The following is a 56619-nucleotide window of genomic DNA, read 5'->3' on the forward strand; positions in this document are numbered from 1 at the left end:
CGTCGTTGAGCAGCTCGACCAGGAGGGCCTGCTGACCCGGCTGCTGCCGGAGTGGGAGCAGGTGCGGTCGCTGCCCCAGCGCCACCCGTGGCACCGCTTCACCGTCGACCGGCACCTCGTCGAGGCCGCCGCGGCCGCCGCCGAGCTCACCCACGACGTCGACCGGCCCGACCTGCTCCTGGTCGCCGCGCTGCTGCACGACATCGGCAAGGGCCGGCCCGGGGACCACAGCGTCGTGGGGGAGCCGATCGCCGCCGGCGTCGCCGCCCGCATGGGGTTCGCCCCGGCCGACGTCGCCGTCGTCGGCACGCTGGTCCGCCACCACCTGCTGCTGCCCGACACCGCCACCCGCCGCGACATCGACGACCCGGTGACCGTCGAGCGGGTCGCGGCCACCATCGGCGGGGACGCGCAGGTGCTGCAGCTGCTGCACGCGCTGGCGCAGGCCGACGGCGCGGCCACCAGCTCCTCGGCGTGGTCGCCGTGGAAGGCGCACCTGGTCGCCCACCTGGTCGCCCGGGTGCAGGCGCACCTGGGCGGGACGCCGGCCGCCGACGCCGACCCAGTGCTGCACCCCACCGCGCCCACGGTCACCGAGACCGGGGCCGACGGCGCGGTGACCGTGGGCGTCGAGGACGTCGCCGACGGCCAGCAGGTGACGATCGGGGCGCCCGACGAGCGGGGCCTGTTCAGCTGCCTGGCGGGGGTGCTCGCGCTCAACCAGCTCGACGTGCGCGCGGCGAAGGTCGACGTCGTCGACGGCCGGGCGACGGCGGTGTTCGCCGTCCGCCCGCGGTTCGGGCGGGCGCCGCAGCCGGCGATCCTGGCCGACGCCGTCCGCGCGGCGCTGGAGGGGACGCTGCCGCTGGCCGACCGGCTCCGGCAGCGGGAGGCCGACTACCGGCAGGACGCCGCGCGGTCGGCGCCGCCGCGGATCTCCTGGCACGACTCGGAGGTCAGCGGCGAGGCGACCAGCATCGTGGAGGTGCGGGCCGGCGACCGTGCCGGGCTGCTCCACCGGCTCACCGCAGCGCTCGGCTCGGAGGGGCTCGACGTCACCTCCGCGCGCATCGAGACCCTCGGCGCCGACGCCGCCGACTACTTCTACGTCAGCAACCCGGCCGGCGGCCCCCTCGACCCCGCCCGGCGGGCGCGGGTGGAGGCGGCGCTGGTCGCCGCGGCGCGGGGCGCGGTCCTCGACCCGGCGCACGGGGCGGTGCTCGACCCGGTGGCGGACACACCGCGCTGAGTGCACGGGACTGTCGGTGGGCCGTGCGACCGTCGGGACGACTCCGGGACGGAGCAGTCCCGGTACCGACGGCGAGGGGAGTCCCCGTGCAGCACCCGCAGAGCTGGCCCTGCCCCACCTGCGCGCAGGACACGGTGTTCGAGCAGCCGCCGTGCGCCGACGGGCACACCGACGACGGCGGCGAGTGCCCCGAGTGGATCTGCACCGGTTGCGGCACCGGCTTCCTCCTCGGCGGGCTGGAGTCCCTCGTCGAGGCGGCGGGGCGGCGGGCCGCCGGCGCCGCCGCCTAGCGACCGTCGCCCGGGTGGCCCTCACCGGAGGGTGAGGGCCACCCGCCCGGAGTCGGCCAGCGCGCCGTCGGCCACGAAGGCCACCCAGCCGCCGCGCACCAGCACCGTCTCGATCAGCTCGTCCACCACGTCGTCGACGACGTCGGGGTGCTCGACGTCGTCGGCGGGGACGAGGAAGTCGCCGTCGGGGCTCAGCCGGGCCGCGAGGGCGAAGCCCTCCTCCACCGCGAGCATCTCCGGCCGCTCCCGCCGCGCGGCCAGCCACGCCGCGTCGATGCCCTCCACCACGGCCTGCCGGGAGCGCCGCCGGTCCAGGTGCGCCAGCGCCTCGCCCTGCCGGGACAGCAGGTAGCCGTCGAGCACCTCGCGCACCCGCGGGACCAGCACCGACAGCGGGGCGCGGGTGAGGTGGCCGGTCACCGTCCCGGCCAGCCGCCCGGTGTTGCGCGACAGCCGCCGGAACCGGCCGACCACCCGGTGCCCGCCGACCAGCACCAGCGGGGCGGGGTGCAGCCGCAGGAAGGTGCCCAGCGCCCGGTCGACGCGCCGCAGGAACGCGTCGCCGGCGTCGTCGTCGGCCCGGAGCGGGAACGCCGACCGTCGGGGTGGGCGCAGGGTCCCGGCGCCGCCCTCGAGCAGCCGCGCGTCCTGCTCCGACAGCAGCAGCACCACGTGGCGCGGGATCCGGTGCAGCGCCCGGACGAGGTCGCGGGTGGCGAAGGTGGGGTCGACGACCACCCGGTCGGGCACCCCCACCGGCAGGCGCACCACCTGGCGCATCGTCCGGTTGACGTACAGCGCGATGCCGGCGCCCGTGGGCTCGCCGCGGGCGGCGGACACGAGCTCCTGGAGGGCGTCGGCGAGCTCGGCGGGAGCGCCGTCGCGGGCCAGGCGCGCCCCGGCCTCGCCGGCCAGCCGCTGCAGGGTCCGCGCGTCCGCGTCGGTCATGCGGGCGGCGGGGGTGGTCGTGGCCAGCAGCGACACGCACGGCTCGTCGCGCACTGACTGCAGCAGGACGACCTGCTCGGGAGAGGGGCCGGGGACCCGTGGCACGGTGGCGGTCACGGGACCGGCCGGCCCACCGGGACGGCGTCGAGCTGCCGGGCGAGGCGGGCGACGGCGCGGTCGAGGACCCGCTCCCGGCGGCGACCGCGCAGGCCGCCGAGGCGGTGGACGGTGATCCGCGCGGGCAGGCCGGCCGCGGCGGCGCGCTGGGTGGCCAGGGCGACGAGGTCGGCGACCTCCCGTCCGGCCTCCTCGCCGAGGCGGGCCAGGAGGGCGGGGTCCGTGGTGACCGGGAGGCGGGGGAGGAGCAGGGCGGTGTGCACCTCGCGGCCGGTCTCGCGGGCGAGGGTGTGGGCCTCGTCGAGGGCCGCGAGGGCGCCCTCCCGGCCGGTGAGCGGGACGAGCAGCCGGGGCGGGACGCCCCGGGGGAGGGGGGCGGGCCGGGTGCGGGCCGGCGCGGGAGGCGGTGCTGCGGGGACGGTCGCGGTCACGGGGGCTCCCACGGTGCGGCGAGGTCTCCCCCGGTCCCGGAGGACCGGCCGCGCCCGGGCCGGAGGCCGGGACTGACGGGCGGCGGCTTCGCGGATGCGGTCGGGTACTCCCCTCGCAGGAAACACGATACAGGAAATGCTCTTCCTGTACAGGGGTCCGGAGGTGCGATGGCCGCCGGCGGCGCCGTGCCCGCCGGGCACCCGCGCCGTCTACGGTTCTCCCGTGACCGCGTCCTCGCCGGGGTGGACCTTCCTCTCCAACCACGGGCACGTGCTGGTGAGCCTCGCCGTCGACCCCGAGGCCCGCATCCGCGAGATCGCCGGCCGCGTCGGCATCACCGAGCGGGCGGTGCAGATGATCCTCGCCGACCTCGAGGAGGCAGGCTACGTCGTCCGGGAGCGCGTCGGGCGGCGCAACCACTACACCGTCGTCGAGCGCGGCCGGTTCCGGCACCCGCTGGAGGACCACGTGCGGGTCGGCGACTTCCTGGAGCTGGTCGTGCGTGACCGGCCCTCGGCCGACTCCGCCTGAGCGTCCCCGCGCTCAGGCCGCGGCGCCGGTGCCCAGGCCCGCCGCGGCCGCCCCCACCGGGGCGAGGACCGAGGTCGGCAGCAGCCAACGGACGAAGGGGAATTGGGACAACGCGCTTCGCCTGTCGAGTCGACGACGCCGACGGCGACCGGCCGGTGTCCGCGGAGCGGCGGGACGTGGCCGCCGCTGTCGATACCCTGGGAGGCAGGAGGCGCGTGGCCCGGTCGGACCGGGACCTCGCCGTGTCGCCGGTCGGGTGGACCGGGCCGGCCGCGCCGCGAGCTGTGACGAGGACGTGCTGTGTTCGAGACCCTCTCCGACCGCCTCGACAAGGTCTTCACCGGCCTGCGGGGCAAGGGCCGGCTGACCGACGCCGACATCGACGCCACCGCGCGCGAGATCCGCATCGCGCTGCTCGAGGCCGACGTCGCCCTGCCGGTGGTGCGGGCGTTCATCGCCGCGGTCAAGGACCGGGCGCGCGGCGCCGCGGTCTCGCAGGCGCTCAACCCCGCCCAGCAGGTCATCAAGATCGTCAACGAGGAGCTCATCGAGATCCTCGGCGGCGAGACCCGCCGGCTGCGCTACGCCAAGCAGTCGCCCACGGTCATCATGCTGGCCGGCCTGCAGGGCTCCGGTAAGACCACCCTCGCCGGCAAGCTCGGCCGCTGGCTCAAGGGCCAGGGCCACACCCCGCTGCTGGTCGCCGCCGACCTGCAGCGGCCGAACGCGGTCAACCAGCTCTCGATCGTCGCCGGCCAGGCCGGGGTCGACGTCTTCGCGCCCGAGCCGGGCAACGGCGTCGGCGACCCGATCCGGGTGGCCGCCGACTCGATCGAGCACGCCCGCCGCACGATGCACGACGTCGTCGTCGTCGACACCGCCGGCCGCCTGGGCATCGACGCCGAGCTGATGGCCCAGGCCGCCGGCATCCGCGACGCCGTGCAGCCCGACGAGACGCTGTTCGTCGTCGACGCGACGATCGGCCAGGACGCCGTCACCACCGCCGAGGCCTTCCGCGACGGCGTCGGCTTCTCCGGTGTGGTGCTGACCAAGCTCGACGGCGACGCCCGCGGTGGTGCGGCGCTGTCGGTCCGCTACGTGACCGGCCAGCCGATCATGTTCGCCTCCACGGGCGAGAAGCTCACCGACTTCGACGTCTTCCACCCCGAGCGGATGGCCTCGCGCATCCTCGGCATGGGCGACGTGCTCACCCTCATCGAGCAGGCCGAGCAGGCCTTCGACGCCGACCAGGCCGAGAAGATGGCCGGCAAGCTCGTCAGCCGCGAGGGCTTCACCCTCGAGGACTTCCTCGAGCAGATGATGGCCATCCGCAAGATGGGCCCCATCGCCAACCTGCTCGGCATGCTGCCCGGCGCCGGCGCGATGAAGGAGCAGCTCAAGCAGGTCGACGACCGCGACCTGGACCGCACCGCGGCGATCATCCGCTCGATGACCCCGCAGGAGCGGGTCGACTCGAAGATCATCAACGCGTCGCGGCGGGTGCGCATCGCCAACGGCTCGGGCGTCACCGTCACCGAGGTCAACCAGCTGCTGGAGCGCTTCGCGCAGGCCCAGAAGATGATGGGCCAGATGGCCGGCAGCATGGGCCTGCCGGGCATGGGCCCGATGTCGAAGAAGGCCCGCGGCCGCCAGATGCAGGCGCAGTCGAAGAAGGGCAAGGGCAAGAAGGGCGGCAAGGGCAAGGCCCCGGCCCGCCGGCCGATGGGCGCCCCGGCGCTGCCGCCGGGCGCCGGCTTCGGCGGCGGGCTGCCCGGCGGGATGCCGTCGCTGCCGCCGGGCCAGGCGCTGCCCGACCTGTCCACGCTCGACTTCAGCAAGTTCGGGGACGAGCGGCCCGGCCGGTGAGCGCCCCGGCGCTGCACCTGTCCGGCGTCGTCCTCCCCGAGGGCGAGCACCGCGACCTGTGGGTCCGCGACGGCCGGATCACCACCGAGCCGGTGCCCGGCGCGGAGACCGTCGCCCGCGGTGGGTGGCTGCTGCCGGGCCTGGTCGACGCGCACTGCCACGTCGGCATCGGCCGCGGCGGGGTGCTCGTCGAGGACCTCGCCGGCCTGCGGGAGCAGGCGCTGGCCGAGCGCGCCGCCGGCGTGCTGGCGCTGCGCGACTGCGGCTCCCCGGTCGACACGAGGGCCCTCGACGACGAGCCCGACCTGCCGACGATCGTGCGCGCCGGCCGGCACGTGGCCGCGACCCGCCGCTACATCCCGGGGCTGGCCGTCGAGGTGGAGCCCGCCGACCTCGTCGCCGCGGTGCGGGTGCAGGCCCGGCGCGGCGACGGGTGGGTCAAGCTCGTCGGCGACTGGATCGACCGTGCCGTCGGCGACCTGGCACCGGAGTGGCCCGACGACGTGGTGGCCGAGGCGATCGCCGCGGCCCACGAGGAGGGCGCGCGGGTCACCGCGCACACCTTCGGCACCGACGCGCTGCCCGGCCTGGTCCGCGCCGGCATCGACTGCATCGAGCACGGCACCGGGCTGACCGAGGACCTCGTCGCCGAGATGGCCGCCCGCGGCACCGCCGTCGTCCCGACCCTGGTCAACGTGGAGAACTTCCCGGGCTTCGCGGCGGCGGGGGAGAAGCGCTTCCCCTCCTACGCCAGCACGATGCGGCGGCTGTACGCGGGCTCGGGTGCGGTCGTGCGGGCCGCCTACGAGGCCGGGGTGCCGGTGTTCGCCGGCACCGACGCCGGCGGCGGCATCGAGCACGGCCGCATCGCCGACGAGGTCCGCGCGCTGTGCGGGGCGGGGCTGCCGGCCGAGGCGGCGGTGGCCGCGGCGTCGTGGTCGGCGCGCAGCTGGCTCGGGCTGCCGGGCATCGAGGAGGGCGCGCCGGCCGACGTCGTCGTCTACGACGCCGACCCGCGCACCGACCTCGACACCCTCACCCGGCCGCGGCTGACGCTGCTGCGCGGCCGCGTGGTGGCCTGAGCGCCCCGGGCGGTCTCAGACGGCGGGGGTGGACCCGAAGCTCTCGGCCAGCCGCCGGCCGATGAGCCGGCGGGCCGCGTCGGCGTCGTCCACGATGCTGCCGAGCAGGACGAACGGGTGCACCTGGCCCCGGAAGGACTCGTAGAGCGTCGGCACGCCGGCGTCGGCGAGGGCCTGGGCGTAGGCCGCGCCCTCGTCGCACAGCGGGTCGCACTCGGCCGTCACGACGGTGGCCGGTGCCAGCCCGGACAGGTCGGGCGCGAGCGCCGGTGAGAGCCGCACGTCGGTCCGGTCGGCGTCCCCGGCGTAGGCCTGCAGGAAGTAGTCGATGTCGCGGTGGGTGAGGAAGTGCCCCTCGCCGTAGGTGCGGTAGCTGGCGGTCCGGCCCGTGCGGGCGTCGGTCAGCGGGTAGACCAGCACCTGGTGGGCCAGTGCGGGCGTGGCGTCGCGCAGGGCCTGCGCGACGCCGGCGGCCAGGTTGCCGCCGGCGCTGTCCCCGGCCACGGCGACCCGCGCCGGGTCGGTCCCCAGCCCGGCGGAGCCGTCGAGCAGGGCCCGGGTCACCGCCAGGCAGTCGTCGTAGGCGGCGGGGAACGGCGCCTCGGGCGCGCGGCGGTAGTCGACCGACACGACGACGGCGCCGGCGTACCGGGCGATGTCCCGGCAGGTCGTGTCGTGGGTGTCCAGGTCGCAGAGCACCCAGCCGCCGCCGTGGAAGTAGGCCACGGTGGGCAGCCCGTCGTCGGCACTGGGGCGGTAGACCCGGACCGGGACGGGACCGGCGGGCCCGGGCAGCATCGTGTCCCGCACGTCCGCGAGCGGTGCGGGGTCGCCGGTCAGGGGGACGACGGCGGCGAGCTGCGCGCGGTTCTCCTCGACGGTGCAGCTGTCGAGCGGGGGTGCGTCGGCGACCATGTCGAGGAAGGCCTGCGCCTGGGGGTGTGTCGGCATGGGGCGGCACGCTAGGGGCGGCCCGGACCGGGGTGTCACCCCCGGGCGGGGGGACACCCCGGCCGGGTGACACCCCGCCCGGGGACCGCGGTCTCAGACGCTGACGCCGGCGGCGGCGCAGGCGGTGCCGAGGTCGGTGGCCGGCTGGGTGAGGCCCTCGAAGGCGACGAACACGTCGGTGCCCGACTCGATGTCGTCGATCGCCGCGTCGGTGGCGGCCGAGACGTCCTCGGCGGCGGCCAGCACCGGGGCGCTGGCGTCCTGGTGGTCGGCCGGCGCGTCGCGCAGCGCCTCCAGCAGCGGGACGACGTTCGCGGGGTCGACGTAGCCGGTCTCGTCGACCGAGATCAGCGCCAGGCCGGCGTAGCCGAACCACCCGGCCACCGCCTGGCACAGGCCGGCGTCGCCGGGGACACCGGCGCCGGGCACGGGCAGGTCCTCCCCGCCGGTGTCGGCGGGCACGGACTCCGCGGTCGGGTCGGCCGGCGTGGGCTCGGTGGGCTCGGCGGTGGGCTCGGCGGTCGGCTCGGCGGTGGGCTCGGCGGAGGTCGTCCCGCCGGCCTCCGGGGTGGCGGCGGTGGCGTTCTCGGCGGCGGAGACGAGCGTGGCCTCGCCGGTCACCGACGTCGTGCAGGCGGCGAGGGAGGCGCCGGCGGCGAGGGCGAGGGCCAGGCCGGCGAGACGGGGGCGGGTGCGCATCGGGGGACTCCGGGAGGTCGGTGGCCACCGGTCGGTGGCTCGCTGCCGGCCACGCTCGCGCGGGGGCCTTGCGGCGCGATTGCGAGTGACTGGCCCCGACGTGCACCGGTGCGCGGAGAACCGGTTCGCGCGGCCTGGGAGACTGCTCGTGTGCTGCTGCGGATGTCCACGCTGTTCCTGCGCACCCTGCGCGACGACCCGGCCGACGCCGAGGTCCCGAGCCACCGGCTGCTGGTGCGGGCCGGCTACATCCGGCGGGCCGCGCCCGGTGGCTTCACGTGGCTGCCGCTGGGCTACCGGGTGTTCCGCAACGTCGAGCGCGTCGTCCGCGAGGAGATGGACGCGATGGGCGCCCAGGAGGTGCACTTCCCGGCGCTGCTGCCGCGGGAGCCCTACGAGGCCACCGGCCGCTGGACCGAGTACGGCCCCAACCTGTTCCGGCTGCAGGACCGCCGGGGTGCGGACTTCCTGCTCGGCCCCACCCACGAGGAGATGTTCACGCTCCTGGTGAAGGACCTGTACTCGTCGTACAAGGACCTGCCGCTGTCGATCTACCAGATCCAGGACAAGTACCGGGACGAGGCCCGGCCCCGGGCCGGGCTGTTCCGCGGCCGCGAGTTCACGATGAAGGACAGCTACTCCTTCGACGTCGACGACGCCGGCCTCGACGCCTCCTACGCCGCGCACCGCGCCGCCTACATCCGGATCTTCGACCGGCTGGGCCTGGACTACGTCATCGTCTCGGCGATGTCGGGGGCCATGGGCGGGTCGAGGAGCGAGGAGTTCCTGCACCCCACCGAGATCGGCGAGGACACCTTCGTCCGCTCGCCCGGCGGGTACGCCGCCAACGTCGAGGCGGTGGGCACCGTCGTCCCCGACCCCGTGCCGCTGGACGGCCTGCCCGAGGCGCACGTCGAGGACACCCCCGACACCCCGACCATCGAGACGCTGGTCGCCGTCGCCCGCGAGCTCTTCCCCGACGCCGGGTACACCGCCGCGGACACGCTGAAGAACGTCGTCGTCACGCTGGTGCACCCCGACGGCACCCGCGAGCCGCTGGTCGTGGGCATCCCCGGCGACCGCGAGCTCGACGTCAAGCGGCTGGAGGCCCAGGTCGCCCCGGCGGAGGTGGAGCCGTTCACCGACTTCGCGGCGCACCCCGCGCTGGTCAAGGGCTACATCGGCCCGCAGGTGCTCGGCAAGGACAGCGAGTCGGGCATCCGCTTCCTCGTCGACCCCCGCGTGGTCCCCGGCACCCGCTGGGTCACCGGCGCCAACGCCCCCGGCCGGCACGTGTTCGACCTGGTGGCCGGCCGCGACTTCTCCTGGGACGGCACCGTCGAGGCCGCCGAGGTGCTGCCCGGTGACCCCGCCCCCGACGGCTCGGGCCCGCTGGAGCTGGCCCGCGGCGTCGAGATCGGGCACATCTTCCAGCTGGGCCGCAAGTACGCCGAGGCCCTGGACCTGCAGGTCCTCGACGAGAACGGCAAGCTCGTCACGGTCACCATGGGCTCCTACGGCATCGGCGTCTCCCGCGCCGTGGCCGCCATCGCCGAGTCCACGCACGACGAGCTCGGCCTGGTCTGGCCGCGCGAGATCGCCCCGGCCGACGTGCACGTCGTGGCCACCGGCAAGGACGCGGCGGTCTTCGAGGCCGCCGAGGCGCTGTCGCAGGAGCTGGTCGGGGCCGGGCTGACCGTCCTCTACGACGACCGGCCCAAGGTCTCGCCCGGCGTGAAGTTCAAGGACGCCGAGCTGCTCGGCATGCCGACCATCGTCACCGTCGGGCGCGGGCTGGCGCAGGGCGTCGTCGAGGTGCGCGACCGGGCCACCGGCGAGCGGTCGGAGGTCGCGGTGGCCGACGCCGCGGCCGCGGTGCTGGCCCGCGCGCGGGGCTGAGCGGGGGCCTCATCCCCGGGCGGCCAGCGCCCGGTAGCGGGAGGGGGTGAGGCCGTAGGCCGCGCGGAAGGCCCGGCCGAACACCGACGGGTCGGCGAAGCCGCAGCGGCGCGCCACGGCCGACACCGGCAGGCCGCGCGCGTCGGCCCGGCCGAGCTCCTCGCGGGCCCGCTCCAGACGCCGGCGCCGCACGTGGCCGGCCACCGTCTCCTGGCGGGCGGCGAACAGCCGGTGCAGTTGGCGGACGGAGACGAAGTGGGCCGCCGCGATCTCCCGCGGGCCGAGCCCCGGGTCGGCGAGGTGCTCCTCCACGTAGGCCCGGACGGCGCCGACCAGGGCGTCCTCGCCCCGCGGCGACCCGGCCGGCCGCGGCGGCGCGGCGCCGGCCGCGGTGGTGACCAGGTCGAGCAGCTCGGCGGCGAGCCGGTCGCCGGGGTCGGCGGCGGTGACGTCGGGGCTGTGCACCAGGTCGGTCATCATCCGGCCGAGCACCCCGGTGAGGCCGGCCGAGCCGTCCAGGCGCCGCGCTGTCAGCGCGCCGGCGGAGGCCTCGGGGCGGCACCAGGTGACGACCAGGAGGGACCAGGCCGGCGCCGTCCCGGCCGACAGCTCCCAGGTGAAGGGGCGGTCGGTCTCGTAGAGGGCGTAGTCCCCGGGCTGCAGCCAGCACTCCCGGCCGTCCTGCTGCACACGGGCGGCGCCCCGCTCGAGCAGCCCGACCTGCACGTAGCGCCGCCCGTCGGCGCGGGCGAGACCGGCCGTGCGCACCGCCCGCTGGTCCACCGACCCCACCCGGGACAGCTGCAGCGACCCCAGCGTCCGGCTGGAGACCTCGCCGGCGACCGGCCGGTCGGTGACCGGAGCGACGTCGAGGTCCACGAAGTGCTCGCCCAGCAGGTCCCGCCACGGCCGGACGCCGCTGCACCGCGTGGTGGTCGACGTCGGCATCGGACCTCGCTCGGGGTCGGCCGCGCGGGCCCGCGCGCGGCGCCGTCCTGGGCAGGACGGGCCGAGCGTGCCACGCGTCACCGGCCCGCGGAAGGCGCTGGGGGTCGAGGGCGCGGCACGCACCGTCGAACCGGCGGCCCCGCGGCGCGCGACGATCCCCGCACCGCGCCGGGGACGACGTCCCCGGGGGAGGAGGACGACCATGGCCGTGACCGACCTGCCGGTGCCGGGGACGACGGGGACGATGACGGTGCGCGGCGCCTGTCCGCTGGACTGCCCGGACACCTGCGCGATGGAGGTGACGGTCGAGGACGGCCGCGCCGTGCGGGTCCGCGGCGACCGGTCGCACCCCTACACCCGCGGCGTGCTGTGCGTGAAGATGAACGACTACGAGCGCACGGTCTACAGCGAGGACCGGGTGCTGCACCCGCTGCGGCGGACCGGCCCGAAGGGCAGCGGGCGGTTCGAGCGGATCTCGTGGGACGAGGCGCTCGACGAGATCGCCGGGCGCTTCACCGAGATCGTCGAGACGTCCGGGGCCGAGGCGATCATGCCGGTCAGCTACCTGGGCACGCAGGGGATCCTCAACGGCCTCAACGTCGGCGACCCGTTCTTCAACCGGCTCGGCGCGACCGTCAGCGAGCGCACCTACTGCGACTCCGGCTCCTGCACCGCCTACGCCATGACGGTGGGCGCCACCGCCGGCGTCGACCCGGAGTCCTTCGTGCACGCCCGCTACATCGTGATCTGGGCCAACAACATGCTCAGCACCAACCTGCACCTGTGGCCGTTCGTGGCCGAGGCGCAGCGGCGCGGGGCCAAGGTCGTCGTCATCGACCCGGTCCGCCACCGGACGGCGCAGCACGCCGACTGGTACATCCCCATCCGTCCCGGCACCGACGGCGCCCTGGCGCTGGCCATGATGAACGTGATCATCGGCGAGGGGCTGACCGACGAGGACTACGTCGCGCGGTACACCGTCGGCTTCGACGAGCTCGCCGAGCGCGTGGCGACCTACACCCCCGAGTGGGCCAGCGGCGAGACCGGCATCCCCGCCGAGGACATCCGGACGCTGGCGCGCGAGTACGCCGCGGCCGACCCCTCGGTCATCCGGATCGGGGTCGCCATCGAGCGGCACGCCGGCGGCGGGCAGACCGTGCGGGCCATCTCCTGCCTGCCCGCGCTCACCGGGGCCTGGCGCCGTCCGGGCGGCGGCCTGCTGCAGCTGCCGCTGTGGGCCTTCCCGGTCAACTGGCCGGCGTTCCTCGGCGCGGAGTTCATCCGGCCCGGGACGCGGGTGGTCAACCAGTGGCTGCTCGGCCGGGCGCTGACCGGCGAGCTGGACCTGGACCCGCCGATCCGGGCGCTGGTGGTCTACAACAGCAACCCGCTGGTGGTCTGTCCCGAGCAGGACCGGATGGTCGCCGGGCTCTCCCGCGAGGACCTGTTCACCGTGGTCAGCGAGCACTTCCTCACCGACACCGCCGACTACGCCGACATCGTGCTGCCCGCCACGACCCAGCTCGAGCAGCGGGACCTCATGTTCTCCTGGGGTCACCTCCACGTGACGCTGAACGAGCCGGCCGTGGCGCCGCTCGGCGAGGCGGTGCCCAACACCGAGCTGTTCCGCCGGCTGGCCGCGCGCATGGGGTTCACCGAGCCGGTGTTCCGCCGCACCGACGAGGAGATGATCGCCGAGGCGTTCGACTGGTCCTCGCCGGTCCTGGAGGGGATCACGCCGGAGACGCTGGCCCGGGACGGCTGGGCGCGGCTGCGGCTCCCCGGCCCGGACGAGTACGCCCCGCACGCCGAGGGCGGGTTCCCCACGCCGTCGGGCAAGGTGGAGTTCCTCTCCTCGGCCGCCGCCGGCGGCAACTTCGTGCTGCCGCTGTTCCGCCAGGGGTCCAACGACCACCAGGCCGGCGAGCCGGTGGACCCGCTGCCGCACTACGTCCCGCCGCGCGAGCGGCCCGACGGCCGCTACCCGCTCACGCTGCTGTCGCCCAAGTCGCACGCCTACCTGAACTCGAGCTTCGGCGACCGCCCCGGTCAGCAGCGGGTGCAGGGCGTGCCCGCCGTGCACGTGCACCCGGAGGACGCCGCGGCCCGGGGTCTCGCCGACGGCGCCGAGGCCACCGTCGTCAACGACCGGGGCCGGTTCACCGCCCGGGTGCACGTCACCACCGACGTCGCGCCCGGCGTGGTGGTCTCCCCGATGGGGGCCTGGCGCAAGCACTCGCGCGGGGCGACGGTGAACGCGCTGAGCCCCTCGGTGTTCGCCGACCTCGGCCGCGCCCCCACCTTCTCGGACAACCTCGTGGAGATCGAGCCGACCTGAGGAGCGGCGCCGTCCCCGGCTGGCTCCTGCACGCCCGCGCGCGTCTGGCATGATGGTCGGTCGAACACGGCGGCGCGCGGCCCTCTCACCGTCGCCGGCCGTGTCCCTGGCTCCGCCCCGGCGTAACCCCACGCGTCCGTCCGGCGAGCACCGACGAACAGCGTTCGAGGAGAATCCGAGCCACCGTGGCCACCAAGATCAAGCTCATGCGTCTGGGCAAGATGCGTGCTCCGTACTACCGGATCGTCGTCGCCGACGCGCGCACCAAGCGCGAGGGCCGCTCGATCGAGACGATCGGCAAGTACCACCCGAAGGAGGACCCCTCCTTCATCGAGGTCGACAGCGAGCGCGCGCAGTACTGGCTCGGCGTCGGCGCCCAGCCCACCGAGGCCGTCGCGGCCATCCTCCGCGTCACCGGTGACTGGCAGAAGTTCAAGGGCGAGCCGGCTCCGCCGCCCATGAAGGTCGCCGCCCCCAAGCCCGACCGCAAGGCCCTCTACGAGGAGGCCGTCCGCAGCTCCGGCGAGGAGCCGGCCGCGGGTGCCACCACCCCGAAGAAGAAGGCCGCCCCCAAGGCCGACGCCGCCCCGGCTGCCGACGCCGCCCCGGCTGCCGACGCCACCCCGGCTGCCGACGCCACGCCCGCCGCCACCGACGGCGCGGCCGAGACGCCCGCCGAGTAAGACGTGCTCGAAGAGGCGCTCGAGCACCTGGTCAAGGGCATCGTCGACCACCCGCGCGACGTCACCGTCGACCTCGTCGGCGGTCGCCGCGGCAAGACCCTCGAGGTCCGGGTCCACCCCGACGACCTCGGCAAGGTGATCGGCCGCGGCGGCCGCACGGCCAAGGCCCTGCGCACCGTCATGGCCGGCGTCGGCGGCCGCGGCCTGCGGGTCGACGTCGTCGACACCGACGGGCGCTGAGCCCCCGCGTCCCGGACGTGGGACCCACTCCTCCGGACACCGTGGTGGTCGGCCGCATCGGCCGGCCCCACGGTGTCCGCGGTGAGGCCACCGTCGAGCTGCGCACCGACGACCCCGACGCCCGGTTCGTCCCCGGCGCGGTCCTGCGCACCGATCCCGCCGACCGCGGTCCGCTGACCGTCGCCGGCGCCCGCTGGCACCGCGAGGTGCTGCTGCTCGCGTTCGAGGGCTACGACAGCCGCGAGGCCGTCGAGACCCTGCGCGACACCCTGCTCGAGGTCCCGGTCGCCGACCTGCCGGCGCTGGAGGACCCCGAGGCCTTCTACGACCACCAGCTCGTCGGCCTGGCCGCGCGGCTCCCCGACGGCACGCCGCTGGGCGAGGTCACCGCGGTCCGCCACGAGGGCGCCGACCTGCTGGTCGTCGCGCGGGCCGACGGCGGCGAGCTGCTGGTGCCGTTCGTCACCGCGATCGTGCCGACCGTCGACCTCGCCGGCGGCCTGGTCGTCGTCGACCCGCCCGAGGGGCTGCTCGACCTGTGAGCGACCCGTACCGCGTCGACGTCGTCACCATCTTCCCCGAGTACCTGGCCCCGCTGCGGCAGTCGCTGCTGGGCAAGGCGGCCGAGCGCGGGCTGGTCGCCGTCGGCGTGCACGACCTGCGGCAGTGGACCGACGACGTCCACCGCACCGTCGACGACGCCCCCTACGGCGGCGGGCCGGGCATGGTGATGCGGCCCGAGCCGTGGGCGCGGGCGCTGGAGGCCGTCCGCCCGCCGGGCACCCGGCTGGTCGTGCCGACGCCGGCCGGGCGGCCGTTCACCCAGGCGGTCGCCGCGGAGTGGGCCGCCGAGCCCGGCCTGGTCTTCGCCTGCGGCCGCTACGAGGGCATCGACCAGCGGGTGGCCGAGTGGGCCGCCGCCTCCGGCCCCGTGTCGGAGGTCTCCATCGGCGACTACGTGCTCGCCGGCGGGGAGTCGGCGGTGCTGGTGATGGTCGAGGCGGTCACCCGGCTGCTGCCCGGCGTCGTCGGCAACCGCGAGTCGGTGGAGTTCGACTCGCACGCCGACGGCCTGCTCGAGGGCCCCTCCTACACCCGGCCGGCGTCGTGGCGCGGCCTCGACGTCCCGCCGGTGCTGCTGTCGGGCGACCACGCCGCGGTGGCCCGCTGGCGGCGCGCGGAGTCGCTGCGGCGCACCGCCGACCGCCGTCCCGACCTGCTGGCCGCGCTGCCCGAGGACGCGCTGTCGCCGGCCGACCGGGCGGTCCTCGACGGTGCCTGAGCGGCCCTGGGTCCGGCCGACGGCGCGGGTGGTCGTGCTCGATCCCGACGGGCGGGTGCTGCTGCTGGGGGCCCGGTTGACCGACCCCGCGGTCCCGCCCGGCGAGGTGCTGTTCTGGTACACGCCCGGCGGGGGAGTGGAGGACGGCGAGAGCGTCCGGCAGGCCGCCGCCCGGGAGCTGGCCGAGGAGATCGGGCTGGTCGTCGACCCCGCCGCGCTCGAGGGTCCGGTGTGGTTCCGCCGGCACGTGGGCCCCTTCGCCGGCGTCGACGTCGACTCGCGGGAGACCTTCTTCGTCCTGCGCGACGTCGTCCACGAGGTCGACCCCGCCGGCCGCACCGAGCTGGAGCTGCTGGGGGAGGAGCCGCACCGCTGGTGGACGGCGGAGGAGGTCGCCGCCGGCGGCGTGGAGTTCGCGCCGCGCCAGCTCGCCGCGGTGCTGCCCGAGGTGCTCGCCGGGCCGTGGCGTCGGCCACCCCGCGTGGTCGACTGACCTCCCGCGCTCGGCACGCCGGCCCGGATGTGGCACAGTAGAGAGTCGCTGCAGACCGGAGGCGCCCGCCGACGGGCACTCCCTCCCGGAGTCGCAGCCGCACACCTGGTCCGGAGCGTGGGGCACCCCGCTGCCCGGGCCGACACACGAGCCACCGCTGATCCACCGCTGATCCACCGCTGAGACCGAGGACAAGCTGCGATGAACACCCTGGACGTACTCGACGCCGACTCGCTGCGCGACGACATCCCCGAGTTCCGCCCCGGGGACACCGTCAAGGTGCACGTCCGCGTCGTCGAGGGCAACCGCTCGCGCATCCAGGTCTTCCAGGGCGTGGTCATCCGGCGCCAGGGCGGCGGGATCCGCGAGACCTTCACCGTCCGCAAGGTCAGCTTCGGCGTGGGCGTGGAGCGCACCTTCCCGGTGCACACCCCGGTCGTCGAGAAGATCGAGGTCGTGACCCGCGGTGACGTCCGCCGCGCCAAGCTGTACTACCTGCGCGAGCTGCGCGGCAAGGCCGCCAAGATCAAGGAGCGTCGCGAGACCGTCGCGCGCTGAGTCGTCCCGGGCGCTGTCGAGGGCGCTGACAGCCCGGCCTGACCACGGCGGGTCTCCCGCGGCCGTACGCTGACTCCGATGAGCAGTGACCGGTCCGGGGGGCCCGCCGACGTCGTTCCCGGGGAGGACCCGCCACCCGAGTCCTCTGCCCGCCGCCGCCTCCCCTGGCAGCGCCGCGCCGCCCGGCCGGAGAAGAAGACCTCGCTGCTGCGCGAGCTGCCCGTCCTGCTGGTCGTGGCCTTCGTACTGGCGCTGCTGGTGAAGACCTTCCTGGCGCAGGCGTTCTTCATCCCGTCGGGGTCGATGGAGCAGACGCTGCACGGCTGCCCGGGCTGCACCGGTGACCGGGTGCTGGTCAACAAGGTCCCGTACTGGTTCGGCGACCCCGAGCCCGGCGACATCGTCGTCTTCCAGGGGCCGGACACCTGGGTGCCCGAGGTCGAGATCTCCGAGCCGTCGAACTGGTTCACCGGCGCCCTGCTGTGGCTCGGCCGCGCGGTCGGCGTCGCCCCGCCGAGCGAGGACGACTACGTCAAGCGCGTCATCGCCGTGGGCGGGCAGACCGTGCAGTGCTGCGACGCCGAGGGCCGGGTGACCGTCGACGGCGAACCCCTCGACGAGCCCTACATCTACGAGAACACCCCGATCGAGACCCGCGCCTTCGGCCCGGTGACCGTGCCGGAGGGGCGGCTGTGGGTCATGGGCGACCACCGCTCGGCCTCCGCCGACTCCCGCTCGCACGTCGGTGACCGCTACGGCGGCACGATCGCCGTCGACGACGTCATCGGCAAGGCCGCGCTCATCGTGTGGCCGATCGACCGCTTCGGCACCCTCGACTCCCCCGACATCCAGGGCACCGAGGCCGCCGCGGCGGGGGGTGCGATCGGGGGCGCGGTCGGGCAGGTCGCGCCGCTGGGCCTAGGCCTGGCCGGCGCGGTCCCCGTGGCGGTGTGGAACCGCGACCGCCGCCTGCGCCCGCCCCCGGGCTGACCCCGCCCCGCGTCCTCCGACGGCGCCGTCCCGCCCCCGGGACGGCGCCGTCGTCGTTCCCGGACCCTGGGACGACCATTCCCGGAATGGTCGTCGCCATGTCGACAACCAATCGAGGTCGTTTCCCGTGTGACGACGGTCGCGGACACTCGGCTCAGAAAAATCCCCAGAATGTGTTCAAGCAATGGTCGGTGGAACCCGATGGAGTGGTCGAGAGCAAATCGGTTCCCCGAAATGGAGTAAGTCGTGTCCGCACCCCTGGCCAGCGCCACCCGCGGCGTCACCCGCGTGCTCCTCCTGGCCGACGCCCCCGTCCTGCGCCGTGGCCTGGTCGGCATGGTCAACGAGACCGCCGGCATGCAGTCGGTGGGCACCCCCGGCGAGCTGCGCCGGGCCCTGACCCTGGTCGAGACCGCCCGTCCCGACGCCGTGGTCGTGGAGCTGGGCGCCGGGCGCGCCGCCACCCTCAACGTCATCCGCGACCTGCGCCGCCGCTTCCCGCGGGTCGCAGTGGTGGCCCTGGCCACCTCCGAGGACCCCGCCGTGGTCAACGAGGCCGTCGCCGCCGGTGTCCGCGGGTACCTGATGCTCAACACCTCGCCGACCCTGCTCGGCTGGGCGATCCTGGCCGCCCGCGCCGGCCGCACCGTCGTCGACCCGCAGATCCGCCGGGTCGAGCCCACCGCCGCGCCCGTGGGCAAGCCGCTCACCCCCGAGGTGCCGCTGACCCGCCGCGAGTCCGACGTCCTCGACGAGCTGCTGCAGGGCCAGTCCAACCGGCAGATCGGCCGCAACCTGTTCATCAGCGAGGACACCGTCAAGTCGCACGTCAAGGCGATCCTGCGCAAGCTGGGTGCCCGCGACCGGGCGCACGCGGTCTCGCTGGTGCTGTCCGCGCGGGGCTCGGCCTCCTGCACCTGCGGCGCCCACGGCCTGACCACCCCGGCCTCCGTGGAGGCATGAGCCCTCTCGTTCTGTCCGGACCGTCCGCCTCCTCGGCGGTCCGGCCCGCGGGCCCCGGCGCCCGCTCCGGTCCGCGGGCCGGTCCCCTCTGACCCCGGGGACCGGCCCGCGGTCGTTCTCGCCGACCGACCTCCTGCCGATCGCCGCCCGGTGGGCGGGCCGACCGTCCGGCCGGGCCGTCGGTGCCGGGTCGTACTGTCGGACGGCGATGGCAGGCCGTCTTCCCCCCGCCCAGCGGGCCGCCGCCGCGCCGGCCGCCCGCACCCGCCGTCCCGTCCCGCCCGCGGACGCCGGCACCGACGCCCCCGGCGACGCGCTGTGGGACATGGAGCGCTCGCTGCGCCGCCGCGGCTTCTCCGCCGTCGCCGGTGCCGACGAGGCCGGACGCGGTGCCTGCGCCGGCCCGCTGGTGGCCGCCGCCTGCGTGCTGCCCGCCGGCCGGCGCGGCCGCGTCCCGGGCCTGGCCGACTCCAAGCTGCTCACCGCCGCCGCCCGCGACCGCGTCTACGACGAGGTCGTCGCCCGCGCGGTCTCCTGGTCGGTGGTCGTCATCCCGGTGACCGACCTCGACGCGCGCGGCATGCACGTGACCAACCTCGAGGCCCTGCGCCGCGCGGTGAGCACGCTCGACCCCGCGGCCGACTACGTGCTGACCGACGGCTTCGCCGTGCCCGGCCTGGGCGTGCCGACCCTCGCCGTGTGGAAGGGCGACCGGGTCGCGGCCTGCGTGGCCGCGGCGTCGGTGCTGGCCAAGGTGACCCGCGACCGGATCATGCTCGACCTGCACGAGCGCTTCCCGCAGTACGACTTCGCGGTGCACAAGGGCTACACGACCGAGGCCCACACCGCCGCGCTGGAGCGTCACGGGCCCTGCCCCGAGCACCGGTCGCGCTTCGTCAACGTCGTCCGCGCCCGCGACGCGCGCGCCGGCCGGGAGCTCCAGCTCACCGCCGCGGGCGGCATGGTCGATGATGGGGGCATGCGCACCGTCTCCGGAGAGCCGCGATGAGCACCGAGGACCTGGAGAAGTACGAGACCGAGATGGAGCTGCAGCTCTATCGCGAGTACCGGGACATCGTCCGGCAGTTCACCTACGTGGTGGAGACCGAGCGCCGCTTCTACCTGGCCAACTCCGTCGACCTGCAGGTCCGCGAGGCCGGCGGCGAGGTGTTCTTCGAGCTCAAGCTCTCCGACGCCTGGGTCTGGGACATGTACCGGCCGGCCCGGTTCGTGCGCAACGTGCGGGTGCTGACGTTCAAGGACGTCAACGTCGAGGAGCTCGACAAGCCCGACCTCGAGCTGCCCGACGGGCCCCGCATCACCTGATCCGCTCTCCACGCCCCGGAGGCTGACCCGCCGGGACGACACGACCGCCCCGGCCGTCCACAGCCCGCGCCGCCGTCCACAGACCCCGGCGGGACCCGCCGCCGGCGCCCGGCGGCGGTCACGGTCGGCGGGTGTCCACCACCACCTCCCTCGGCAGCCACGGCGAGTCGATCGCCGCGGCCTACCTCACCGACGCCGGGCTGCGCGTCCTCGACCGCAACTGGCGCTGCCGCGACGGCGAGCTCGACATCGTCGCCCGCGAGGGCGCGGCGATCGTCTTCTGCGAGGTGAAGACCCGCCGCGCCACCGGCTTCGGCCACCCCGTCGAGGCGGTGCCGGCGGCCAAGCGGCGGCGGCTGCGCACGCTGGCCCAGCGCTGGCTGGCCGCGCACGACGAGCACGCGCCCGACCTGCGCTTCGACGTCGTCGGCGTGCTCGTCCCGCCGACGGGGCCGGCCGTCGTCACCCACCTGCGCGGGGCCTTCTCGTGACCCTCGCCCGCACCTGGTCGGTGGGCCTGGCGGGGGTCACCGGCGCGATGGTCGAGGTCGAGGTGGACATGTCCGCCGGGCTGCCCGGCGTCGTCCTCGTGGGCCTCCCCGACGCGGTGGTGCGCCAGTCGGTCGACCGCGTCCGCGCCGCCGTCGTCAACACCGGCGCCTCCTGGCCGATGCGCCGGATCACCATCGGGCTGTCGCCGGCCGCCATGCCCAAGCAGGGCAGCGGGTTCGACCTCGCGCTGGCCGCCGCGGTCCTGGCCGCCGCGGGCACGCTCCCGGCCGAGTCCGCCGACGGCCTGGTCCTGCTCGGCGAGCTGGGGCTCGACGGGTCGGTGCGCCCGGTCCGCGGCGTGCTGCCGGCCGTGCTCGCCGCGGCACGCGCCGGTCACACCACCGTCGTCGTCCCGGCCGGCAACGCCGACGAGGCGGCGCTGGTCGCCGGGGTCGACGTGCTCGCGGCCGCCACGCTGGGCGACCTGGTGGACCACCTGTCGGGCCGCACCCGCCTGACGCCGCACGTCCGGGGGCCGCTGCCGCCCCCGGCGCCCGTTCCCGACCTCGCCGACGTGGTCGGGCAGGCGGCCGGGCGGCGCGCGGTCGAGGTGGCCGCCGCCGGCGGGCACCACCTGTACCTCACCGGCCCGCCCGGGGCGGGCAAGACGATGCTCGCCGAGCGGCTGCCCGGCCTGCTGCCGGTGCTCGACGAGGAGGCCGCCCTCGAGGTCACCGCGATCCACTCGGTCGCCGGCACCCTCCCGCCCGGCGCACCGCTGGTGGGCCGGCCGCCCTTCGAGGCGCCGCACCACTCGGCCACCATGGCCGCGCTCGTCGGCGGCGGCTCGGGGGCGATCCGTCCCGGCGCGCTGTGCCGGGCCCACCGCGGGGTGCTCTTCCTCGACGAGGCGCCGGAGTTCCCGCGCGCGACGCTGGACACCCTGCGCCAGCCGCTGGAGCGCGGGTCGGTGACGATCAGCCGGGTCGCCGGGTCGGCGACCTTCCCCTGCCGGGCGCAGCTGGTGCTGGCGGCCAATCCGTGCCCGTGCGCGAGCGCCGCCGGGGACGTCGCGTGCACCTGCAGCCCGCTGGAGCGGCGCCGCTACCGGTCGCGGCTGTCGGGTCCGCTGCTCGACCGCATCGACCTGCGGGTGGAGCTGCCGCCGGTCACCCGGGCCGCGTGGCTGGCCGCCGACGTGGCGCCGGAGCCCACGGCCACGGTGGCCGCGCGGGTCGCCGTCGCGCGGGGGGCCGCCGCGGCCCGGCTGCGGGGGACCGGCCTGTCGCTCAACAGCCAGGTGCCCGGGCGGCTGCTGCGGGAGCGCTGGCCGCTGCCGCGGACCACCCTGGCGTTGGCCGAGCGGGCGCTGGACCGCGGTCTGCTGTCGGTGCGGGGCCTGGACCGGGTGCTGCGGGTCGCCTGGACGCTGGCCGACCTCGACGGCCGGACGACGCCCGGCGGCGACGACGTCGCCGAGGCGCTGGGCATGCGGCTGCAGCGGGCCGCGGCGTGAGCGGGCTGGGGGACGACCTGGCGGCGGCCGTCGACGACCCGGCCTCACCGGCCGGCGCCGCGGGGCTGCGGCGGGCGCGGGCGTGGCTGACCCGCGCGGCCGAGCCGGGCTCGGTGGAGCTGTGGCGGTTCGTCGAGGACACCGGCCCGGCCGGGGTGGTGCGCGCGCTGCGCGACGGCACGGCGCCGGCCGCCCTCCGCGCCCTCGTCGGCGCCCGGGCCGAGCAGGACGCCAGCCTGGCCGACCTGCGCCGCGCGCAGCGCTGCGGCGCGCGGCTGGTCGTCCCCGAGGACGACGAGTGGCCGGGCCCGGCGCTGCACCCGCTGACGCTGGCCGCGCACGCCGGTGGGCACGGCGACGACCCGGGCGCCCGGCGCGACCGGACGACCGCGCTGGTGCCGCCGCTGGCGCTGTGGGTGCGCGGTGCGGCCCCGCTCGACGCCACGGTCGACCGCTCGGTGGCGGTCGTGGGGTCCCGGGCGTCGACCGCCTACGGCGAGCACGTGGCCGCCGACCTCGGCGCCCAGCTGGGGGAGCGGGGCTGGACGGTGGTCTCCGGCGGGGCCTACGGCATCGACGTCGCCGCCCACCGGGGCGCGCTGGCCGCGGGGGCGCCCACCGTGGTGGTGCTCGCCTGCGGGATCGACCGGGCCTATCCGGCAGCCCACTCGGCGGTGTTCGAGCGCGTCGTCGACGCCGGCGGCCTGCTGGTCAGCGAGTGGCCGCCGGGCGCGGCGCCGCACCGGCACCGCTTCCTGGTCCGCAACCGCATCATCGCCGGGCTGACCCGCGGCACCGTGGTGGTCGAGGCCGCCGCCCGCTCCGGTGCGCAGGCCACCGCCCGGCGGGCCCGCGCACTGGGCAAGCAGGTGCTGGTCGTCCCCGGCCCGGTCACCTCGGCGATGTCGGTGGGCTGCCACGAGCTGCTGCGCGAGGAGGAGAGCGGCGCCCGGCTGGTGGGCAACGCCGCGCAGGTGATCGAGGCGGTCGGCAGCCTCGGGGAGGACCTCGCCGACCCCGCCGAGCGGCCGGTGTCCCCGCGCGACGGGCTCTCCGACCTCGCCCGCCGGGTGCTCGACGCCTGCCCGGTCCGCGTCGGGGTCAGCGCCGAGCGGCTGGCGGCCGTCGCCGGCTGCGACCCGCTGGAGGCGATGCGGGTGCTCCCGGGCCTGGAGGTCGCCGACCTCGTGCAGTGGACCGGCACCGGCTGGCGGCTGGCCCCGGAACCGCGGGAACGGGGGCGCCGCTGAGGTCGGTGGGACAGCGGTTCCGTCGCGGGCGACCGACCGGCGCGGCGCCTTGACCGGGCGACGGCGCCGTCGGACGGTCGGACCGTGACCGCCCGCACCGCCGACGCCCGCGCCGCGCTGCCCCCGGTGCTCGCGGCGGCGCTCGAGGGCTACGAGGAGTTCCTCACCGGCGAGCGGGACCTGTCCCCGCACACCGTGCGCGGGTACGTCACCGACGCCGTCTGGCTGCTCGACCACCTGGCCCGCCGCGGCGGCACCCGCGTCGACGAGCTCGACCTCGCCGCGCTGCGCAGCTGGCTGGCGCAGGGCAGGACGCGGGGCGCCGGCCGCGCCACCACCGCCCGCCGCGCGGCCGCCGCCCGCTCCCTCACCGCCTGGCTGCGCCGCGCGGGGCTCACCCCGGAGGACGTCGGCCAGCGGCTGGTCAGCCCGAAGGCCCACCGCACGCTGCCCGACGTGCTCGCCCCCGACCAGGCCCGCGCGGTCGTCGAGTCCACCGCCGACGCCGAGGAGCCGGTGGGGCTGCGGGACGCCGTCGTGCTGGAGCTGCTCTACGCCAGCGGGATCCGGGTCAGCGAGCTCGTCGGCCTCGACGTCGACGACGTCGACCGCGGCCGCCGGCTGCTGCGGGTCCTCGGCAAGGGCCGCAAGGAGCGCAGCGTCCCCTACGGCGCCCCGGCCGAGCGGGCGCTGGACGCCTGGCTGGTCCGCGGCCGCCCCGCGCTGGCCACCGCCGAGTCCGGACCGGCCCTGCTGCTCGGACTGCGCGGGCGCCGGCTCGACCCCCGCGAGGCCCGCCGCACGGTGCACGCCGCGGTGGCCCGCGCACCGGGTGCGCCCGACGTCGGACCGCACGGTCTGCGGCACTCCGCGGCCACCCACGTGCTCGAGGGCGGCGCCGACCTGCGCTCGGTCCAGGAGCTGCTGGGCCACGCTAGCCTCGCCACGACGCAGATCTACACGCACGTGACGGTCGAGCGGCTGCGCGCCGTGCACGCCCAGGCCCACCCGAGGGCCTGACCGGGGCCCGTGCCCGACTCCACCCAGTCCACCGCCTCCCCGCGGCACCGCGGGGACCGAGCCCACCACGAAGCGGGGAGTGCCGACGTGCCCGAGGCGACCATCCACCGGATCGGCGGCGACCCCGACGAGGACGCCGACGCCGCACTCGCCGACCTGTGGGCGCAGTACGTCGCCGACCGGTCACCGGCGCTGCGCGACCGGCTGATCCTGCACTACGCGCCGCTGGTGAAGTACGTCGCCGGCCGGGTCGGCAGCGGCCTGCCCGCGCACGTCGAGCACGCCGACCTCGTCTCCTACGGCACCTTCGGCCTCATCGACGCGATCACCCGCTACCAGCCCTCGCGCGAGGTCAAGTTCGAGAGCTACGCGATGTCCCGCATCCGCGGCGCGATCATCGACGAGCTGCGCAGCACCGACTGGATCCCGCGGTCGGTGCGCATGCGGGCCCGGCAGTTCGAGCGGACCGTCGCCGCCCTGGAGAGCCGGCTGCAGCGCAGTCCCACCGACGAGGAGATCGCGGCGGAGATGGACATGGACGTCGAGGAGGTGCGCAAGTTCCTCGGCCAGCTGTCGCTGGTCAACGTCGTCGCCCTCGACGAGCTGCTCACCGACGACGACGGTGGCGCCCCGCGCCTGGTGGACACGCTGCAGGACGCCAACGCCCTCGACCCGCAGGCCGTCGCCGAGCACGGGGAGTCGCGCCAGCTGCTGGCCCGCGCCGTCGAGCAGCTGCCCGAGCGGGAGAAGGTCGTCGTCAGCCTCTACTACTTCGAGGGGCTGACGCTGGCCGACATCGGCCGCGTCCTCGGCGTCACGGAGAGCCGCATCTGCCAGCTGCACACCAAGGCCGTCCTGCACCTGCGCACCAAGCTCGCCGACATCGCCTGACGTCGGCGCGCGGGAGGTCACCCGAGCGGCAGCAGCCGCACCCGCGGCGGCCGCGGCAGCGCCAGGGGGTCGAGGTAGACCTCGCCGCGGCGCAGCCCCCAGTGCAGGCAGGCCGCGGCGGGGCAGCCCTCGTGGCCGGCGGCCAGCGTGCCCAGCGGGTCCCCGCGCCGCACCTGCTGCCCGGCCCCGACGGCGGGCGCGACCGGCTCGTAGGTGGTCCGCAGCCCGCCGGCGTGGTCGACGCTGACCACCGGCCGGCCGGCGATCATCCCGGCGAAGACGACGACGCCGTCCCCGGCCGCGCGGACCACGTCCCCGGGCGCCCCGGCCAGGTCCGCGCCCCGGTGCCCCGGCCCGTACGGCGACGGCGGGGGAGCGAAGGGCCGGGTCACCGCCGGCGGCTCGCCGATCGGGGAGACCCACGGCGGCGCCGCGACCGGGACGGCGGGACCCGCCGCGGCCCCGGCCGGGGCGAGGGCGGCCGCGCAGGCCACCAGGACGGCGAGGAGCAGGCGGGCGCGCACCCGCAGCAGCCTCGCCGTCCGGCGGCCGGGAGGAGAGCGGTCGCCGGGGCCTGTGGACGGCGCCGCCCTCGGGGGAGGAGGCCGCCCGCCACGGCGTATGCTCGTCGGTGCGACCCGTGTGCACGGGTCGACTCCGCGCGTCCTCCTCCCGCCCGCACCGGCGGGGCAGCCCCACCTCGGTCCCGGTCCCGCACCGGGTCGGTGGCGCCGCGGGACGCCAGGGCGGGCCGTCACCCGGCGCCCGCGTCAACCGAGGAGCGTGGCCGCCCGGCGGCCGCGCGCAGACAGGAAGGCTGCGGCCATGGCAGTCGTCAGCATGAAGCAGCTGCTCGACAGCGGCGTCCACTTCGGGCACCAGACCCGTCGCTGGAACCCGAAGATGAAGCGGTTCATCTTCACCGAGCGCAACGGCATCTACATCATCGACCTGCAGCAGACGCTCGGGTACATCGACTCGGCCTACGAGTTCGTCAAGCAGACCGTCTCCCACGGCGGGACGATCCTGTTCGTCGGCACCAAGCGCCAGGCGCAGGAGGTCGTCGCCGAGCAGGCGCAGCGCGTCGGCATGCCCTACGTCAACCAGCGCTGGCTGGGCGGCATGCTCACCAACTTCCAGACGGTGCACAAGCGGCTGCAGCGGCTCAAGGAGCTCGAGGACATGGAGCAGACCGGCGTGCTGGTCAGCCTGTCCAAGAAGGAGCAGCTCGGCCTGACCCGCGAGAAGGCCAAGCTCGAGCGCAGCCTCGGCGGCATCCGCGACATGCAGAAGGTGCCCAGCGCCATCTGGATCGTCGACACCAAGAAGGAGCACATCGCCGTCGGCGAGGCGCGCAAGCTCAACATCCCGGTCGTCGCGATCCTCGACACCAACTGCGACCCCGACGAGGTCGACTACAAGATCCCCGGCAACGACGACGCGATCCGCAGCATCACCGTGCTGACCCGCGTGGTCGCCGACGCCGTCGCCGAGGGCCTCATGGCCCGCTCGGCCGCGCAGGCCAACGCCGGGCGCGAGGACGGCGGCGAGCCGGCCATCGGCGGCGGCGAGCCGCTGGCGGACTGGGAGCGCGAGCTGCTGACCGGCCAGGCCGACGGCGCCGCCGCGGACGCGCAGGCCGCCCCGCTGCCCGAGACCCCGGTCGCCCCGCCCGCCGTGACCGCCGAGGAGATCGCCCCGGTCGAGGGCGTGCCCGCCACCGGCGACACCGCCACCGGCACCCAGGGCGCCCAGAACGGCTGACCCGCCGGCGCCGCCGTCCCGCGCACCTGCGCCCGGGCGGCGGCGCCGCCGCACGTCCGCACCCACCCCGCTCTCCACCTGAGGAGGAAGTGACATGCCTGCCTTCACCGCCGCCGACGTCAAGCGGCTCCGCGACGCCACCGGCGCCGGCATGATGGACGCCAAGAAGGCCCTGACCGACGCCGACGGCGAGTACGACAAGGCCATCGAGCTGCTGCGCATCAAGGGCGCCAAGGACGTCGGCAAGCGCCTCGAGCGCTCCACGACCAACGGCATCGTCGTCAGCAAGCACGGCGCGCTGCTCGAGCTCGACTGCGAGACCGACTTCGTCGCCAAGAACGCCGACTTCGTCGCGCTCGCCGAGCGGCTCATCGAGATCGTGCTCGAGAAGTCCCCGGCCAGCCTCGACGAGCTGCTGGCCACCGAGGTCGACGGCCAGACCGTCGCCGCGCTGATCGAGGGCGAGTCCGCCCGCATCGGCGAGAAGCTCGTCCTCTCCCGCTTCGCCACCTTCGAGGGCCCGACCGCGGTGTACCTGCACAAGCGGGCGACCGACCTGCCCCCGGCCATCGGTGTCGCGGTGCAGTACCAGGGCGGGGACGAGGAGGCCGCGCGGTCGCTGGCGATGCACATCGCCGCCGCCCGCCCGCGCTTCCTCAGCCGCGAGGAGGTCCCGGCCGAGGCGGTCGAGACCGAGCGCCGCGTCGCCGAGCAGACCGCCAAGGAGGAGGGCAAGCCCGAGCAGGCGATCACCAAGATCGTCGAGGGCCGGGTCAACGCCTACTACAAGGACTTCGTCCTGCTCGAGCAGCCGTCGATCACCGAGCCCAAGCGCACGGTGAAGCAGATCCTCGACGACGCCGGCCTGACCGTGCAGCGGTTCGCCCGCTTCGAGGTCGGCCAGGCGTAACGAGCCGCACCGAAGGACCCCGTCGTCCCCGTCCGGCCCCGTTCCCTTCCTGGGACGGGGCCGGTGGCGTGTCCGGGCCCGGCTGGCAGGATCACCCAGAACGACGTCGAGCGAGGGATGAGCAGTTGACCGAGACCGCCACGCCGCAGACGACCCCCCTGACGCACGCACCGCTGTCGGCGCCCACCGCGTTCGCACCCGCCGACGGCGCGGGCTACAAGCGGGTGCTGCTCAAGCTCTCCGGTGAGGCCTTCGGCGGCGGCAACGTCGGCGTCGACTCCGGCATCGTGCAGTCCATCGCCGGTCAGCTGGCCGCCGTCGTCCGCGGCGGCACGCAGGTCGCCGTCGTCGTCGGCGGGGGCAACTTCTTCCGGGGCGCGGAGCTCGCCGAGGCCGGGATGGACCGCCGGCACGCCGACTACATGGGCATGCTCGGCACGGTCATGAACGCCCTGGCGCTGCAGGCGTTCTGCGAGCAGGTCGGCCTGCAGACGCGGGTGCAGACGGCCATCGAGATGGGCCAGGTCGCCGAGCCCTACATCCCGCGCAAGGCCGTGCGGCACATGGAGAAGGGCCGGCTGGTCATCTTCGGTGCCGGCGCCGGCATGCCCTACTTCTCCACCGACACCGTCGCCGCCCAGCGCGCCCTGGAGATCGGCTGCCAGGTGCTGCTCATGGCCAAGAACGGCGTCGACGGCGTGTACGACGACGACCCCCGCACCAACCCCGACGCGGTCCTGTACGAGGACCTCGACTACGCCACCGTGCTGGCCAAGCAGCTGAAGGTCGCCGACGCCACGGCGATCAGCCTCTGCATGGACAACAGCATGCCGATCGTCGTCTTCAACCTGCTCAGCGACGGCAACATCGCCCGTGCCGTGGCAGGTGAGAGGATCGGGACGCTGATCAGCTGAGGCGGGCGCCCACCGCGCCCGCCGCACCGCAGAGCACGGCGGGGACGCCCCGCCCCAGGAGGAGAGACCCGTGATCGACGACACCCTGCTCGACGCCGAGGAGCGGATGGACAAGGCCCTGTCGGTCGCGCGGGAGGACCTCGGGTCGGTGCGGACCGGCCGCGCCGCGCCGTCGATGTTCAACAAGATCCTCGTCGACTACTACGGCGCCCCCACCCCGGTCCCGCAGATGTCCTCGATCACCGTGCCCGAGGCGCGGATGGCGGTCATCAAGCCCTACGACAACGGCCAGCTCTCGGCCATCGAGCGGGCGATCCGCGACAGCGACCTGGGCGTCAACCCGACCAACGACGGCCAGATCATCCGCGTGGTCTTCCCGCAGCTGACCGAGGAGCGCCGCCGCGACCTGGTGAAGATGGCCCGCAGCAAGGGCGAGGACGCCAAGGTCGCCATCCGCAACGTGCGCCGCCGGGCCAAGGACGAGCTCGACCGCATCGCCCGGGACGGCGAGGCCGGCGAGGACGAGGTGCGCCGCGCGGAGAAAGAGCTCGACGACCTCACCGCCCAGCACGTCGCGAGCATCGACGAGGCCGTCAAGAACAAGGAGGGCGAGCTGCTCGAGGTCTGAGCCGCTCCCTCCGCGTCCCTCCGCGCTCCTCCGATGACCTCCCGTCCCGACGCCGCCGGGGCCGGCCCGTCCGGCGACGCAGCCGACACCGGGCCGATCCCGGTCGTCCGGCGCACCGGGCCGTTGCCGCCCCCGCCGGTCGTGCCCGGCGCCGGCCCGGCTCCCGACCCGGTCCGGCCGGTCGGGCCGCCCACCGCGCCCGTCGCCCGGCCGCAGGCGCCCACGCCGGCCACCCAGGAGATCGCCGTCCCGGTGGCCGCCCCCGCCGGCGCCAGCGCGGCCACGGGACTCGACGCGGACGGCGCCCTCGGCCCGGGCGGCGTGCCGGACCCCGAGCCGGACCTGGTGCCGCCGACGAGCAGCCGCGCCGGCCGCAACCTGGTCGCCGCCATCGCCGTCGGGCTCGGGCTGGGCGCGGTCATCCTCGCCTCGCTGCTGGTCTACCGGCCGGCGTTCCTGCTGGTCGTCGGCGTGGCGATCCTGGTCGGCGTCGTCGAGCTGGTCCGCGCGCTGGAGGCCGGTGGCGCGCGTGCCCCGCTGGTGCCGCTGCTGGTCGGCACGGTCGCCATGCTGGCGCTGGCCTGGACCCGCGGGGCCGACGGGCTGGTGGCCGCGTTCCTGTTCACCGTGGTCGCCGTCCTGCTGTGGCGGCTCGCCGACGGGCCCGAGGACTACCTCCGCGACGCCACCACCGGCGTCTTCGTCGCCCTGTACGTGCCGCTGCTCGCCGGCTTCTGCGTGCTGCTGCTGGTGCCCGACGACGGCGCGGCGCGGGTGCTCGCCTTCATCGCCACCGTCGTCGGCAACGACGTCGGCGGGTACACCGCCGGCGTGCTGTTCGGCCGGCACCCGATGGCGCCGTCGGTCAGCCCGAAGAAGTCCTGGGAGGGGATGGGCGGGTCGATCGTGGCCTGCGTCGCCGTCGCCACCCCGATCGTCACCCTCGCCCTCGACGGGCCCTGGTGGGGTGGCGTGCTCCTCGGGGTCGCCCTGGCGGTCACCGCCACGGTCGGCGACCTCGGCGAGTCCCTGCTCAAGCGCGACCTCGGCATCAAGGACATGGGCACCCTGCTGCCCGGCCACGGCGGGATCATGGACCGCCTCGACAGCCTGCTGCCCTCGGCCGCGGTGGCCTACCTGCTGCTGTCCTGGGTGGCACCTGCAGGCTGAGGGCCGGTCACGTCCCAGACCGAGCCGACGACGGCGAAGCCGCGCCGCGCGTACCAGTGGCGCGGCCAGTCCGCGGCGTCGGCCTCCAGCACGACCAGGTCGCACCCGGCGCCGGCGGCCAGCTCCAGGGCCCGCGCGAGCACCGCGTCGGCGTGCCCGCGGCCGCGAGCCTCCGGGTCGGTCATCACCGACTCGACGGCCGCCGTGGCGCCGTCCACCCGGAGCTGGCCGGCCGCCACCACCCGGCCGTCGGTCCGCACGACGACGTCGTGCACCGCCACCACCCGCCCGGTGCGATGCTCCCGGCCGACGAGCTGCGCGACGACCTCGTCGAGGTCGGGCGCCCCGGCCAGGGAGCGGCGCCACGAGGCCTCCCACAGCGGGTGCACCACCCGCTGGTCGACCACCTCGGCGCGCTCGGCGCCGGGCAGCCCGGGGGCCGGTGAGCGGGCCATGACCAGCAGCTCCTCCGCCTGCCACCCGCGCCCGGCCAGCCGGGCGGCGACCTCGCCGGCGCCGTTCCAGGTCAGCGTCGCGGCGGGGTGCGGCAGGTCCACCTCGACGGCGGTCCGGGCGATCGTCTCGGCGTCGACCGGTTCCCCGAGCACCAGCCGGTTGTCGTCGTAGGAGTGCGGGAACTGCTGGTCGAGCACCGCGACGCCGCCGGCGACGTCGCGCACCTCGGCGGCCCGACGTGTCCGCACCGACAGCGACAGCGCTCCCGCCCGGCCCAGCGCGTCGTCCGGCGGCGGGAGCACGGGCTCGGCCGGCGGCCGGTACGGCACGACGGCGACCACCGCGCTCGTCGGGAGCGGCCCGTGGAACCGCGGGGAGCGCGTGCCGTCGGCGCCGGGCTCCTCCCGCACCGGGTCCGGCAGCCGGGCGGGGTCGACGACGAGCAGCACGAGGTCGCGCCGGCCGGGGTGCAGCCGCGCGGCGGGCAGGTGCACCTGCCCGGGGTGCCAGAGGTGCACGACCGGGCCGGGTGGCCGCAGCGCCCCGGCGTCGAGCGCGGCCCGCCAGTCGGCCGGCGTGCAGAGGTGGACGAGCGTGCTCACGCCACCGGGGCGTCCGGGTCGACGCCGCGGGCGGCCAGCGCCGACTCGATCGCCTCGCACACCGTGCGGACGACGGCGACCCGCGCGTAGCGCTTGTCGTCGGCCGGCACGACCGTCCAGCGCCCGCCCGGGTGGTCGGTGCGCTCGAGCATCTCCTCGACGGCGTCCTCGTAGGCCTCCCGCTTCTCGCGGTTGCGCCAGTCCTCGTCGGTGAGCTTCCACGCGCGGTAGGGGTCGTCGCGGCGGGACTCGAAGCGGCGCAGCTGCTCCTCGGGGGAGACGTGCATCCAGAACTTGACCAGCACGGTGCCCTCGGCCGCCAGCGTGGTCTCCAGGTCGACGATCTCCTGGTAGGCGCGTTGCCACTGCTCGTCGGTGGCGAAGCCCTCGACCCGTTCCACGAGCACGCGGCCGTACCAGGTGCGGTCGAGCACGGCCATGCCGCCCCAGCCGGGCAGCACCGGCCAGAAGCGCCACAGGAAGTGGTGCCGCTTCTCGTCGTAGGAGGGGGCGGCGAACTGGGCGACCCGCACGTGCCGCGGGTCGAGCTCGTCGACCAGCCGCTTGATCGCCCCGCCCTTGCCCGAGGCGTCCCAACCCTCGAAGAGCACGCACAGCGGCGGGCCGAGCTCTCCGGACCCGATCTGCCCGCCGAGCAGGAGGCGCAGGTGCACCAGGCGCTGCTGGGCCTCGGCGAGCTGCTGCTTGCCGTCCTTCTTCGACAGCTGCGCGGTCAGGTCGACGTCGTCGAGTCGGCTCACCCCGCCGAGCCTGGCCCACCGGGCCGGGGTCGGCACGCGGGAGCCTCAGCCGGCCCCGAGGTCGGCGTGCTGCCGGATCCACGCGTGCATCGCGATGCCCGCCGCGACGCCGGCGTTGATCGAGCGGGTCGACCCGAACTGGGCGATGGACAGCACGTCGCCGGCCACCCCCCGGGCCTCCTCCGACAGCCCGGTGCCCTCCTGGCCGAACAGCAGCACGCACGCCCGCGGCAGCTCCGCCGTCTCCAGTGGCCGGGCGCCGGGCAGGTTGTCGACGGCGAGGACCGGCAGGCCGGCGTCGCCCGCCCAGGCACCCAGCGCCGCGGCGTCGGGGTGGTGGCGCACCGAGAGGTAGCGGTCGGTGACCATCGCGCCGCGGCGGTTCCAGCGGCGACGGCCGACGACGTGCACCTCGGCGGCGAGGAACGCGTTCGCGGTGCGCACGACCGTGCCGATGTTGAGGTCGTGCCGCCAGTTCTCGATGGCGACGTGGAAGCCGTGCCGCCGCGGGTCGAGGTCGGCCACGATCGCCTCGACGGTCCAGTAGCGGTACCGGTCGACGACGTTGCGCCGGTCGCCGGCGGCCAGGAGCTCCGGGTCGTAGCGGGGGTCCTCGGGCCAGGGACCCTCCCACGGGCCCACCCCGACGCTGTCGAGCGGGACGGGCGCCTCCTCGGCGTGACTCACCTCCCCGACGCTAGCTGGCCGCGCCTCCGGCACCCGGCCGCGTCCGTCCGGCACGATGACTCCTCCGGGTGATCTTTGAATGACGATGCGTTACGGCGAGGTGGGATGACGGCACAGCAGGACGACGAGGTGCCGGAGGTCCCGGACGGAGCCGGGACCGCCGCCGACCAGGAGACGGCGCCGGGGGCTCCGCTGCCGTCGGCGGTGGAGGAGTGGCAGGACTGGCTGCCCGAGTGGCTGACGGAGCCCGCGGAGCCGGAGCCCGAGGCGGGGGGTCCCGCGGAGGCGGCTCTCCCGGCCGACCCCGCCACGGGGGAGGAGGTCCCTGCCGAGGTCCCCGCCGAGGTCGACACCGAGGTCCCCGAGCCGGCGGAGGTCCCCGAGCCGGCGGAGGACCCCGAGCCGGCGGAGGACCCCGAGCCGGAGGCAGACCTCGAGGAGCTCGCCGCCTACGAGGAGACCGACGCCCCGGAGGAGACCGGCGCCTCCGAGGAGGCCGCCGTCCCCGAGGAGGTCGCCGCCCCACCGGCGTTCGCCGATCTCTCCTGGCCGGACGCGACCGACACCGGGACCGTGCCGCCGCGGGTCGTCGTCCGCCCGCGGGAGCGGCCCCGCCGCCGGCTGGGGGTCGCCGTCCTGGCCTGCCTGTTCGCGATCGGCGGCATCGTGGGCGCGGCCCTGGTGGAGCGGTCCTCGTCCGGGACGGCGCCGTCGGCCGCCGTGCAGGCCTCACCGAGTGCGGGACCCACGCCCAGCAGGGCGGCCCCCACACCCCGGGACACCGGCATCGGCGACGCCGTCGCGGCCGCGCCGACGACCGACGTCCCGGCACCGACGGTGGCCGAGCAGCCGCCCTCCCCGGCCCCGGTGCCGACCCGAGAGCCGGAGCCCGTCCTCGCCGCGACGCCTCCCGCCACCCCGCCCGCGCCCGTGCCCGTCGCCGCGCCGGCGCCGCCGCCCGCGGCCGCCCCGTCCGCGGCGCCCGAGCCGTCGCCCGTCCTCCCGCAGCAGCCGGCCGCGCCGACCTCGATCGGCACGGGTTCGATCGGCAGCGGGCCGGGTCCGCGGCCGGCCCCCGGCGGGACGCCGTCCCCCGAGCCCGAGCCGACGCCGACGTCCCCGTCGGCCCCGCCGCCGCCGATCACCCCCGACCCGCCGGTCCCGCCGCCGGTCGACGACACCACCGAGCCGGAGGACCCGGAGGGACCGACCGACCCGCCGGAGCCCGACGGCGGGCAGGCCGAGCCCGCGCCGGTGGCCACCCCGACCGACGCCGGGCAGCCGGGGGCCTGAGCGAGCCACCTCACCGGCGGGCGGGCCCACGGGCGGCACGCGGGTGGGACCATGGGAGGGCCATGACTGCCCTGCCGCTCGTCTTCGACGCCCCCCGCCGGGGCAAGCCGCCGCGCCACCTCGCCGACCTCACCCGCGCGGAGGCGCGTGCCGCCGTCACCGAGCTCGGGCAGCCGGCCTTCCGCGCCGACCAGCTGGCCCGGCACTTCTTCCGCGGGGTCACCGACCCGGCGGAGATGACCGACCTGCCCGCCGCCGCGCGCGACAGCCTCGCCGGGACGCTGCTGCCCGGGCTGCTGACGCCCGTGCGCACCCTGAGCGCCGACGGCGGCCGCACGCGCAAGACGCTGTGGCGGCTGCACGACGGCGCGCTGGTGGAGAGCGTGCTCATGCGCTATCCCGACCGGGCCACCGTGTGCATCTCCAGCCAGGCCGGCTGCGGCATGGCCTGCCCCTTCTGCGCCACCGGCCAGAACGGGCTGACCCGGAACCTCTCGGCGGCGGAGATCATCGGCCAGGCGGTCGCGGCGGCCGCGGCGATGGCGAACGGGGAGGTCCCCGGCGGGCCGGGACGGCTGTCCAACGTCGTCTTCATGGGCATGGGAGAGCCGCTGGCCAACTACGCCCGGGTCCGCCGGACCCTCGACGCGCTCGTGACGCCGGCACCGCACGGCCTGGGCCTGTCCCAGCGGTCGGTGACCGTCTCCACGGTCGGCGTCGTCCCGGCCATCCGGAAGCTCACCGAGGAGGGCCTCGCGGTCACCCTCGCGGTCAGCCTGCACGCGCCCGACGACGAGCTGCGCGACACCCTCGTGCCGATCAACACCCGGTGGAAGGTGGGCGAGGTCGTCGACGCCGCCGACGCCTACGCCGCCCGCACCGGCCGCCGCTACTCGGTGGAGTACGCGCTCATCCGCGACGTCAACGACCAGCCCGAGCGGGCCGACCTGCTCGGCCGGCTGCTGGCCGGGAAGCGCGCCCACGTGAACCTCATCCCGCTCAACCCGACGCCGGGCAGCCCGTGGGACGCCAGCCCGCTGCCCGCGCAGCGGGAGTTCGTGGCCCGGCTGCGCGCCGCCGGGGTGCCGACGACGGTCCGCGACACCCGCGGGCAGGACATCGACGGCGCCTGCGGGCAGCTGGCCGCCGCCGACCGGGTCGAGGGCGTCCCCGCCGTGGCCGTGCCCGCGCCGTCCCTCGAGCCGCCGGTGGAGCTGGGCGCCGAGGCGGACGAGTGACCTCGGAGGCCCCGGCCGAGGCCCACGAGCACAGCCACGCCGACGTCTCGGGCGGGTGGCTGCGGGCCGCCGTCTTCGGCGCGATGGACGGGCTGGTCACCAACACCGCGCTGGTCGCCGGCGTCGGCGGCGGCGGCGCCTCCTCGCGCGCGATCGTGCTCTCCGGGGTGGCGAGCCTGGTCGCCGGCGCCATCTCGATGGCGCTGGGGGAGTACACCTCGGTGCGCACCCAGAACGAGCAGCTCGACCTCGAGGTGGAGAAGGAGCGGCGCGAGCTCGAGCGCAACCCCGGCGGTGAGCTTGCCGAGCTGGTGGAGATGATGCGGGTCCGCGGGGTGGACCCCGGCCTGGCGCGGCAGGTGGCCGTGCAGCTGCACCGCGACCCCGACGTCGCCCTGCGGCTGCACGTGGTCGCCGAGCTCGGGCTCAGCCCGAGTGACAAGCCCTCCCCGCGGACGGCGGCGGTCTCCTCGTTCCTCACCTTCGCCACCGGTGCGGTGGTCCCGCTGCTGCCCTACCTGCTCGGGTTCTCGCTGCTGTGGGTGGCGCTGCTGGCCGGCGGGATCGGCCTGTTCACCGCCGGGGCGCTGTCCGCGCGCTTCACCCCGCGGCCGTGGTGGTACGCGGGCGGGCGCCAGCTGCTGTTCGGCGCGCTGGCCGCGGGGATCACCTACGCCGTCGGCGCGGCCATCGGGGTCACTGCGGCGACGTGACGAAGGACCCCCTCCTCCCCACCGCTCGCAGGCTCGCGGCGGTGCCCTGGAGGGGGCCGACTAGGGGCGCCAGGCGGTGCGCTTGCGGCGCAGGTCCCACAGCAGCATGCCGGCCATGATCGCGGCGATGGCCAGCAGCCACAGGTCCTCCATGCGGGCCTCGTGGTTGCCCCACAGGTAGGACAGGATCGCCAGGGTCATCACCCAGCCGACGATCTGCGCCCACTTGCCGGCGCGGGCGTGCCAGCCCCAGTCCTCGGGGCGCTCCTCCTCGATCGGGTGTGCCCCGGCCCGGACGACGCCCTCCTCGCGGTTGGGCTGGTTGACCCGCGCCGTGGCGGGGTTGTCCTGCGCGATCCGGGCGCGGTGCAGCTCGCTCACGGTCCCCATCCTGCCAGCCGCCCCCGCGTCGCACCGGCCGAGGGGACGGCGGGTCGTCAGCCGTCGCAGGACAGCCCGGCGGCGGCCACGGTGGCGTGCGTCCCCGCCGTCGCCTCGCGGGCCAGCGTGCCGCCCTCCGGCTCGCCGGCCGGCAGGACGGTGACCGGGCCGACGTCGGCCCGGGCCAGGGACGCCAGGTCGGCGACGGAGGTCCCGGGGTCGACGGTGAGGGCGCCGGAGGCGGCCCAGGCCACCGACTGCAGCCGCCACGGCGCGGCCAGGGCCCGCTGCACCTGCTCGGTCAGGGCGGCCAGGACGCTGCCCGCCGCGCCGGCGCGGCCGTCGGGGTCGACCGGCGCGGGCACCCAGGCGCCGTCGACGAGGTGCTCGGGGTGGCGGGAGCGGACGAGGGCGAGTGCGGTGGCGCCGTCGACGCGCTGGCGGCCGGCGCGTTCCAGCAGCAGGCCGGCCGGCTGGTCGCGGACGGGCTCGGGGACGTCGACCTCCAGCCCGCCGGCGGCGTCGACCACCGCGGCGAAGCCGGCGAGGTCCACGCCGGCCAGGTGGTCGGTGGGGATGCCGAGGCCGCACAGTGCGGCCACGGTGGTCTGCGGGCTGTCGAGCCACGTCAGTGCGAGGCGCCCGGGGCGCCCGTGGACGCGGACGACGAGGTCGCGCGGGACCGAGGTGACCGTGGTGCCCGCGTCGGTCTGGTGGACCACCAGGACCACGTCGGCCCGGCTGCCCGGCACGGCCTCCTCGGTGCCGAAGTCGCGCGGGTCGGCGCCCTTGGGGAGGCGGGCCCGGGAGTCCAGGCCGACCAGGACCCAGGTGCGGCCGTCGGAGTCGTCCGCGGCCAGGTCGACGTCGACCTCGCCGACCCGGCCGGCGAGGACGGCGGCGTCGGCGCCCACGACGACGAGCAGCAGCACGAGGACGGCGAGGGCGACCCTGGGCCACCTCCGCCGTCCGCAACGCGGCCGACGCCGGCCAGGGGAGCCCCGGCCGGCGTCGGTGTCGTGCGGTGCGGTCATGCTCAGACCTGCGCGGCCTCCGCGGCCTGCGCCGAGCGGCGGCGGGTGACGAGCACCAGGCCACCACCCAGCGCCAGGGCGCCGGCGCCCAGGCCCAGCGGCAGCGCGATGCTGGCGCCGGTGTAGGCCAGGTGGTCACCGGAGCCGGAGCCCGCGGCGGCGGCCACGGTGAAGGCCTCCTGGAAGTAGGTGCCCTGGTCGCCCTCGTAGACCAGCGTGTGCGCACCGGCCGGGGTGCCGGCGGGCAGGGTGAACTCGACGCGGACGTAGCCGCGGGTGTCGGCGGTGGCGGTGGCGACCGTCTGCGGGGCGGAGTGCAGGGTCACGGTGACCTTCTCGCCCGGCTTGAAGCCGCTGAGGATCTTCACGACCTTCTGGCCGGGGGCGGCGGTGTCGCCGGTCGCGCCGCCGCTGTCGGGGCTGGCCACACCGGGGGTGTTGGCCGCGGTGCCGCGGATCTGGCCGGTCGGCGCGACGGTCGGCTTGGCCGGGGTGGTCGGCTCGGCGGTGGGGGTGGCGGCCGGCGCGGCCTCGAGGGTGAAGGAGAAGTCGGGGTAGTAGTCCGCGACCTCCGCGTACGGCTCGCAGGTGGCCCAGACGACGTACTCGCCGGGGGCCGCGGCGGTCGAGAACAGCGCCGTGGCCGTCCAGGTGCCCTCAGCGTCCACCGGCCCCTCGAGGCTGAGCACCGGCTCGGCGGTGTCGGGGGAGGTCTCGACGTCCGCCGCCTTGAGGAAGTCCACGTAGACGATGGCCTGCTCGCCCTCGGGGGCGACGCAGTCGGTGCCGGTCAGCAGGTAGGGCTGGCCGATGACGGCCGTGCCGGAGCCCTCGAGGGGCGGGAGGGAGCCGTCGACGGGGACGGCGAGGGCCGCGGGCGCGAACGCGAGACCGGCCGCGGCGGTGCCGACGGCGAGCCCTGCGACGGTGCAGAGGCGGAGCGGGGACACGCGGGACATGAGGCCCTCCTGGGTCTGTGGCCCGGGCGGTCGGGCCGTCAACAGCTACATCGGCAGACACACGCCGCGCTGTACCGGAGTGATCAATCGGGGGCAGGAGGGGCAGGTGGGTCCCCTGGGGCCTGATACCGCTCCTGGGACGGGGTTGGCAGGATCACCGCATGAGCGAGCCGCGCGAGGTGACCGTGCTGGGCTCCACCGGCTCGATCGGCCGGCAGGCGATCGCGGTCGCCGGGCAGAACCCCGACCGGCTGCGGATCACCGCGCTGGCCGCCGGCGGCGGGGACGTCGCCCGGCTGGCCGAGCAGGCCCTCACCCTCGGCGTGCGCACCGTGGCCGTCGCCCGCGCGACGGCGGCCCAGGACCTGCAGCTGGCGTTCTACGCGGCGGCGTCGCGGCGCGGGTGGGCGAAGGGCGAGTACGCGCTGCCGGAGATCCTCGCCGGCCCGCGGGCGGCCGAGGAGCTGGCCGCCCGCCCCGCCGACGTCGTCCTCAACGGCATCACCGGCTCGATCGGCCTGGGCCCCACGCTCGCGGCGCTCCGGGCCGGCACCGTCGTCGCCCTGGCCAACAAGGAGTCGCTGGTCGCCGGCGGCGACCTGGTCACCGCCGCGGCCGCGCCCGGCCAGCTGGTGCCGGTCGACTCCGAGCACTCGGCGCTGGCCCAGTGCCTGCGCGGCGGGCGGCCCGACGAGGTGGCCCGGCTGGTGCTCACCGCCAGCGGCGGGCCGTTCCGCGGCCGCGACGCCGCCGACCTCGCCGACGTCACGCCCGACCAGGCGCTGGCGCACCCGACGTGGGACATGGGCCCGGTCGTGACGATCAACTCCGCGACCCTGGTCAACAAGGGCCTGGAGCTCATCGAGGCGCACCTGCTCTTCGGCGTCCCCTACGCCGACATCGACGTCGTGGTGCACCCGCAGTCGATCGTGCACTCGATGGTCACCTTCACCGACGGCGCCACCCTCGCCCAGGCCAGCCCGCCGGACATGCGGCTGCCGATCGCGCTGGCCCTGGCCTGGCCCGACCGGCTGCCGCACGTGCAGCCGGCCCTCGACTGGTCGACGGCGAGCACGTGGGAGTTCGCGCCGCTGGACGACGACGCGTTCCCCGCCGTCCGGCTGGCGCGCGCCGCGGGGGAGGCCGGCGGCGTCGTCCCGGCGGTGTTCAACGCCGCCAACGAGGAGGCGGTCGCGGCGTTCCTCGCCGGCCGGCTGCGTTTCCCGGACGTCGTGGGCCTGGTCGCGCGTACGCTCGACGACGCGCCGGACCTCGGCGCCCCCACCTGCGTGGACGACGTGCTGGCCGCCGAGCGCTGGGCCCGGCAGCACGCCCGCGCCGCCCTCGTCGGAGGTCAGAGCTGAGCACCCTCCTGACGGTCCTCGGGATCGTCGCGTTCGCCGTCGGGCTGCTCGCCTCCATCGCCTTCCACGAGGCCGGGCACTTCTGGTGGGCGCGGAAGTTCGGCATGCGGGTGCCGCAGTTCATGGTCGGGTTCGGGCCGACGGTCTTCTCCCGGCGCCGGGGCGAGACCGAGTACGGCATCAAGGCCATCCCGCTGGGCGGCTACGTCCGCATCGTCGGCATGATCCCGCCGGCCGAGGAGGGCGAGAGCACGCGCGCCACCCGGATGCGCAGCTTCATCGCCGAGGTGCGCGGCCAGGCGCTCAACGACGTCCTGCCCAGCGACGCCGGCCGGGTCTTCTACGCCAAGCCCTGGTGGCAGCGCGTGGTCGTCATGGCCGCCGGGCCGCTGCACAACCTGGTCCTGGCCGTCCTGTTCTTCACGATCACGCTCACCGCGATCGGCACGAACGTCATCACCACCCAGGTGCAGACCGTCCCCGCGTGCGTCGTGCCGGCCGGGGCCGAGAGCATCGCCGTCGCCGAGGCCGACCGCAGCGACGTCTGCGACATCCTGATCGTCACCAGCGGCGCCGACGCCGGGCAGGTCTGCGAGGAGGGCAGCGCGAACTGCGCCCGCCCGGTGCCCAGCCCCGCGGCCGAGGCGGGCCTGCGGCCGGGCGACACGATCGTCGCCATCGACGGGCAGCCGGTCGACCCCACCGCCCACGACAGCTGGACGGTGGTGCAGTCGGCGATCCGCGGCTCGGCGGGGGAGCCGCTGGACCTCGTCGTCGAGCGCGACGGCGAGCGCCGCGACCTGACCGTCACCCCGATCGAGAACGTCATCGCCACCGAGGACGGCACGGTGACCGCCGGCTACCTCGGCGTCGGCCCGGTGGTCGGCTTCGCCCGCCAGTCCGTCGCCGACCTGCCCGGCTACTTCGGCACGGTGGTCAGCCAGTCGGTGCAGCGGCTGGTCGAGATCCCCGAGAAGGTCCCCCAGCTGTTCCGCGCGGCGTTCCTGGGCGAGGAGCGCGACGAGAACGGGCCCATCGGCGTGGTCGGCGTCGGCCGGATCTCCGGTGAGGTCTTCGCCATCCAGGAGTTCAGCGGCGCGGAGAAGCTCAGCTTCTTCCTCAGCCTGCTGGCCAGCGTCAACCTCGTGCTGTTCCTGTTCAACCTGCTGCCGATCTACCCGCTCGACGGCGGTCACGTGGCCGGGGCGCTGTACGAGAAGGCCCGCTCCGTCGTCGCCCGACTGCGCGGCCGGCCCGACCCCGGCCCGTTCGACATCGCCCGCCTGATGCCGGTCGCCTACGTCGTCGCCGGGCTGTTCATCGCCCTGTCGGGGCTGCTGCTCGTCGCCGACGTCGTCAACCCGATCACACTCCGGTAGGCGTCGGCGCTCCTCCCGCCGCAGCGGGGATACTCGGGGTCATGGCGACCTCCGTCGGTCTCGGCATGCCCGCACTGCCCCCGCCCGTCCTCGCGCCCCGGCGCAAGACCCGCCAGCTCATGGTGGGCGACGTCGGCGTCGGCAGCGACCACCCCGTCAGCGTGCAGTCGATGACGACGACGAAGACCGCCGACGTCAACGCCACGCTGCAGCAGATCGCCGAGCTCACCGCGTCGGGCTGCCAGATCGTGCGCGTCGCCGTCCCCGACACCGACGACGCCGAGGCGCTGCCGGTCATCGCCCGCAAGTCGCAGATCCCGGTCATCGCCGACATCCACTTCCAGCCGCGCTACGTCTTCGCCGCGATCGACGCCGGCTGCGCCGCCGTGCGCGTGAACCCCGGCAACATCAAGAAGTTCGACGACAAGGTCGGCGACATCGCCAGGGCGGCCAAGGCGGCCGGCATCCCGATCCGCATCGGCGTCAACGCCGGCTCGCTGGACAAGCGGCTGCTGGCCAAGTACGGCAGGGCCACGCCCGAGGCGCTGGTCGAGTCGGCGCTGTGGGAGTGCTCGCTGTTCGAGGAGCACGACTTCCGCGACATCAAGATCTCGGTCAAGCACAACGACCCCGTCGTCATGGTGCGCGCCTACGAGCTGCTCGCCGCGCAGTGCGACTACCCGCTGCACCTCGGCGTCACCGAGGCCGGCCCCGCCTTCCAGGGCACCATCAAGTCCGCCGTCGCCTTCGGCGCCCTGCTCAGCCAGGGCATCGGCGACACCATCCGCGTCTCCCTCTCCGCGCCGCCCGCGGAGGAGGTCAAGGTCGGCAACCAGATCCTCGAGTCGCTCAACCTCAGGCAGCGTGGGCTGGAGATCGTCAGCTGCCCGTCGTGCGGCCGCGCCCAGGTCGACGTCTACAAGCTCGCCGACGAGGTCACCGCCGGACTCGAGGGCATGGAGGTGCCGCTGCGGGTGGCCGTCATGGGCTGCGTCGTCAACGGCCCCGGCGAGGCCCGCGAGGCCGACCTCGGTGTGGCCTCCGGCAACGGCAAGGGCCAGATCTTCGTCAAGGGCGAGGTCATCAAGACCGTGCCCGAGTCGCAGATCGTCGAGACGCTCATCGAGGAGGCCATGCGGCTCGCCGGCGAGCAGCTCGACGACGGCGTCGCCTCCGGCCCGCCGGTCGTCAGCGTCGGCTGACCTCCCGCTCCGCCCGTGCTCCGCTCACCGACCGCCCGCGTCCTCGACGAGGGCGACGAGGCGGCCGTCCGCCGCCTGCTGGCCGCCGACCCGGTCGCGGCCTGCGTGCTCGCCGGCCGGGTGGAGGCGGTCGGCACCGCCCCGACGGCGCTCGGCGCGCCGCTGTGGGGCATCGGCAGCGGCCGCAGCCTCGACGCGGTCTGCCTGGCCGGGGCCAACCTGATCCCGTTCGCCGTCCCCGGCGCCGAGCGGGCCGCCGCCACCGCCTTCGCCGAGCGGGCCCGGCGGGCCGGGCGGCGCTGCTCGACGATCGTCGGCCCGGCCGCCGCCGTCGACCCGCTGTGGGAGCAGCTCGAGCCCTCCTGGGGGCCGGCCCGCGACCACCGGCCCCGGCAGCCGCTGCTGGCCATCGAGGGCCCGCCGGCCGTCGTCCCCGAGCCGCGGGTGCGGCCGGTCCGCCCGTCCGAGGTCGACGTGCTGCTGCCCGCCGCGGTGGCCATGTTCACCGAGGAGGTCGGGGTCAGCCCGCTGCGGGTCGACGGCGGCGCCGGCTACCGCGCGCGGGTCGAGGACCTGGTGCGCGCCGGGCAGTCGCTGGCCTGGATCGAGGACGGCCGGGTGCTGTTCAAGGCCGAGATCGGGGCGGTGTCGCGCGCGGCCTGCCAGGTGCAGGGCGTGTGGACCGCGCCGGAGGTGCGGGGCCGCGGGATCGGCGCGGCCGGGATGGCCGCCGTCGTCGAGTACGCGCGGACCGCGATCGCCCCCGTCGTCAGTCTCTACGTGAACGACTACAACGCCCCGGCCCGCGCGGTGTACCGCCGCGTCGGGTTCGCCGAGGTCGGCTGCTACGCCAGCGTCCTCTTCTAGCCTCCCGCGGATCGTCGTCACCGTCTGACAGGGTGTGCCGACGTGGCAGCACGACGCACGGCGGTCCTCGGCACGGTCCTCACCCTCCTGTCCGCACCCGTCCTCACGGCCTGCTCGGGCAGCTCCGAGGACGACGTCCGCGCCGCCGCCCAGGCCTTCCTCGACGACTGGACCGGCGGCGACACCGACGCGGCCGCCGCGGGCACCAGCGACCCCACCGCGACCACCGCACTGCTCGAGCAGACCGCCACCGACCTGCCCGGCGCCACGCTGGCCGCCGAGCTCGGCGACGTCGCCGTCGACGACGGCACCGCCACCGCCGCCTGGACCGCCACCTGGGACCTCGCCGCGGCTCCGGACTGGACCTACGACGCCACCCTCGAGCTGCGGGAGGCCGCGGAGGGCTGGGAGGTCGTCGCCGGGCCGGCGCTGGTGCACCCCGAGCTGGGGGAGGGGCAGCGCCTGCAGCTGACCCGCTCGCTGCCCGAACGCGCCGCGATCACCGACGCCGCCGGCCAGCCGCTGTTCGCCCCCACCGAGGTGGTCAACGTCGGCGTCGACACCGCCCAGGTCACCGACCTGCCGGCGCTCGCCTCGGCGCTGTCGGCGGCCACCGGCGTCGCCGCCGAGGAGATCACCGCCGACGTCCAGGCCGCCCCGCCCGGCCAGTTCGTGCCCGTCATCACCCTGCGCCGGCCGCAGTTCGAGGCCATCCGCGCGCAGGTGTTCGACCTCCCCGGCGCCGTCTTCCCCACCGACACCCGGCTGCTCGCCCCGTCCCCCCGCTTCGCCGCCGCACTGCTCGGCCGGGTCGGCGAGGCCACCGCCGAGGTGATCGAGGAGACCACCACCGACGGGGTCGCCGCCTACGCCGCCGGCGACCAGCTGGGCCTGTCCGGCCTGCAGCGGGCCTTCCAGGAGCAGCTCACCGGCACCCCCGGCTACACCGTCTCGGTGGTCAGCACCGACGAGGCCACCGGCGACCCCGGCCGCGAGGTGGCCGCCGTCGCGCCGGTGCCCGGCAGCCCGCTGCAGACGCCGATCGTCCGCGCGCTGCAGGAGGCCGCCGACGGCGCCGTCGCCACCCAGCCGCTGCCCACCCACCTGGTCGTCGTGCGGCCGGGCACCGGCGAGCTGCTCGCCGTCTCCTCCAACGAGGCCGCCGCGGCCGGCAACGCGCTGACCGGGCAGTACCCGCCCGGCTCGAGCATGAAGACGATCACCGCGACGGCGCTGCTGTCGGCCGGCACGGTGACCCCCGACACCCCGGTCCCGTGCCCGGGGACGACGGTCGTCGACGGCCGGGAGTTCGAGAACCAGGACCAGTTCGACCTCGGCACCGTGCCGTTCACCGAGGCCTTCGCCCAGTCCTGCAACACGACCTTCATCGAGACCGCCCTGCAGCTGCCCGACGACGCGCTGGCCGCCGCGGCCGCCTCCTACGGCGTCGGCAGCGACTGGCAGCTCCCCGTCGAGCTGTTCTCCGGCAGCGTCCCGTCGGACTCCACCGGCACGACCAGGGCGGCCGACGCCATCGGCCAGGGCCAGGTGCTGATGAGCCCGGTCCAGATGGCGCTGGTGGCCGCCGGTGTCGCGGCCGGGACCCCGGCCGTCCCCGTCGAGGTGGTGGGCGCCGAGCCGGCCGGTCCCGCCCCGGCCGGCCCGGCCCCGGCGGTGCTCGACCAGCTCCGGCCGCTGATGCGCCAGGTGGTCCTCAGCGGCACCGCGCGGGAGCTCGCCGACCGCGGCGAGGTGTACGGGAAGACCGGCACCGCGGAGTTCGGCAGCAACACCCCGCCCGACGCGCACGGCTGGTTCGTGGGCTACCAGCTCGCCGGCCCGCAGGGCGACGTCGCGTTCGCGGTGCTGGTCGAGGGCGGGCAGTCCAGCAGCACCGCCGTCGCCGTCACTGACGCCTTCCTCGGCGCCCTGGGCTAGGAGATTCCTGGCAGCGCCGCGGTGGTCTCCGGCCGGCCGGCCGCGGCGCGCCAGGCGACGGCGCGGACCTCCGCGGCCACGAGCGCGTCGAGGGCCAGCCGGCGGACGCCGGTGTCCTCCGCGGCGTCGAGCAGCGCCACCCAGCTCGCCGAGACGCCCTCCTCGAGGACGGCGCCGAGCGCGGCGGCGTCGACCGGCGACAGCACCGGGAAGGGCAGCTCGTAGCCCGCCTCGGCCGGCACCGGGTCGGCGTCGCGCTCGTCGAGCAGCGCGGCCAGCCGGTCGCGGACGTCGCGGTGGGCCTGCTCCCCGTCCACCGCCGGCGCGCGCCCCGCCGGCGGCAGCGCCGCGCCGACGACGCCGTGGCCCCACACCGCCGCGTGCTCGGCGGCCAGGGCCTCCCGCAGGGCGCGGTCCTCCCCGCCGGTCTCCGTCCCGTCAGCGGTCACGTCGGTGCCTCCTCACCAGAGCAGCCCTCACACCAGCGCGGCCTCGTGACCGCGCAGGCCGGCCGCCACCGACCCCAGCAGCGCCGCCCGCGCGCCCGAGGCGTCCAGGCACGCGTCGGCGTGGGAGGCCGCGGCGGCGGCGACCTGCTCGCGCAGCCAGCCCAGCGGGTCCGCACCGGCCGGGGGCGCGGGCGCGGGCGCCGTCGGCGGGGCGGTCGCGGTGGGTGCCGCCTCCCGCAGCCGGTCGAGCTGCTCGCGCGCCTGCGCGGCGAGGGGAGTCACCCGGCCGCCGAGCGCCGGGTCGGCGGCCACGGCGGCGTCGTAGGCGGCCACCACCGCCTCCTGCACGGGCACCTGGCCGGCCAGCCGGTCGTCCTGCTCGGCGGACCGCGCGGCCTCGCCGGCGGAGCCGCCGCCGTCCTCGCCGGAGGTGCACCCGGCCGCCAGCAGCGCCAGCCCGGTGGCGCCGGCCAGCAGCCGGCGCCGGGAGAACCCGGCGGGGGAGGAGGTCGACATCGCGGCCATCCTCCCAGGCGCCCGGTCGCGTCGCCGACAGCGACGGGCGGGTCGGCCGTCGCGGTGTCCCGCCCCGGAGCGGCCGGGACCGGTGCCGCGGGGGAGCGGTAGCCTGACTCCCTCCCGGGTACGTCGCCGTCAGCGGCCGCGCGTGCGCGCCGCCGAGCCGCGGTGCCCGGGGAGTGCGGTCCGCCGAGCACGAGCTCCGACCGGTGCAGAGGGGAGGGAGCCCGTGTCCGCCACGCGTCAGCAGGACCCGGCCGCGACGAGGCTCGCCGGCTGGATCGAGCCGGTCGTCACCGCCGCCGGGTACGACCTCGAGGAGCTGGTGGTCACCCCCGCCGGCCGGCGCAGCGTCGTCCGGGTCGTCGTCGACCGCGACGAGGGCGTGTCCCTCGACGACGTCGCCGAGGTCAGCCGGGCCGTCTCCGCCGTGCTCGACCGCGAGGACGGCGAGCTCGGCCGCGCCCCCTACGTGCTCGAGGTGACCAGCCCCGGCGTCGACCGGCCGCTGACCGAGCCGCGGCACTGGCGGCGCAACACCGGCCGGCTGGTCGCGGTCACCGTCGGCCCGGCCGGCGCCGCCGAGCAGGTGACCGGGCGGGTCACCGCCGTCGACGACGCCGGGGTCACCCTCGCCGTCGAGAAGCCGGGCAAGCCCGGCGCCAAGCGCAAGCCGCCCACCCCGCGGCAGGTGCCGTGGGCGCAGCTGGGCGCCGGCCGGGTGCAGGTCGAGTTCGGCCGCCCCACCCGCGACGACGGCGCCGCCCACGACGAGGACCTGCACGACGAGGACCTGCTCGACGACCCGGCGGACGAGGACCTGCACGACGACGACCTGCACGACGACCCGGCGGACGACGACGAGGGCGACGACGGAGGAGGACAGTGAACATCGACGTGACCGCCCTCAAGGCGGTCGAGCGGGAGAAGGGCATCCCCGCCGACACGGTCATCGAGGCCATCGAGACGGCGCTGGTGACCGCCTACCGGCACGCCGACGGCGCCGCCAAGCACGTGCGGGTGCACGTGGACCGCAAGAGCGGCGAGGTCGCGGTGCTCGCCCAGGAGCTCGGCGCCGACGGCGAGGTCGTGCGCGAGTGGGACGACACCCCCTCCGACTTCGGCCGGATCGCGGCCAGCACCGCCAAGCAGGTGATCGTCCAGCGGCTGCGCGACGCCGAGCACGAGCAGACCTTCGGGGAGTACGCGGGCAAGGAGGGCGACATCGTCAGCGGCGTCGTCCAGGCCGACGCCCGCCGCAACGCCCAGGGCTCGGTCCTGGTCGACATCGGCAAGGTCGAGGCGGTGCTCCCGGCCGCCGAGCAGGTGCCCGGCGAGCGCTACCCGCACGGCAGCCGGCTGCGCGCCTACGTCGTGTCGGTGTCGCGCACCTACCGCGGCCCCCAGGTGACCGTCTCGCGCACCCACCCGAACCTGGTGCGCAAGCTGTTCGCGCTCGAGGTCCCCGAGATCGCCGACGGCAGCGTCGAGATCGTCGCCGTCGCCCGCGAGGCCGGGCACCGCTCGAAGATCGCCGTCCGCACCTCCGTGCCCGGCCTCAACGCCAAGGGCGCCTGCATCGGGCCGATGGGCCAGCGGGTGCGCAACGTCATGAGCGAGCTGCACGGCGAGAAGATCGACATCGTCGACTGGTCCGACGACCCGGCCACCTTCGTCGCCTCGGCGCTGAGCCCGGCCCGGGTGAACAGCGCGACGCTGGTCGACCCCAAGGCCAAGGCGGTGCGCGTCGTCGTCCCCGACTACCAGCTGTCACTGGCCATCGGCAAGGAGGGGCAGAACGCCCGCCTGGCCGCCCGGCTGACCGGCTGCCGCATCGACATCCGCAGCGACGCCCAGGCCGACGACGCGACGCCCTCGCCCGGGGTGGGGCGCCCGCCGCTGCGCTCGGGTCCGCCGCCGGTGCGCGCCGGCGCCGCCGGCGGCCGTCCGTCCCCCGGCGGAGGGGGCCTGCGCCCCGGTGCCCGGCGCCCGGAACAACGGGGGCCCGCCGCGCGCTAGGATGACGGGTGGCCGAAACGTCGATCCCGGTGCGCACCTGTGTGGGCTGCCGGAAGCGCGCTCCGGTCACCGACCTGCTGCGTGTCGTCCACCGGTCCGGGACCCTCGTGCCCGATCCGCGGAGGAGGCTCCCCGGCCGGGGAGCGTCCCTGCACCCCACCCCGGAGTGCCTGCACGCAGCGGAGCGACGCCGGGCCTTCCCCCGGGCGCTGCGCCTCCCCGGAGGCGGCGCCGCGGTGGAGGCCGGTCCGCTCCGGGCCCACGTCCTCGGCGCCGCGGCGCAGGGGGACCACGACCCGGGACGGGCGACACCGAACGAACGACAGACCGCACCCCAGACGGACCGGCACCCGGCCGGTCCGCACGTCGAGAGCAGGACGTCGTCGGATGAGTCAGCCGTGAAGTCCCCACGATGACAAGCCAGACCATGCACCACTGACGACGAGGTCGCGCGGGCGAGCCGCCGGCCTCACCAGAGGAGATCCGTGCCAGGCAAAGCCCGCGTCCACGAACTCGCCAAGGAGTTCGGGGTCGACAGCAAGACCGTGCTCGCCAAGCTCAAGGAGCAGGGCGAGTTCGTGAAGTCCGCCTCCTCCACCGTCGAGGCCCCCGTGGCCCGGCGGCTGCGGGAGGCCCTCGGCGCCGCGACCGGCGGTGGCAACGGCGGCAACGGCGGCAACGGGAGCGCGGCTCCCGCGGCCCGCCCGGCCGCCCCGCGCCCGTCCGCGCCGCAGCCCGCCGCGCAGGCGCCCGCCGCTCCGGCGGCGCCCGCTCCGTCGGTCGGCCAGACCCCGGGCCCGCGCCCGGGTGCGCCGCGTCCCGGTGCCCCGACCCCCGGTCCGCGACCGGTCGCGCCCCAGGCGCCGGCCGCCAGCGCCCCGGCGGCCAGCGCTCCGGCGGCCAGTGCTCCGGTGCAGCAGCCGGCCGCGCCGCAGGGTCCGCGTCCGGCGGCTCCCGGCGCCCCGCGTCCGGGTGCGCCGGCGCAGCGTCCGGCCGGTGGCCCCGTCCCCGGTCCGGCCCGTCCGGCCGCCCCGCGTCCGGCGGCTCCCGGCGCTCCCCGTCCCGGCGGTCCCGCCGCCGCTCCGGGCGCCCCGGGTGCCGGTCCGCGTCCGGGTCCCCGCCCGGCTCCGCGGCCGGGCAACAACCCCTTCAGCAGCGCGCCGCGTCCGGCCGCGGCCGGCCCGCGCCCGGGTCCGGCGGCCGGTGGCCCGCGTCCGGGTCCCGGTGCCGGCGGTCCGCGCCCCGCGCCCGGCGCCGGTGGTCCCCGTCCCGGTGGCCCGCGTCCGGGTCCCGGTGCCGGTGGCCCGCGTCCCGCGGCCGGTCCGGGTGGTCCCCGGCCCAACCCGGGCATGATGCCGCCCCGGCCCTCGCCGGGCATGATGCCGCCGCGTCCGGCCGGTGCCGGCCGTCCCGGCGGTGGTCCCGGTGGTCCCGGCGGCCGTGGCCGCCCGGGTGCCCCGGGTGGTGGCGGTGGCTTCCGTCCCGGTGGCGGTGGCCCCGGTGGCGGCGGCGGCGCGCCGGCCGGCGGGTTCCGCAGCGGCGGTGGCGGTCGCGGCCGTGGCCGCGGTGGCTCCGGTGCCGGCACCGCGGGTGCCTTCGGCCGTCCGGGCGGGCGCGGTCCCGTCCGCGGGCGCAAGAGCAAGAAGCAGCGGCGCCAGGAGTTCGACCAGATGGCGGCGCCCAGCATGGGCGGCGTCAGCCTGCCCCGCGGCAACGGGCAGGTCGTCCGCCTGCCCCGCGGCGCGTCGCTGACCGACCTGGCCGAGCGCATCGGCGCCCAGCCGGCGGCGCTGGTGACCGCCCTGTTCCACCTGGGCGAGATGGTCACCGCGACGCAGTCGGTCAACGAGGACACCCTGCAGCTGCTCGGTGCCGAGATCGGCTGGGACATCCAGGTCGTCTCGCCGGAGGACGAGGACCGCGAGCTCCTCGAGACCTTCGACCTCACCTTCGGCGACGAGGGCGACGAGGACGACTGGGTGGCCCGTCCGCCGGTCGTCACCGTCATGGGTCACGTCGACCACGGCAAGACCAAGCTGCTCGACGCCGTCCGCAACACCAACGTGGTGGCGCGGGAGGCCGGCGGCATCACCCAGCACATCGGCGCCTACCAGGTGCTCACCGAGCTGGAGGGCGAGGAGCGCCCGATCACCTTCATCGACACCCCGGGTCACGAGTCGTTCACCGCGATGCGTGCCCGTGGGGCGAAGGTGACCGACATCGTCGTCCTGGTCGTGGCCGCCGACGACGGCGTCATGCCGCAGACGGTCGAGGCGCTCAACCACGCCCAGGCCGCCGCGGTGCCGATCGTGGTCGCGGTCAACAAGGTGGACAAGGAGGGGGCCAACCCCGCCAAGATCCGCCAGCAGCTCACCGAGTACGGCCTGGTGGCCGAGGAGTACGGCGGCGACACGATGTTCGTCGACGTCTCCGCGACCACCCGGCAGGGCATCGACGACCTGCTCGCGGCGATCCTGCTGACCGCCGACGCCTCGCTGGACCTGCGCGCCAACGCCGAGCAGGACCCGCAGGGCGTGGTCATCGAGGGCAAGCTGGACAAGGGCCGCGGCCCCGTCGCCACGGTGCTCGTCCAGCGCGGCACGCTGCGCGTCGGCGACTCGATCGTGGCCGGCGACGCCTACGGCCGCGTCCGGTCGCTGCTCGACGAGTACGGCAACAAGCTGAAGGAGGCCTCGCCGGCCCGCCCCGTGCAGGTCGTCGGCCTCACCTCGGTGCCGCGTGCCGGTGACACCTTCCTCGTCGTCGAGGAGGACCGCGTCGCCCGGCAGATCGCCGACCGGCGGCAGGCCCGCATCCGCAACGCGCAGAACGCCTCGATGCGCAAGCGGATCAGCCTCGAGGACCTCGACGCCGCGCTCAAGGAGAACCGCCAGCTCAACCTGATCATCAAGGGCGACAACTCGGGCACCGTGGAGGCGCTCGAGGAGGCGCTGATGAAGATCGAGGTGAGCGACGACGTCTCGCTGCGGGTCATCCACCGCGGCGTCGGGTCGATCACCAAGAGCGACATCGACCTGGCGCTGGCCGACGACGTCATCGTCCTGGGCTTCAACGTCCGGGCCGAGGGCCAGGCCACCGAGCTCGCCAACCGCGAGGGCATCGACGTCCGGTACTACTCGGTCATCTACCAGGCGATCGAGGAGATCGAGGCGGCCCTCAAGGGCATGCTCAAGCCGGAGTACGAGGAGGTCGCGCTCGGCACCGCCGAGGTCCGCGAGGTCTTCCGCGTGCCGCGCATCGGCAACGTCGCGGGCTCCATCGTCCGCAGCGGCACGATCAACCGGAACTCCAAGGCCCGGCTGGTCCGTGACGGGGTCGTCGTCGCCGACAACCTCACCGTCGAGTCGCTGCGCCGGTTCAAGGACGACGTCACCGAGGTCCGCGAGGGCTACGAGTGCGGCATCGGCCTGGGGTCGTTCAACGACATCAAGGTCGAGGACGTCATCGAGACCTTCGAGGTCCGCGAGAAGCCGCGCGCCTGACGCACGGGGACGTCGCCCGGCAGCAGTGAGGGAGGAGCACCTGGTGTTCACCGGGTCGCTGACCGCCGACCTGCTGCTGGGCGACGTCCACTCGCTCAAGGGCAAGCGCGCCCTGGTCCGGCCGATCGTGGCCGAGCTGCGGCGCCGCTTCGCCGTGGCCGCGGCCGAGGTGGGCGACGTCGACCTGCACCGGCGCGTGCAGGTCGGCGTCGCCACGGTCGCGGGGGACGCCGGTCAGGTGACCGACGTCCTCGACGCCTGCGAGCGGTTGCTGGCCGAGCGGCCGGAGGTGACCCTGCTGTCGACGCACCGGCAGCTGTTCTCCGACACCGACGACTAGCCGCCCCCGCCCACCCCTGCCCGACCAGGGCGCGCCTCCGCGCGCCCCCGATCCCCGGAGGTCCGCCGTGGCCGATCCCGCCCGCGCCCGCAAGCTCGCGGTGCGCATCCGCCAGATCGTCTCGTCGGCCATCGAGTCGCAGATCAAGGACCCGCGGCTGGGCATGGTCACGGTGACCGACGCCCGGGTCACCAGCGACCTGCGCGAGGCCACCGTCTTCTACACCGTGTACGGCGACGCGACCCAGGCCGCCGACTCCGCGCGTGCCCTCGCCAGCGCCACCGGCGTGCTGCGCTCCACCGTCGGCCGGCAGACCGGCATCAAGTTCGTGCCGACGCTGGCCTTCGTCGCCGACCACGTGCCCGACACCGCCCGGGAGCTCGACGAGGCACTCGAGCGGGTCCGGCACGCCGACGCCGAGCTGGCCCGGCTGCGCGAGCACGCCACCTACGCGGGGGACGCCGACCCCTACCGGCACCCCGAGGCCGACGACGAGACCGCCGGTGCCGAGGCCCCCGACGCCGAGAGCGCCGAGGCCGGCGAGGTCCCGCCCGAGCAGAGCAGGAACGCCTCGTGAGCGAGAACGACCCCGATCCGCACCTGCCCGACGAGGGCCTGGGCCGCTCGGAGCTCGGCGGGCGCGCCCAGCCCGACGCCGGCGACCCCACCGACGGCGGCCGCACCGGGCAGATCGGCGCGGTCCCCAGCATCGCCGAGGACGAGCCCGACGACGGCGGCCCCCCGCTGCCCCCCGGCGGCGGCCTGGTCACCGAGGACACCGACGCCGCCCCGGTCGCCGACCCCGGCCCGGACGCCTGAGCGCGTGACCGCCACCCCCACGCACCCGGCGGTCGGCACCCCGGAGGCGGTGCTGGCCGCGGCCGCCGACACCGGGGCGACCGTCGTGCTCTCCGGGCACGTGCAGCCCGACGCCGACGCGCTGGGTAGCACCCTCGCCCTCGCCGAGGGGCTGCGCCGGCGCGGCGCGCGCGTGGTCCCGACCTTCCCGGGCCGGCACGCGCTGCCGGCCTCCCTGGGCTGGCTGCCGGGCGCCGAGGGGCTGCTGCCGTCCACGGCCGTCGACCCCGTCCCGGACGTCTTCGTCAGCCTCGACGCCGCCTCCCCGGCCCGGCTCGGCGAGCTCGCGCCGCTGCTGGAGCGGGCCGGGACCTCCGTGGTGCTCGACCACCACGCCAGCAACCCCGGCTTCGGCGACGTGCGGCTGGTCGACCCGGCGGCACCGGCGACCGTCGTCCTGGTCGCCGGCCTGCTCGACGCGCTCGGCGTCGACCTCGACGCCCAGCTCGCGACGCTGCTCTACGCCGGCCTGGCCGCCGACACCGGCTCCTTCCGCTTCGGCAGCACCCGCCCGGAGACGCACGCGCTGGCCGCCCGGCTGCTGGCCACCGGCATCGACCACGCGGCGATCAGCCGTCGGCTGTTCGACACCGCCCCCTTCGGCTGGCTGCGGCTGCTCTCGGCGGTGACCGGCCGCGCGGTGCTCGAGCGCGAGGTCGGCGGCGGCCTGGTGTGGACCTGGTCCAGCAGCGCGGAGGCGGCCGAGCACGGCCTGCCCGGCGAGCAGCTGGAGGCGCTGGTCGACGTCGTGCGCACGACCGCGGAGGCCGACGTCGCCTGCGTGCTCAAGGGCCAGGACGACGGCACGTGGTCGGTGTCGCTGCGCTCCCGCGGGGGCACCGACGTCGCGCGCGTCGCGATGGCGCTGGGCGGGGGCGGGCACCGGGCCGCGGCCGGCTACACCTCGCGGCTGGACCTCGGGGGCTCGATCGCGGCACTGCGCGCGCAGCTCGGGGCGTGACCGCGCGCCGGCCCTCGGTCCTCGCGCTGGCGGCGCCGGCACTGGTGGTGCTGGCGGCCGAGCCGCTGTACCTGCTCGTCGACACGGCCGTCGTCGGCAACCTGGGCACCGTGGCGCTGGGCGGGCTCGCCGTCGGCGGCGGGCTGCTGGCCTGGGCCGCGGCGCTGCTCAACTTCCTCGCCTACGGCACCACCGCCCGCGCCGCCCGTCGCGCCGGGGCGGGGGACCGCGCCGGCGCCGTCGCCGAGGGCGTGCAGGCCACCTGGCTGGCGCTGCTGCTCGGCGCCGCCGTCGTCGTGCTCTTCCAGGTCCTCGCCGGGCCGCTGACCCGCGCGCTGGCCGGCGGGCCCGGCGAGGTGGCCGCCGCGGGGGAGCAGTGGCTGCGCATCGCCGGCTGCGGCGCGCCGCTGCTGCTGGTGTCCCTGGCCGGCAACGGCTGGCTGCGCGGGGTGCAGGACCTGCGTCGGCCGGTGCGCTTCGTGCTGGCCGGCAGCCTGCTCAGCCTGGTGCTGTGCCCGCTGCTCGTGCACCCCGCCGGGCTGGGGCTGCCGGGGTCGGCGGTGGCCAACGTCGCCGGCCAGTCGCTGACGGCGGCGCTGTTCGTGCGGGCGCTGCTGCGCGAGGGTGCCGACCGGCGGTTCCGGCCGGCCGCCGTCCGGGCCCAGCTGGTCCTGGGCCGCGACCTGCTGCTGCGGGCCACCGTGCTGCAGCTGGCCTTCCTCGTCGCGGCCGGCGTCGCCGCCCGCGCCGGGCAGGCCCAGCTCGGCGCCCACCAGATCGCCCTGCAGCTGTTCCTCTTCCTCGCGCTGGTCCTCGACGCCTACGCCATCGCCGCGCAGACGCTGGTCGGGCACGCCCTCGGCGCCGGGCGCCCCGGCGAGGCCCGCGCCGTCGCCCGGCGGGTGACGCTGTGGGGCCTGGGCACCGGCGTCCTCGTCGCCGCCCTCCTGCTGGCCGGCCGGGAGCTGCTCGTCCCGCTGTTCACCGGCGACCCCGCGGTGCGCGCGCAGGCCGAGCTGGTCTGGTGGTTCCTCGCCGGGTTCCAGCCGCTGGCCGGCGTCGTGTTCGCCCTCGACGGCGTCCTCATGGGCGCCGGCGACGTCGCCTACCTGCGCACCGTCACCGTCGGGGCCGCGCTGGTCGGGTTCCTCCCGCTGTCGCTGCTGTCCGGCCCCCTCGGCTGGGGCCTGGCCGGCGTGTGGACCGGGCTGACGGCGTTCATCGCGCTGCGGCTGGTCGCGGTCCTGGTCCGGGTGGCGGGGGACCGGTGGCTCTCGGCACCTGCGACGGTGGGGACATGAGCTCACCCCGCGAAGACGCTCCGCTGGCGCTCCACGTCTTCGCGGGGACCCCGAGGTGAGCCGCCGCCGCGCCGCCGACGCCGACGTGACCCCCGGCGTCCTGCTCGTCGACAAACCCGCCGGGATGACCTCGCACGACGTCGTCGCCCGCGCCCGGCGGGTGCTCTCGGTCCGCCGGGTCGGCCACGCCGGCACCCTCGACCCCATGGCCACCGGGCTGCTGGTGCTCGGCGTCGGGACCGCCACACGGCTGCTGGGCCACCTCGCCGGCTCGGACAAGGTCTACGACGCGACCGTGCGGTTCGGGCAGACGACGGTCACCGACGACCGCGAGGGGGAGGTGCTCACCACCACCTCGGCCGCCGCCCTCGACGACGACGCCGTCCGCGCCGCGCTCGCCGCCCAGACCGGCGCCCTGCAGCAGGTGCCCTCCTCGGTGAGCGCGGTCAAGGTCGGCGGCCGCCGCTCCTACGACCGGGTGCGGGCCGGCGAGGAGGTGGTGCTCGAGCCGCGCCCGGTCACCGTGCACCGCATCGACGTGCACCGCCTCACCCGGCCCACGCCCGACCTGGTCGACGTCGAGGTCACCGTGGCCTGCACCGCGGGCACCTACGTGCGGGCCATCGCCCGCGACGCCGGGGCCGCGCTCGGCGTCGGCGGCCACCTCACCGCGCTGCGCCGCACCGCGTCGGGCCCGTTCACCACGGCGCAGGCCGCGCCGGTCGAGGAGGCCGCGGCCGCGCTGGCCGCCGGCGGCGGGCCGGGCGTGCTCGGCCTCCCCGACGCCGCCACCGCGGTCTTCCCCGAGCGCCGGCTCACCGACGACGAGGCGCGCGCCCTCGGCTACGGGCAGCGGGTGCCCGCGACCGGCCGCCCGGGGCTGGTGGCCGCCGTCGACCCCGCCGGCCGGCTGGTGGCGCTGGTCGAGGACGCCGGCTCGACCGCCCGGGTCACGGTCGGCTTCCCCGCGTGAGGTCCGGGGACGGCTCCCGCGCGGGGGCCCTCCGTCAGTCCCCGGTCAGCTTCCCGATCAGCGACTCGTCCAGGTGGGCGAGCAGGTCGGCCGGGGTGTCGTAGACCTCGTCGGCCCCCTCCTCGACCAGCTCCGCCCGGGAGATGCCGCCGCAGGTGAGCGCGATGCAGGGGAAGCCGGCGTCCTTCGCCGCCCGCACGTCCCAGACGGTGTCGCCGACCGTGACCGTGCGCGCCGGGTCGAGGCCGTGCTGCCCGGCGGCGGTCTGCAGCAGGTCCGGCGCGGGTTTGGCCGACTCGACGTCGGCCGACGTCGTGGACCCGTCGACGACGTCCTCCCCGCCGATCGCCGGGACCATCCACTCCAGGTCGGAGTCCTTGCC

The 56619-nt window shown here is 76.3% G+C and carries 60 protein-coding genes and 1 pseudogene (2 of these 61 running past the window's edge); 46 read left to right on the forward strand and 15 right to left on the reverse strand.

Going from position 1 to position 56619, the window contains the following annotated elements; all coding sequences use genetic code 11:
* Both ACI8AD_RS10480 and ACI8AD_RS10485 read left to right on the forward strand, forming a co-directional pair.
* Positions 1-1249, forward strand: the 3' portion of a protein-coding gene (locus tag ACI8AD_RS10480; RefSeq protein ID WP_456870466.1) for a [protein-PII] uridylyltransferase. Its footprint begins 1133 nt before the window's first position; only the last 1249 of its 2382 coding nucleotides appear in the window; its start codon lies off the left edge, out of view; its stop codon occupies positions 1247-1249.
* 86 nt (positions 1250-1335) lie between these two features.
* A complete protein-coding gene (locus ACI8AD_RS10485; protein WP_456870467.1) occupies positions 1336-1539 on the forward strand; it encodes a hypothetical protein in 204 nt (67 codons plus the stop codon).
* A 21-nt stretch (positions 1540-1560) separates the two neighbouring features.
* On the opposite strand, the gene ACI8AD_RS10490 is transcribed toward ACI8AD_RS10485, so the two are convergent.
* Both ACI8AD_RS10490 and ACI8AD_RS10495 read right to left on the reverse strand, forming a co-directional pair.
* Entirely contained in the window at positions 1561-2604 is a 1044-nt protein-coding gene (locus ACI8AD_RS10490; protein ID WP_456870468.1) for a baeRF3 domain-containing protein, read from the reverse strand.
* Positions 2601-3035 (reverse strand): hypothetical protein, encoded by a 435-nt coding sequence (locus ACI8AD_RS10495; RefSeq protein WP_456870469.1) that lies wholly within the window; start codon positions 3033-3035, stop codon positions 2601-2603. The genes ACI8AD_RS10490 and ACI8AD_RS10495 overlap by 4 nt, the downstream gene beginning before the upstream one ends.
* Before the next feature lie 223 nt (positions 3036-3258).
* Between ACI8AD_RS10495 and ACI8AD_RS10500 the strand changes: the two genes are divergently transcribed.
* The 3 genes from ACI8AD_RS10500 (at position 3259) to ACI8AD_RS10510 (ending at position 6515) form a co-directional block, all read left to right on the forward strand.
* Entirely contained in the window at positions 3259-3567 is a 309-nt protein-coding gene (locus ACI8AD_RS10500; protein WP_089402513.1) for a helix-turn-helix transcriptional regulator, read from the forward strand.
* Positions 3568-3867: 300 nt separating this feature from the next.
* Positions 3868-5433: a signal recognition particle protein gene (gene ffh, locus ACI8AD_RS10505; protein ID WP_456870470.1), complete on the forward strand. Its 1566-nt coding sequence runs from the start codon at positions 3868-3870 to the stop codon at positions 5431-5433.
* Positions 5430-6515, forward strand: coding sequence for an amidohydrolase family protein (locus ACI8AD_RS10510; protein ID WP_456870471.1), 1086 nt, complete (start codon positions 5430-5432; stop codon positions 6513-6515). Before ffh ends, ACI8AD_RS10510 begins: the two co-directional genes overlap by 4 nt.
* A gap of 15 nt (positions 6516-6530) precedes the next feature.
* Here ACI8AD_RS10510 and ACI8AD_RS10515 read toward each other — a convergent pair whose 3' ends face one another.
* The gene (locus tag ACI8AD_RS10515; RefSeq protein WP_456870472.1) at positions 6531-7466 is read right to left on the reverse strand and encodes an alpha/beta hydrolase; all 936 of its coding nucleotides are present in this window, start codon (positions 7464-7466) and stop codon (positions 6531-6533) included.
* Between the two features lie 93 nt (positions 7467-7559).
* Positions 7560-8165 (reverse strand): hypothetical protein, encoded by a 606-nt coding sequence (locus tag ACI8AD_RS10520; RefSeq protein ID WP_456870473.1) that lies wholly within the window; start codon positions 8163-8165, stop codon positions 7560-7562.
* A 162-nt stretch (positions 8166-8327) separates the two neighbouring features.
* Between ACI8AD_RS10520 and ACI8AD_RS10525 the strand changes: the two genes are divergently transcribed.
* Positions 8328-10064 (forward strand): proline--tRNA ligase, encoded by a 1737-nt coding sequence (locus ACI8AD_RS10525; RefSeq protein WP_456870474.1) that lies wholly within the window; start codon positions 8328-8330, stop codon positions 10062-10064.
* A gap of 9 nt (positions 10065-10073) precedes the next feature.
* Here the strand turns inward: ACI8AD_RS10525 and ACI8AD_RS10530 are convergent, their stop codons facing one another.
* Complete coding sequence (locus ACI8AD_RS10530; RefSeq protein ID WP_456870475.1) at positions 10074-11012, reverse strand: helix-turn-helix domain-containing protein; 939 nt, start codon at positions 11010-11012, stop codon at positions 10074-10076.
* A gap of 202 nt (positions 11013-11214) precedes the next feature.
* Between ACI8AD_RS10530 and ACI8AD_RS10535 the strand changes: the two genes are divergently transcribed.
* The 16 genes from ACI8AD_RS10535 to whiG all read left to right on the forward strand — a co-directional run bounded on the left by ACI8AD_RS10535 (position 11215) and on the right by whiG (position 25054).
* Positions 11215-13350 (forward strand): molybdopterin-containing oxidoreductase family protein, encoded by a 2136-nt coding sequence (locus ACI8AD_RS10535; protein ID WP_456870476.1) that lies wholly within the window; start codon positions 11215-11217, stop codon positions 13348-13350.
* Positions 13351-13535: 185 nt separating this feature from the next.
* The gene (gene rpsP, locus ACI8AD_RS10540) at positions 13536-14033 is read left to right on the forward strand and encodes a 30S ribosomal protein S16 (protein ID WP_456870477.1); all 498 of its coding nucleotides are present in this window, start codon (positions 13536-13538) and stop codon (positions 14031-14033) included.
* Positions 14034-14036: 3 nt separating this feature from the next.
* Positions 14037-14273, forward strand: a complete 237-nt coding sequence (locus tag ACI8AD_RS10545) for an RNA-binding protein (protein WP_073421815.1) — start codon at positions 14037-14039, stop codon at positions 14271-14273.
* A gap of 17 nt (positions 14274-14290) precedes the next feature.
* On the forward strand, positions 14291-14815 hold the full coding sequence (gene rimM / locus ACI8AD_RS10550; RefSeq protein ID WP_456870478.1) for a ribosome maturation factor RimM: 525 nt from the start codon (positions 14291-14293) through the stop codon (positions 14813-14815).
* Positions 14812-15555, forward strand: a complete 744-nt coding sequence (gene trmD / locus ACI8AD_RS10555) for a tRNA (guanosine(37)-N1)-methyltransferase TrmD (RefSeq protein ID WP_456870479.1) — start codon at positions 14812-14814, stop codon at positions 15553-15555. Before rimM ends, trmD begins: the two co-directional genes overlap by 4 nt.
* Positions 15548-16048 (forward strand): NUDIX hydrolase, encoded by a 501-nt coding sequence (locus tag ACI8AD_RS10560; RefSeq protein WP_456870480.1) that lies wholly within the window; start codon positions 15548-15550, stop codon positions 16046-16048. Before trmD ends, ACI8AD_RS10560 begins: the two co-directional genes overlap by 8 nt.
* 201 nt (positions 16049-16249) lie before the next feature.
* A complete protein-coding gene (rplS, locus tag ACI8AD_RS10565) occupies positions 16250-16606 on the forward strand; it encodes a 50S ribosomal protein L19 (RefSeq protein WP_089402526.1) in 357 nt (118 codons plus the stop codon).
* A gap of 78 nt (positions 16607-16684) precedes the next feature.
* Positions 16685-17596 (forward strand): signal peptidase I, encoded by a 912-nt coding sequence (gene lepB, locus ACI8AD_RS10570; RefSeq protein WP_456870481.1) that lies wholly within the window; start codon positions 16685-16687, stop codon positions 17594-17596.
* A 246-nt stretch (positions 17597-17842) separates the two neighbouring features.
* The gene (locus ACI8AD_RS10575; protein WP_456870482.1) at positions 17843-18559 is read left to right on the forward strand and encodes a LuxR C-terminal-related transcriptional regulator; all 717 of its coding nucleotides are present in this window, start codon (positions 17843-17845) and stop codon (positions 18557-18559) included.
* 208 nt (positions 18560-18767) lie between these two features.
* Entirely contained in the window at positions 18768-19568 is an 801-nt protein-coding gene (locus ACI8AD_RS10580; protein ID WP_456870483.1) for a ribonuclease HII, read from the forward strand.
* Positions 19565-19885, forward strand: coding sequence for a DUF2469 domain-containing protein (locus tag ACI8AD_RS10585; RefSeq protein WP_073421822.1), 321 nt, complete (start codon positions 19565-19567; stop codon positions 19883-19885). The genes ACI8AD_RS10580 and ACI8AD_RS10585 overlap by 4 nt, the downstream gene beginning before the upstream one ends.
* 131 nt (positions 19886-20016) lie before the next feature.
* Positions 20017-20376 carry a YraN family protein gene (locus ACI8AD_RS10590; protein ID WP_456870484.1) on the forward strand — a complete coding sequence of 120 codons (360 nt, stop codon included), beginning with the start codon at positions 20017-20019 and terminating at the stop codon, positions 20374-20376.
* A complete protein-coding gene (locus ACI8AD_RS10595) occupies positions 20373-21893 on the forward strand; it encodes a YifB family Mg chelatase-like AAA ATPase (RefSeq protein ID WP_456870485.1) in 1521 nt (506 codons plus the stop codon). The genes ACI8AD_RS10590 and ACI8AD_RS10595 overlap by 4 nt, the downstream gene beginning before the upstream one ends.
* On the forward strand, positions 21890-23143 hold the full coding sequence (gene dprA, locus ACI8AD_RS10600) for a DNA-processing protein DprA (protein WP_456870486.1): 1254 nt from the start codon (positions 21890-21892) through the stop codon (positions 23141-23143). Before ACI8AD_RS10595 ends, dprA begins: the two co-directional genes overlap by 4 nt.
* Positions 23144-23227: 84 nt before the next feature.
* Positions 23228-24163, forward strand: a complete 936-nt coding sequence (locus ACI8AD_RS10605) for a tyrosine recombinase XerC (RefSeq protein ID WP_456870487.1) — start codon at positions 23228-23230, stop codon at positions 24161-24163.
* An 87-nt stretch (positions 24164-24250) separates the two neighbouring features.
* Positions 24251-25054: an RNA polymerase sigma factor WhiG gene (gene whiG, locus ACI8AD_RS10610; RefSeq protein ID WP_089402533.1), complete on the forward strand. Its 804-nt coding sequence runs from the start codon at positions 24251-24253 to the stop codon at positions 25052-25054.
* A 17-nt stretch (positions 25055-25071) separates the two neighbouring features.
* Here the strand turns inward: whiG and ACI8AD_RS10615 are convergent, their stop codons facing one another.
* The gene (locus tag ACI8AD_RS10615; RefSeq protein WP_456870488.1) at positions 25072-25578 is read right to left on the reverse strand and encodes a murein hydrolase activator EnvC family protein; all 507 of its coding nucleotides are present in this window, start codon (positions 25576-25578) and stop codon (positions 25072-25074) included.
* A gap of 301 nt (positions 25579-25879) precedes the next feature.
* Here ACI8AD_RS10615 and rpsB point away from each other — a divergent pair, with 301 nt between their 5' ends.
* The 5 genes from rpsB (at position 25880) to ACI8AD_RS10640 (ending at position 30440) form a co-directional block, all read left to right on the forward strand.
* Entirely contained in the window at positions 25880-26818 is a 939-nt protein-coding gene (gene rpsB / locus ACI8AD_RS10620; RefSeq protein ID WP_456870489.1) for a 30S ribosomal protein S2, read from the forward strand.
* A gap of 94 nt (positions 26819-26912) precedes the next feature.
* Positions 26913-27728 carry a translation elongation factor Ts gene (gene tsf / locus ACI8AD_RS10625; RefSeq protein ID WP_456870490.1) on the forward strand — a complete coding sequence of 272 codons (816 nt, stop codon included), beginning with the start codon at positions 26913-26915 and terminating at the stop codon, positions 27726-27728.
* Between the two features lie 125 nt (positions 27729-27853).
* On the forward strand, positions 27854-28642 hold the full coding sequence (gene pyrH / locus ACI8AD_RS10630; protein ID WP_456870491.1) for a UMP kinase: 789 nt from the start codon (positions 27854-27856) through the stop codon (positions 28640-28642).
* 70 nt (positions 28643-28712) lie between these two features.
* Complete coding sequence (gene frr, locus ACI8AD_RS10635; protein ID WP_089402536.1) at positions 28713-29270, forward strand: ribosome recycling factor; 558 nt, start codon at positions 28713-28715, stop codon at positions 29268-29270.
* A gap of 33 nt (positions 29271-29303) precedes the next feature.
* Positions 29304-30440: a phosphatidate cytidylyltransferase gene (locus tag ACI8AD_RS10640; RefSeq protein WP_456870492.1), complete on the forward strand. Its 1137-nt coding sequence runs from the start codon at positions 29304-29306 to the stop codon at positions 30438-30440.
* Here ACI8AD_RS10640 and ACI8AD_RS10645 read toward each other — a convergent pair.
* The 3 genes from ACI8AD_RS10645 to ACI8AD_RS10655 are packed head-to-tail and all read right to left on the reverse strand — an operon-like array spanning position 30404 to position 32946.
* The gene (locus ACI8AD_RS10645; protein ID WP_456870493.1) at positions 30404-31498 is read right to left on the reverse strand and encodes a GNAT family N-acetyltransferase; all 1095 of its coding nucleotides are present in this window, start codon (positions 31496-31498) and stop codon (positions 30404-30406) included. The genes ACI8AD_RS10640 and ACI8AD_RS10645 overlap by 37 nt on opposite strands.
* Positions 31495-32259: a polyphosphate kinase 2 family protein gene (locus ACI8AD_RS10650; protein WP_456870494.1), complete on the reverse strand. Its 765-nt coding sequence runs from the start codon at positions 32257-32259 to the stop codon at positions 31495-31497. Before ACI8AD_RS10650 ends, ACI8AD_RS10645 begins: the two co-directional genes overlap by 4 nt.
* Positions 32260-32304: 45 nt before the next feature.
* Entirely contained in the window at positions 32305-32946 is a 642-nt protein-coding gene (locus ACI8AD_RS10655) for a TrmH family RNA methyltransferase (RefSeq protein WP_456870495.1), read from the reverse strand.
* A 105-nt stretch (positions 32947-33051) separates the two neighbouring features.
* Between ACI8AD_RS10655 and ACI8AD_RS10660 the strand changes: the two genes are divergently transcribed.
* The 3 genes from ACI8AD_RS10660 to ACI8AD_RS10670 all read left to right on the forward strand — a co-directional run bounded on the left by ACI8AD_RS10660 (position 33052) and on the right by ACI8AD_RS10670 (position 36190).
* Complete coding sequence (locus ACI8AD_RS10660) at positions 33052-34239, forward strand: hypothetical protein (protein WP_456870496.1); 1188 nt, start codon at positions 33052-33054, stop codon at positions 34237-34239.
* A 62-nt stretch (positions 34240-34301) separates the two neighbouring features.
* Positions 34302-35477, forward strand: coding sequence for a 23S rRNA (adenine(2503)-C(2))-methyltransferase RlmN (gene rlmN / locus ACI8AD_RS10665; RefSeq protein ID WP_456870497.1), 1176 nt, complete (start codon positions 34302-34304; stop codon positions 35475-35477).
* Positions 35474-36190 (forward strand): VIT1/CCC1 transporter family protein, encoded by a 717-nt coding sequence (locus tag ACI8AD_RS10670; RefSeq protein ID WP_456870498.1) that lies wholly within the window; start codon positions 35474-35476, stop codon positions 36188-36190. Before rlmN ends, ACI8AD_RS10670 begins: the two co-directional genes overlap by 4 nt.
* A gap of 60 nt (positions 36191-36250) precedes the next feature.
* On the opposite strand, the gene ACI8AD_RS10675 is transcribed toward ACI8AD_RS10670, so the two are convergent.
* From ACI8AD_RS10675 to ACI8AD_RS10685, 3 genes are read right to left on the reverse strand one after another with little or no spacing between them, the layout of a single operon-like run.
* Positions 36251-36571, reverse strand: a complete 321-nt coding sequence (locus ACI8AD_RS10675) for a DUF2631 domain-containing protein (RefSeq protein ID WP_456870499.1) — start codon at positions 36569-36571, stop codon at positions 36251-36253.
* A gap of 56 nt (positions 36572-36627) precedes the next feature.
* Positions 36628-37605, reverse strand: coding sequence for an LCP family protein (locus ACI8AD_RS10680; RefSeq protein WP_456870500.1), 978 nt, complete (start codon positions 37603-37605; stop codon positions 36628-36630).
* Between the two features lie 2 nt (positions 37606-37607).
* Positions 37608-38564: a hypothetical protein gene (locus tag ACI8AD_RS10685; protein ID WP_456870501.1), complete on the reverse strand. Its 957-nt coding sequence runs from the start codon at positions 38562-38564 to the stop codon at positions 37608-37610.
* Between the two features lie 161 nt (positions 38565-38725).
* On the opposite strand from ACI8AD_RS10685, the gene dxr reads away from it, so the two are divergent.
* From dxr to ACI8AD_RS10710, 5 genes are read left to right on the forward strand one after another with little or no spacing between them, the layout of a single operon-like run.
* Complete coding sequence (dxr, locus tag ACI8AD_RS10690; RefSeq protein WP_456870502.1) at positions 38726-39928, forward strand: 1-deoxy-D-xylulose-5-phosphate reductoisomerase; 1203 nt, start codon at positions 38726-38728, stop codon at positions 39926-39928.
* Between the two features lie 23 nt (positions 39929-39951).
* On the forward strand, positions 39952-41307 hold the full coding sequence (locus ACI8AD_RS10695; RefSeq protein WP_456870524.1) for a M50 family metallopeptidase: 1356 nt from the start codon (positions 39952-39954) through the stop codon (positions 41305-41307).
* 41 nt (positions 41308-41348) lie between these two features.
* Positions 41349-42509 (forward strand): flavodoxin-dependent (E)-4-hydroxy-3-methylbut-2-enyl-diphosphate synthase, encoded by a 1161-nt coding sequence (gene ispG / locus ACI8AD_RS10700; protein WP_456870503.1) that lies wholly within the window; start codon positions 41349-41351, stop codon positions 42507-42509.
* Between the two features lie 15 nt (positions 42510-42524).
* Positions 42525-43376: a GNAT family N-acetyltransferase gene (locus ACI8AD_RS10705; protein ID WP_456870504.1), complete on the forward strand. Its 852-nt coding sequence runs from the start codon at positions 42525-42527 to the stop codon at positions 43374-43376.
* 42 nt (positions 43377-43418) lie between these two features.
* Positions 43419-45314: a penicillin-binding transpeptidase domain-containing protein gene (locus ACI8AD_RS10710; RefSeq protein ID WP_456870505.1), complete on the forward strand. Its 1896-nt coding sequence runs from the start codon at positions 43419-43421 to the stop codon at positions 45312-45314.
* On the opposite strand, the gene ACI8AD_RS10715 is transcribed toward ACI8AD_RS10710, so the two are convergent.
* Positions 45311-45763 carry a ferritin-like domain-containing protein gene (locus ACI8AD_RS10715; RefSeq protein WP_456870506.1) on the reverse strand — a complete coding sequence of 151 codons (453 nt, stop codon included), beginning with the start codon at positions 45761-45763 and terminating at the stop codon, positions 45311-45313. The two genes, ACI8AD_RS10710 and ACI8AD_RS10715, sit on opposite strands and share 4 nt — an antisense overlap.
* Before the next feature lie 27 nt (positions 45764-45790).
* Complete coding sequence (locus ACI8AD_RS10720; protein WP_456870507.1) at positions 45791-46279, reverse strand: hypothetical protein; 489 nt, start codon at positions 46277-46279, stop codon at positions 45791-45793.
* Between the two features lie 232 nt (positions 46280-46511).
* On the opposite strand from ACI8AD_RS10720, the gene rimP reads away from it, so the two are divergent.
* The 11 genes and pseudogenes from rimP (at position 46512) to truB (ending at position 56237) form a co-directional block, all read left to right on the forward strand.
* Positions 46512-47171 carry a ribosome maturation factor RimP gene (rimP, locus tag ACI8AD_RS10725; protein WP_456870508.1) on the forward strand — a complete coding sequence of 220 codons (660 nt, stop codon included), beginning with the start codon at positions 46512-46514 and terminating at the stop codon, positions 47169-47171.
* Entirely contained in the window at positions 47168-48301 is a 1134-nt protein-coding gene (gene nusA, locus ACI8AD_RS10730; protein WP_456870509.1) for a transcription termination factor NusA, read from the forward strand. The genes rimP and nusA overlap by 4 nt, the downstream gene beginning before the upstream one ends.
* Positions 48302-48342: 41 nt before the next feature.
* Positions 48343-48717, forward strand: coding sequence for a YlxR family protein (locus tag ACI8AD_RS10735; RefSeq protein WP_456870525.1), 375 nt, complete (start codon positions 48343-48345; stop codon positions 48715-48717).
* Positions 48718-48786: 69 nt separating this feature from the next.
* Positions 48787-48930 (forward strand): annotated as a pseudogene (locus ACI8AD_RS10740) (translation initiation factor IF-2 N-terminal domain-containing protein); the annotation flags it as partial.
* 1041 nt (positions 48931-49971) lie between these two features.
* On the forward strand, positions 49972-51804 hold the full coding sequence (gene infB / locus ACI8AD_RS10745) for a translation initiation factor IF-2 (protein ID WP_456870526.1): 1833 nt from the start codon (positions 49972-49974) through the stop codon (positions 51802-51804).
* A 25-nt stretch (positions 51805-51829) separates the two neighbouring features.
* Positions 51830-52144 carry a DUF503 domain-containing protein gene (locus ACI8AD_RS10750; RefSeq protein ID WP_456870510.1) on the forward strand — a complete coding sequence of 105 codons (315 nt, stop codon included), beginning with the start codon at positions 51830-51832 and terminating at the stop codon, positions 52142-52144.
* Between the two features lie 67 nt (positions 52145-52211).
* Positions 52212-52721 (forward strand): 30S ribosome-binding factor RbfA, encoded by a 510-nt coding sequence (rbfA, locus tag ACI8AD_RS10755; protein WP_456870511.1) that lies wholly within the window; start codon positions 52212-52214, stop codon positions 52719-52721.
* On the forward strand, positions 52718-52963 hold the full coding sequence (locus ACI8AD_RS10760; protein WP_456870512.1) for a hypothetical protein: 246 nt from the start codon (positions 52718-52720) through the stop codon (positions 52961-52963). The genes rbfA and ACI8AD_RS10760 overlap by 4 nt, the downstream gene beginning before the upstream one ends.
* 4 nt (positions 52964-52967) lie before the next feature.
* Positions 52968-53963 carry a DHH family phosphoesterase gene (locus ACI8AD_RS10765; protein WP_456870513.1) on the forward strand — a complete coding sequence of 332 codons (996 nt, stop codon included), beginning with the start codon at positions 52968-52970 and terminating at the stop codon, positions 53961-53963.
* Positions 53960-55264, forward strand: coding sequence for an MATE family efflux transporter (locus ACI8AD_RS10770; RefSeq protein WP_456870514.1), 1305 nt, complete (start codon positions 53960-53962; stop codon positions 55262-55264). Before ACI8AD_RS10765 ends, ACI8AD_RS10770 begins: the two co-directional genes overlap by 4 nt.
* A gap of 55 nt (positions 55265-55319) precedes the next feature.
* Positions 55320-56237 carry a tRNA pseudouridine(55) synthase TruB gene (truB, locus tag ACI8AD_RS10775; RefSeq protein WP_456870515.1) on the forward strand — a complete coding sequence of 306 codons (918 nt, stop codon included), beginning with the start codon at positions 55320-55322 and terminating at the stop codon, positions 56235-56237.
* 34 nt (positions 56238-56271) lie between these two features.
* On the opposite strand, the gene ACI8AD_RS10780 is transcribed toward truB, so the two are convergent.
* Positions 56272-56619: the 3' portion of an HAD family hydrolase gene (locus ACI8AD_RS10780; RefSeq protein ID WP_456870516.1), read on the reverse strand. The gene runs 336 nt beyond the window's last position; 348 of the gene's 684 nt are visible here — the last part of the coding sequence; its start codon lies beyond the right edge, outside the window; its stop codon occupies positions 56272-56274.

It is taken from the genome of Geodermatophilus sp. SYSU D00766, from assembly GCF_054049915.1.

Coding starts and splice junctions, on each gene's coding strand:
- rpsB (WP_456870489.1), top strand. CDS start 25,880: ATGGCAGTCGTCAGCATGAAGCAGCTGCTCGACAGCGGCGTCCACTTC.
- ACI8AD_RS10720 (WP_456870507.1), bottom strand. CDS start 46,279: ATGTCGACCTCCTCCCCCGCCGGGTTCTCCCGGCGCCGGCTGCTGGCC.
- lepB (WP_456870481.1), top strand. CDS start 16,685: ATGAGCAGTGACCGGTCCGGGGGGCCCGCCGACGTCGTTCCCGGGGAG.
- ACI8AD_RS10525 (WP_456870474.1), top strand. CDS start 8,328: ATGTCCACGCTGTTCCTGCGCACCCTGCGCGACGACCCGGCCGACGCC.
- rplS (WP_089402526.1), top strand. CDS start 16,250: ATGAACACCCTGGACGTACTCGACGCCGACTCGCTGCGCGACGACATC.
- rlmN (WP_456870497.1), top strand. CDS start 34,302: ATGACTGCCCTGCCGCTCGTCTTCGACGCCCCCCGCCGGGGCAAGCCG.
- tsf (WP_456870490.1), top strand. CDS start 26,913: ATGCCTGCCTTCACCGCCGCCGACGTCAAGCGGCTCCGCGACGCCACC.
- ACI8AD_RS10535 (WP_456870476.1), top strand. CDS start 11,215: ATGGCCGTGACCGACCTGCCGGTGCCGGGGACGACGGGGACGATGACG.
- infB (WP_456870526.1), top strand. CDS start 49,972: ATGGCGGCGCCCAGCATGGGCGGCGTCAGCCTGCCCCGCGGCAACGGG.
- ispG (WP_456870503.1), top strand. CDS start 41,349: ATGGCGACCTCCGTCGGTCTCGGCATGCCCGCACTGCCCCCGCCCGTC.
- ACI8AD_RS10685 (WP_456870501.1), bottom strand. CDS start 38,564: ATGTCCCGCGTGTCCCCGCTCCGCCTCTGCACCGTCGCAGGGCTCGCC.
- ACI8AD_RS10680 (WP_456870500.1), bottom strand. CDS start 37,605: ATGACCGCACCGCACGACACCGACGCCGGCCGGGGCTCCCCTGGCCGG.
- ACI8AD_RS10580 (WP_456870483.1), top strand. CDS start 18,768: ATGGCAGGCCGTCTTCCCCCCGCCCAGCGGGCCGCCGCCGCGCCGGCC.
- ACI8AD_RS10520 (WP_456870473.1), bottom strand. CDS start 8,165: ATGCGCACCCGCCCCCGTCTCGCCGGCCTGGCCCTCGCCCTCGCCGCC.
- ACI8AD_RS10660 (WP_456870496.1), top strand. CDS start 33,052: ATGACGGCACAGCAGGACGACGAGGTGCCGGAGGTCCCGGACGGAGCC.
- ACI8AD_RS10585 (WP_073421822.1), top strand. CDS start 19,565: ATGAGCACCGAGGACCTGGAGAAGTACGAGACCGAGATGGAGCTGCAG.
- ACI8AD_RS10640 (WP_456870492.1), top strand. CDS start 29,304: ATGACCTCCCGTCCCGACGCCGCCGGGGCCGGCCCGTCCGGCGACGCA.
- ACI8AD_RS10530 (WP_456870475.1), bottom strand. CDS start 11,012: ATGCCGACGTCGACCACCACGCGGTGCAGCGGCGTCCGGCCGTGGCGG.
- ACI8AD_RS10515 (WP_456870472.1), bottom strand. CDS start 7,466: ATGCCGACACACCCCCAGGCGCAGGCCTTCCTCGACATGGTCGCCGAC.
- dxr (WP_456870502.1), top strand. CDS start 38,726: ATGAGCGAGCCGCGCGAGGTGACCGTGCTGGGCTCCACCGGCTCGATC.